The following is a 57,671-nucleotide window of genomic DNA, read 5'->3' as shown; positions in this document are numbered from 1 at the left end:
GCTGGACCGCGACGCGCTCAACCGTTTTCGCCGCAATGCCTTGAACCCCGATCACCCGGTGGTGCGTGGCACGGCGCAAAACCCGGATATCTACTTTCAGGAACGCGAATCCGCCAACCGTTTTTACGACGCGCTGCCTGCCATGGTGGAACGTTACATGGCAGACATCACCCGACTTACCGGACGTGAATATCACCTGTTTAATTACTACGGCGCGCCCGATGCTGAACGGATGATCGTTGCCATGGGGTCGGTGTGCGAAACCATTCAGGAAACGGTGGATTATCTCAATCAGCGTGGCGAGAAAGTGGGACTGCTGACGGTGCATTTGTACCGCCCGTTCTCGCTGTCGCACTTCTTTGCGCAGATCCCGGATTCGGTACAGCGTATTGCCGTGCTGGATCGCACCAAGGAACCTGGCGCACAAACGGAACCGCTGTGTCTGGATGTGAAAAATGCCTATTACCGTCACGCTCAGCCGCCATTGATCGTCGGTGGCCGTTACGGATTGGGCGGCAAAGATATTCTGCCAACGCACATCGTGTCTGTCTTTGAGAATCTTACCCGCCCACTGCCGCAGGATGGCTTTACTGTCGGCATCACCGATGATGTCACCCACACCTCACTGCCGCAGGCCAGCGCAGCGCTCAATGTAGCGCGCGTCGGCACCACCGCTTGTAAATTCTGGGGGCTGGGATCGGACGGCACGGTTGGCGCCAACAAAAGCGCCATCAAGATTATCGGCGATAAAACGCCGCTTTATGCGCAGGCCTATTTCTCCTATGACTCGAAGAAGTCGGGCGGGATCACCGTCTCTCACTTGCGGTTTGGGCAAAGCCCGATCACCTCGCCCTATCTTATTCATCACGCGGATTTTATTGCCTGTTCGCAACAAAGTTACGTTGAAAAATATGACCTGCTGGCCGGATTGAAACCGGGTGGGACTTTCCTGCTGAACTGCACCTGGACGCCGGATGAGTTGGCGCTAAAGTTGCCCACAGCCATGAAGCGCTATCTGGCCCAGAACCACATTCGCTGCTACACCCTTAATGCAGTGCAGATTGCTCAGCGTCTCGGCCTGGGCGGGCGCTTTAACATGATTATGCAGGCTGCCTTCTTCAAGCTCACCAACATTATTCCCCCAGAAACCGCCGCCGACTATTTAAAAAGCGCGGTAGTAAAATCCTATGGCAGTAAAGGTCCGAAGGTGGTGGAGATGAACCACGCCGCGATCGATCAGGGCATGCAGGCGTTGGTGGAAGTGGCTATCCCCGCGGTGTGGGCCACGCTCCCCGATGACACTCGCCCTCCCACTCACGCCGTACCCGATTTTATCCGTCAGATTCTGGAGCCGATGAACCGCCAGGAAGGTGATACGTTGCCCGTCAGCGCCTTTATCGGCATGGAAGATGGCACCTTCCCACCCGGTACGGCGGCCTATGAGAAACGCGGCATCGCCATTCAGGTTCCCGTCTGGCAGCCGGAAGGGTGTACCCAGTGTAACCAGTGCGCTTTTATCTGCCCGCATGCGGCTATCCGTCCGGCGTTGTTGAATGAAGAGGAGCGCGCAGCAGCCCCGGTTTCCTTGCTGAGCACCCCGGCGCAAGGGGCCAAAATCATGGAGTACCATCTGTCCGTATCGCCGTTGGATTGCTCCGGCTGCGGTAACTGCGTGGATATCTGCCCATCGCGCGGTAAATCGCTCACCATGCAGCCGCTGGAAAGCCAACAGCATCAGGTTGGATTGTGGGAACATGTGCTGACGCTCTCGCCCAAGGCCAATCCGTTTAGCAAAACGACGGTAAAAGGCAGCCAGTTTGAAACGCCGCTGCTGGAGTTTTCCGGGGCCTGCGCCGGTTGCGGAGAGACGCCGTATGCGCGCTTGCTGACGCAACTGTTTGGCGATCGCATGCTGGTAGCTAATGCGACAGGCTGCTCGTCGATCTGGGGCGCAAGCGCACCGTCAATCCCTTACACCACCAACCATAAGGGTCAAGGTCCGGCCTGGGCCAACTCATTGTTTGAAGACAACGCCGAATTCGGTTTGGGGATGTTACTCGGCAGCCGAGCGGTACGTGCGCAGTTGGCAAGCGATATTCAAACCTCACTTGCGCTTCCTATCACGCCAGCATTGCATACTGCGCTCACCGATTGGCTGGAGCACAAAGAACGCGGGGACGGTACGCGCGGGCGGGCTGACACGGTTATCGCCCTGCTGGAGCAGGAGCACACCACCTCACCGTTACTGACGCGCATCTACCAGAACCGTGACTATCTGCCTAAACCGTCGCAGTGGATCTTCGGTGGTGACGGCTGGGCCTATGATATTGGCTATGGCGGGTTAGATCATGTGCTGGCCTCAGGGGAGGATATCAATGTGCTGGTATTCGATACTGAGGTGTACTCTAACACGGGTGGCCAATCGTCTAAATCCACGCCGGTAGCGGCTATCGCCAAATTTGCCGCAGAAGGGAAACGCACGCGCAAGAAAGATCTCGGCATGATGGCCATGAGCTACAGCAACGTTTATGTGGCGCAGATTGCCATGGGAGCGGACAAGGCACAAACGCTGCGCGCTATTGCCGAGGCGGAAGCCTGGCCGGGTCCATCGCTGATCATCGCCTATGCAGCCTGTATCAACCACGGGCTGAGCGTTGGCATGGGATGCAGCCAGCGCGAGGCAAAACGCGCGGTGGACGCTGGCTATTGGCATTTGTATCGCTTTGATCCACAACGACAAGGTAACGGTAAAAACCCGTTTGTGCTCGATTCGGACGAGCCGGAAGAAGATTTCCAAGCGTTCCTAATGGGAGAAGTGCGCTACGCATCACTAAAACGACAGCATCCAACCTTAGCAGACAGCTTGTTTGAACAAACTGAGCAGGATGCCAAAGATCGTTTTGAACGTTATCGGCGGCTAGCGGAGGGTTAAGCTGTCATGGGAGATGTCCTAGTATAGTGGTAACGACCCATTTGCTATTTATTCTTATACTCAATGTTGGCCGAGCCCCATCCGTCAACAGACGGATGGGGCATACTATAGAGAGAAACCGTCTGTTGCTTTTAACTGATCGGCATGACATCGAAAGTATGTTTTCTATTTTTAATTTTAAGCAGCGAGTTGATGAATTCCCGCCATAAACTGACGGGTAGTATTTAACAACAACACAACATGTTCTGACTCATCCCTCATCCACCCAATTGCATCATCCATTACATCACGGTAATCAGAGGCATTCGGGCGTTCAGGATCATTGACCTCTGAATCGCTACGGGTTCAACAGACACCTCAAAGTCATTTAGAATGGCTTAAAAATGAGGTGCCCATGAGCGGTAAGCGTTATCCCGACGAGGGCTTTGCTGTAAGAGCTCGAGTTGGTGATTCTGAACTTCTGCTTTGCCACGGGACTGCCTGTGTTGTCAGGATGATGCGTGATCTGATCCTGCGATTGAGCAAAAGTTCGATCTATTCAACAAAGCCCCCAGCATAACAAAGTGGGAATGGCGTTCCACAAGGGTAACAATATAGGCGTTTTTTGGCCCCTGAATCAGGTCTCCCAGTGGCCGGGTATGGCTCTGTCTACAACTTCAGGTGGTCTTTCGCTGATGGGTATCGCATCTGGAATTGAACCTAATTCTTTTCCCTTTAAGCGATGATGTTCTGGATTTACGCACTGCTCTTCCGCTTCTGAGGCATTGCTGTAGTTCTTTTTTCATGCTCCCCAAGTTTGTATAAAAAGCGTTTTATAAATCGTTTCGTGTGACACATGCATTTCCTGATTATCTGAATAACAGCCTTTAAGCCAACCGGCGATTTGTTCCGGCGACCAGTCCTGATGCATCTTCTCTGCAATGAGTTTACACAATGCGGGGCATCCAATTAGCTTGCAAGGTTTTGGTCTCAGGGCACGGTCCCACGCGTCCTTATCCGCTTTTGCAGCACGGTATTGTTTTTCACCTCCATGCCTTTTGATCTCTCGACGAATAGTTGAGGCGGCTCTCGATAATTTGTTTGCGATCTCCCTGATGCTAATTTTTGCTACCAGCTCTCTGGATATTTCCTCTCTTTCATCGAGCGAAAGCGCTAACCAGTGCCGCTTTCGGACAGGAGGACGATACCCACCAGTCTGGTGGGTAGTGGGCATAATAGAAGAATGATATCTATCGAACATTCTGGCGATATCATGCAGGGAGTCACCTTGCTTATATCTGTCCCAGATAATCGCATTCTGTTCTGGCGTGTAGTAAATGCGCGTTCTTCGTTTCATGGCAATATCCCCCTTGTGTAAGGATAGCGTTGCATCGACCCGTTGAACTCACAGCAAAATGCGGACGTAGCATTATTATGAGGATATATTTAAATCACTTTCGTGCTTGATAGGTGCATTTCTGCCGGAGATATTTGCGGAGCTACCGAAATACACAATAAGTGACTGAACCGGAATAAACTTCTTTTTCCTATATTATCTATGTCTTGCTGAATATTCATTTCCGTCTGCTGCTGCTATAAGTGTTATCCAGTCGCGAAACCGGCGACTTATCTTCTGCAATATAGCGGACTCATCATACACCAGATAGTACGCAATCGGTGAATCAACCGCTATTCCCAGCGGGTTAATCAGCAAGCCTCTTTCCAATTCTTCGCGCACAAGAGCATGGCGAACAAGCGCGATACCTTTACCTGCGATAGCTGCCTCAATCACACCATTGGAATCAACAAAAACGGGACCGATGTCAGTATTTGCATCGGCAATACCCTGCGCCCGAAACCAGACGGCCCAGTCAAGTCGATGCTCATCATGCAGCAGCGTGTATCCTGTCATATCAATCGGTGATGAAAGTTCGTTTTCCGGTGCAATCAATCGGGGACTACAGATTGGGAGAAGCCTGTCATTCACCAGGCACTCAGACTCCATTCCAAGGTAATGACCAGCACCGTGCCGAATAGCGAAATCAATCCCTTCAGATAGAAAATCAACCCGCCTGTTGGTTGTACTGATTTGCACCTCCACGCCCGGGTTAGCTTTTTCAAATGCAGGCAACCGTGGCAACAACCATTGAACGGCAAACCCACTTGTGCAACTGACCGCTACTTTGTTTGCATTTCCCTCATTCATTAAGCGTTGTGTTGCTTCTGCTATCTGGCGAAAAGCGGGCCGTATTGCCTGCAGATAGATGCGCGCCTCGGTTGTCAGTTCAAGACGGCGAGTGCTGCGAATGAACAACCTGATGTTAGTCATACTTTCCAGTTTTGCAATCTGCTGGCTGACAGCGCTTGACGTCACACATAACTCTTCGGCTGCCGCTTTCATACTCATGTTTCTTGCCACAGACTCAAAACACATAAGTGCATGTAAAGGTGGGAGTTTCATTATCAGTCATGTTTCGTGAGTTAGAAAATCTTAAGTATAGAAGAAAATCTTGTTTGTTGGCATTTCTGACATGGTTCACAGTTTCGTTGTTACTTCCCCTTCAATAATAAGGAACTGTTATGCGTGTTGCTGATTATCTCCGGTTACTCCTGCTTGCCGCTATCTGGGGGGCGAGTTTTCTTTTTATGCGCATAGCCGTACCGCAGTTTGGTGCCATTAATACTGCTTTTTTACGAGTATTGTTTGGATTTGCAGGCCTCGCGGTCATTCTATGTATGTTTAAATCCTCTTTTGATTTTAAAGATAAATTCAAATCATCAGTAATGCTTGGCGTAATTAACTCCGGGCTACCCTTCCTGATGTATTGCCTCGCGGCAAAATGGCTACCTGCAGGATATTCAGCTATTTTGAATGCAACAACGCCTTTAATGGGAGCGCTCGTTGGCTTTTCATGTTTTGCGGAAAAACTGACAGTCCGCAAATGGGTTGGTGTATTCCTTGGGCTTGTCGGCATCACCGTGATCACAACAATCGGTGAGGCGCAGTATGCGGACAAGCAAATTGCCGGTGTTATTGCATGCCTAATAGCAACCAGTTGTTATGGGGTCGCCAGTTTTCTGACACGAAGCTGGATTTCAAACAAAGGTGGTCTCGATCCTAAAATCGTCGCCTTCGGTAGCCAGATGGGGGCATCTATTTTTCTGCTGCCTTTTTTTATATGGAGCACCAGCACTGGCCCTGCTGTTAATTGGCTACAGCAAGAGGCATGGATAAGTGTCCTTGCAGTAGGAATGATCTGCACTGCATTTGCTTACATTCTGTATTTTCGCCTGATTGCCGATGTCGGGCCGTTACGTTCACTAACAGTAACATTCTTAATCCCTCCGTTTGGCGTTTTATGGGGATACATGGTGCTTGGCGAAACCATCAACAACGGTTTTATTATGGGGGGAGTAATTATAGGTGTTGCTGTCTGGATGGTTGTCAGCCCGGAAAAGATTAATTAGCTGTAAAGTGTGAACAGTAAAAATAGCGGGATTTCATACCTTGGAAACCCAAAGAAATGAGGTTTAAAGTTAAATAGCTTCGCCAAATAGTAGATCCCTTTAAGGGAGCTCAGTTCGAATTGTGCGATCTGATCAATCGCCAAAAAGAAACAAATCCCCCCGAACTGAGCGCGAACTGAGCGATGCCGATCATAGCAGCCATCCCTGATGAAGAACGACGACTAATGCGTAAAGAAGACCAACAGACACGCGATAAAAACCATTCCAGACGACTCATCGCCATACTGATGCGGCATCGGGGAATGGCCGTCACCGACGTCGCCAGACTGCTCTGCGCCGCTCATTCATCCGTTGGAAGATGGATAAATGAGTTTACTTCACATGGTGTTGAAGGACTACAAAGCCTCAGACCTGAACGAGCACTACGCTGATCCGTCGCGGATATCCTGCATATTCTGCTGCTTCTGGTTCAGCATTCTCCTCAGGAGGTTGGCGGCAGAAAAAAGCGTTATGATTTATTTATCAATCTTTTAGAGACATTACAGCGGACATATAGGCGAGCGTTTCCCCCCGAGGGAAACCGAGCAAGCCGAGTGCGCCGAATAAATTTTTCCGCCCCAGCGAGCAAAAAGATGCGCCCACGCGTCGGGTTTATACGTTTGATGAATTGAAGCGGTTGGAGTTGAATGCTGGCTAATTTTCGAACAATCACGCGAAGTATATACTCAAAGTACACATAAGAGAGGAGCACTATTATGAAACACCGCGTTAGCGTGGACAAAGACAATTATCAGGTTCTGAGTGCTGCCGGAGTCAATATTTCCGGTTTGGTGAACGATGCTGTTGGCAAAGCAGCCCGCCGCATCAAGGCTGAAGAGTGGAAGAGGGAAAACCGTGAAGGGATGGAAGAAGTCGCCCGATTTGTCGCACAGAATGGCTCCTTTGCGGATGAAAACAGGAGTTGGTGATCATGCAATTCATTGTTTATGAGTACAAAAGAGCCATTCAGAATGAAAACTATCGAGAACCGTATCAGACTCGGTTTTCGATAGTCTTTTAATGTGTGCTCAAGCCATTCCTACAGGCATTAATCGCGGATATTACACGCCATCTTCGATTGGACGGTGCTAATCAGATAAGCATGCTTCGTCAGCATTTCGAACTGGATAACATCATTTTCAGCCAATATGGGGATCGCATCATTGGGGGCTTTGTCATTGATGTTCTTGTTTATCAGGATATTGTGCACTATTAGTCTGTTCCCCTCCCAAGCGGAGTCAAAACTGAATGTCCGCCGAATCGTCAGCGGCACGCCATCCTCTCCGAGGTAAAAACCGTTGACTAAAGCCAGCGATCTATTTTTGTTATTTAGATAAACATAGACGTCATATTCCGTTCTGAGACGTTGCTCTTCTGAATAAAAAGCGACCTCTCCCTGACATATCAGCGGTTTTTTGTATAAATTGCTTTTTAAATAAAAAATAATCCCCAGGAAAAATGAAATAAAAAGCACCACCGTGGTGAAAAAAATTTTTTTTCTGACTTTAATTATTAACATAAGTTATACATTCCTTCCCATCTTTCCTGCAGGAAATAACAACCTCACTCTTTTTATCCAACATTTCAGATATAACGATTTTTTTCGACAGAAAGAACAATATATTATCTGAACAGAGATTCTCATAGTCGACGGGAAGAGGATAACCAACGCTATCATATAAATAAAACAAATCACATTTCCCACTCATCTTCACGTCGACAAGAGGCCGGTACGGAAAACGATTGATGTTCTCCAGCGCGAGTAGAAAAATCCCGGCTATCGTAACCCAGATGAGAAGGAACATGATGTATTGCTGCTTTTTTACGGGTTCAGGAATGCTGTGATGCTCTATAGAAAACGACGTTTCCCCTTCATCGACATCTTCTTCAATTTCATCTTCAACCTCCAGATTTAACTTTTCTTTCTCTTTTTCCTCCTCACTCATTACTGGATAGTGAGTTATGCTTTTAGCGTTAAAAATAATACCCATTTTAGGAATAGTCACAATCGAATCTGAAAGGTCAAATTCGCGCAATACTTTCCTTAGGAGAGAAAGGTAGTTGTTGAGATTATTGAGAGAAGGACAAAGTGCGTGTTTTTCTAATGCTTCCTTTAACAAAAAATCGCGGCTTAACGTGATTCCCTGATTCTCGATTAGCAAGCAGAACAATCGAGAAACTGGTAAACTCAAAGAGATTGCTTCGTTTTCACGTTCTATCCATGCTAGCGTTCCATCTTCCTCATTAAAAATTATTAAATCATTGATCAAATAAACCATACGACCTTTTCCATCAAGATTAAGAGACGTTATCGTTTTTATTTTCAGCTTGATAGATACGATATTTTTTAATGAAAATACCTACAGAATGGTCTGAAAATAGCACTCTACCAAAACAACCGATACGTTACCTATAAAATCGAAATCAATTACATGGTTCAGAAAGCTCTATATCAGCCAAGGATAAAAACTTATTCATTTATTGTCAAAGGTTATTTGACATTCGTTTAAGTCCCTACCTAAAAAAGGAATTCCATTATTTTTATAAAAAGACAGATGCTTTTCCGCCATCACCACACAAACCAGGGAATACAAAATAACATACTGAATTAACATGATTTATATCTAAATTGATATTTTTACCCTTTACTCTCCCCTGAAAACGCGAAAACACACACCAGAATAAAAAACTAAATAATTGTAAATTTAAAACATTTAATCTAAATAAAAATATTCAAAACAATATATTTGACTGAAAAACTCACCATAACTACTATTCACTCGTTCCAGAGCAATCTGGTTTGGCGAGCTGATAAATATATTGCACGTGAAAGGCAATCGACTATCAACCAACCAATAGTGTTATTACAAAAGAAAAAAAACGGATCCGTTGTGTGTGAGTGCGGAACACACTCATGCATAGGATTCATTCTTTAAATTATTGAGTAGTCAACAGAGAGCACGAGATGAAATTATCAAAGATTGTACTGACATCCCTGATCCCCGTGGTATTTTCCTTCGGAGCCAATGCCGTAGACACACATAACGGCTCGGTGACATTTAAAGGAAAAATTATTGATACCCCCTGCTCTATCTCTCAGGAAGATCTGCATCAAACGATCGAATTTGGCGAAATCAGTAAAACGGTGTTGGAAAACGGCGGCACCTCAGACATTAAGCCATTTGATATCACATTAAAAGATTGCAGCCTGGATACTGCCACCAGCGCCGTAATTGTTTTCTCCGGCGGCGTAGCTTCCGGCACCAATAATGAGCTGCTGGCATTAAACGGCAGTGCTGGTGGTGCAGGTATTGCAGTAGAACGCGTCGGTGAAAAAATCAAGTTTGATGGAACAACACCCGCAGTTGCCGCAACACCGCTGGCAAATGGAGACAACATTTTCTCCTTCACTTCTTATGTAACCAAGCTCCCTACTCCACAGGAGGGTGAAGCACCTGTAGTAACTACTGGTTCTTTCGCCAGCACCGCTAACTTTGTCGTGTCCTATCAATAAATATTGATCGGCTAGCCACAAAGTATGGGGAAACAAACGGGGAGACATCCTCCCCTTGCACCTTATTCATTCATGTCGGCTGACATGAATGAATAACCACAACGCGACATCTACTCAACCACATATTCCTATGGCAATGAAGAATATAACGCGCAAAGAAAAAATAAAACCGGGCCTCTTTTACTGTAGCGTTTTTATTTTTTCTTTGGGTACAACATCGATCAGTGCAACGGAATTTAACGTTGACGTACTGGATGTCGATGAGCGTAGTGACATTGATCTTAGCCACTTCTCCGATCCCGAATACGTTACGCCAGGGACTTATCTTTTATCGATAAAGTTGAACTCACGTGAAATCCAGCAGCAGATGATCCGCTACCTACCACAAGACGATACGCATTCTCGGCCAACAGTCTGCCTCTCGCCGGAACTCGTCGATAAGCTTGCACTAAAAACAGAAGCACGCAAAAAGACGGTGTTATGGAATAACGGTCAGTGTGTCGATCTGACGCCGATTGGGGGCGTTAAGATTTCTAACCAGATCGGTATGGGAACGCTGAATATCACTATCCCTCAGGCGTGGTTAGCATATAGCGATCAAAACTGGATTCCGCCCGAACAATGGGATCACGGCATCGGCGGCGCGCTGTTGGACTACAATCTGGTCGGGAATGTACGTCGAGATACCAATGGAAGAGGCACATCACACTCTCTCAGCAGCTACGGCACCACAGGGTTCAATCTGGGTGCCTGGCGCTACCGTGCCGATTACCGCTATTTCATGCGAAAAACGCGTGACTCGAATCGAGATCATTTCTCTTGGGATCAGTTTTACGCCTATCGTCCGTTACCAACCATATCAGCCGATCTCAAGCTGGGTGAGATGTATTTCAGCAGTAACCTGTTCGATAGCTACCGTTTCACTGGGCTGTCACTAGCGAATAACGAAAGTATGCTTCCCCCTTCGCTACGAGGGTACGCGCCTGAAGTGCGTGGTGTCGCCAAATCAAACGCGACGGTGACGGTTACGCAAAATGGTCGGTTGATCTATGAAACCACCGTACCTGCTGGCCCCTTTGCGATTCAGGATATGAAAAACGGCGTGAGTGGTACGCTGGATGTTACCGTGACGGAAGAAGACGGAACCGTAACCAGATTCCAGACTGAATCAGCCAACTTGCCTTATCTGACACGGCCGGGACATGTTCAGTACAAACTCGCCGCCGGTAAACCCTCGAATACCGATCATCGTTTGCAAGGTCCGGCGTTTTCTGCGGCAGAGGCCTCATGGGGGCTATCTAACGCGTGGTCGGTGTACGGTGGGAGTATTTTGTCCGATGGCTACCAGTCCTGGTCAGCAGGCATCGGAAAAAACCTCTACCTGCTGGGCGCGCTGTCCGCTGACGTCACACAGTCACGCGCGACGCTTCCAGACATGCCCTCTTCTCAAGTAGGACATGCATTTTCACTCAACTGGTCTAAATACTTCAATTCGATCGATAGCCAGATTAGCTTCGCAGGCTACCGTTTTTCAGAAAGAACGTATATAAGTATGGCGCAGTATCTCTATGCTCGTAATCTCGACAACAGCTATCGCAATGAAAAAGAGCGCTATACCCTTACGCTCTCAAAAAATTTCTCGTCGCAGGCCTCATCTTCATTGCTGAATGGGCTATCGACCTATGTCACCTATACACGCCAAACCTACTGGAATGAAGTGCAGCAGGATCGCTACGGTATATCACTTAACAAGTATGTTGATATCGGCGAAATTAAAGGCATCGCGGCGAATTTATCGGCCTACCGAACCGAATTCAACCACCGTACCGATGACACGTTATATCTGAGCTTTTCTATTCCCTTCAGAGAGAAAGATCGCCTGAGCTACAGCATAGGACGCTATAACGACAGTAATACTCAAACGCTGACCTATTTCAATAACACAGATCCGCGTCGTACCTGGAACCTGAGCACACGATACGACAGTAAGGAACATACCTATCTGAGCGGTAACTATACCCACCTGGCACCGATGACTGATGCCTCTGTGGGCGTCGCCTGGCAACAAAATCGTTATACCTACCTGAACGGTTCACTGCGTGGCGGCATTACCGCAACTCGTCACGGCATCGCAGCCCATCCGAAAGGCTATCAAGGTGGTACTCGTATCATGGTCGATGCCGATCAGGCTGGCGTGCCTTTCACTGGCAGCCAGGTTGAGACTAACCGCTACGGCCTGGCCGTGATTGCCGGCACCAGCAGTTACTACGATGTATCAACCCGCATTGATGTACAGAAATTGCCGCAGAATATCGAAGCGATGACGACGGTGGTACAAGGCACGCTGACCGAAGGTGCGATTGGCTACCGCAAATTCGACGTCGTTAGCGGAGCAAAAATCATGGCGCATGTCGCGCTGGCCAACGGTGTATTTCCCCCGTTTGCCGCGCAGATCAAAAACCAAAAAGGCCGTGACGTCGCGATGATCACAAACGGCGGGCAAGCCTATATCACAGGTGTCTCGCCTGATGAAACGCTATCCGTCATCTGGGAGGGAAGCACACAGTGTTCCCTCACCCTACCTGCGACCTTAAATCACCTTGATGCGCTACTGCTTCCCTGTAAATAAGTGGCACGAAGAAATAGAAAAGTCTGGAGAGTATGTTATGAAACACACATTTTTTCGGCAAGCAACAGGATTCCTCGTCGGCTGCCTGTTTGTGCTGCCCTCGGCCTATAGCGCCCTGAGCCTCGATCGCACCCGCGTTATCTTTAACGATGAGGAACAGTCCGCGACGGTTATGCTGATGAACCAAAACGCGGAAAATCCATTTCTGGCGCAGTCCTGGCTAACAGACGATAAGCACAATAAAGTGAATACGCCGCTAATGGTGCTGCCGCCGTTACAGCGCATCGAAGCGAAAGGATATAGCCTGATCCGTCTGGTCAAGACCGAGCAAATCAGCCAATTGCCCGCTGACCGCGAATCGCTGTTTTACCTTAACGTCCGGGAAATCCCGCCCAAATCAGAAAAGCCCAATGTGCTACAGATAGCCATTCAGTCCGAAATTAAGGTGTTCTTCCGTCCCAAAGGGGTAAAACCAGCCAAAAACGACATATGGCAGGAAAAACTGATCATCAGAAAAACCGGAAACACGTTTCAGGTAGAAAATCCAACACCCTACTACATCACAGTAAGTGACATCCTGAAACAGCCTAAAGCCTCTCAGACACCCCCTACCAGCCTGTTAAAAGGGAAAGCTTTTATGGTAGCACCACGAACAACGCTGCCAGTTGAAGTCAGTGATGGAGCAACCCATCGCTTCTATCTCTACTACGTCAACGACTACGGCGGTCATGTGGAGTTGCCTTTTACTTGCGCACAAAACCAGTGCCAGCCTGTTATCCATAAATAAATTGCAGGGGTAATTACCATGCCTTGGTTCGTTACGCGTAAATATCGCTATAGCACTCTCTGTGCTGCGCTCTTTTTCGGTTTAACGGCGTTTAACGCCAGCGCGCTGGAGTGTCGGTTGGGTTCCGTGACAGGTCCGGTTAACGATTATGATGACGTTGGCACACTAAAGATCCCGGCAACATTGCCTATTGGCAGCCGCCTCTGGACGTCAAAATCCTATACTCGTAGCCTGGCCTGCTGGGCGTATTACTCCGTAGAACCGCAAGGTGAGATGTCCTATTTTTATCCTAATCCTGAAGGCAAAGTCATCGCTCAGGGGGTGGGTATTGGCATCATCTATAACGGTCAGGATCTCGGTGTCATTACCAATGGCGGCAGCACCGCCTCACGCGTGTCCACAGGGCAATGGATCCAACCGGGTCCCAGTGGCTCACAGCCCCCCACTACCCCAAGCATGATGAATGTTACGGTACAGCTCTATCTCGAAAAAACGGGCGAGATCACCGATACCGCAGTGGGCGAGGATGCGCTGCGCGTCTTCCAAATCGACGGTGAAAGAGGCATCAATGCCAAACCCGACAGTAACTATGGCTTAACCCTGTCAGGACTACACGGCATCGAAATTATGCAATGCGCCGCTAAAATCAACGTTTCACCCGACAGCTATGTTGACTTTGGTACGGTCAGAGCATGGGCCGGTACGGAAGCGAATGCGTTAGCGCAAACGGAATTCAGCGTCAGAGTCTCGACCGACGGCGGAGAAGACTGCGGCAAGGGATTCGATCTGGACATCAACTTTGATGCCTCTGCGCGTGGAAATCCACTCGTCGGGATAGACGGCATGAATATGGGGAATGGTGCCACGCTGAAAATCGAAGATACGCGCAACGGCAATAACGTGGTGTTTAACCAGTTCATCAGTCTGGTTGAGGGCCTGACAGCATCGAACGGCGTGATTGAACGGCGCTATACGGCCCGGCTCTACGCCTCCGGCCCCGCAGTGGTAGGCGATACCGAGAAAAACATTATTCTGCGGTTTAATTATCATTAATCCATGAGATCGCAACGATGATAAACAATAATAATACAGCAATAAAAACCCGACCATGCCGTGCGTTGCTTGCCTTTACACTCAGCCTCCTGACGCTTCCGTCGGGTGTGTCCATCGCTCAGCAGGTATCGTCAATGGACGGCCATGAAGTGACGTTTCACGTTCTCGTCGTCAACGCCGCCTGCAATGTGAGTGCGGATAGCAAAGCGATTGTGGTGGATATGAGTGAAGTCTCTTCGCGCTATTTAAAGGCCAATCGCTACGGCGAATGGCATGACTTCGCGATTAACCTCACGGACTGCAATCTGGATACCTACCAAAACGTCACCATCCGCTTTTCAGGAAAAGAAGAGCCGCTCTTGCCCAATCGGCTGGCGCTGGATGCTTCATCTGGAGCCAAAGGCATCGCGATTGGCATTTATCAACGCGATAAACTACTCGGCATCAATAACAGTTCGGATAGCATTGTGCTGCAAAGCGGGGATAACAGCATTCCCTTTTCAGCCCGCATCGAAAAGATACGCGATGATCTGATTCAGTCTGGTGATTTCATGGCAACGGCGAACTTCACCTTAAGCTACCTATAGCGGATTAAGGGGAAAAGCCAAGGCCGTCATGTTCTTTACCCAACACTGGCGGCTCAGCCATTGGTTCTACGACAACACATAAAAAACGACTCAGCAATCACACAATCAGCAGCCTGTTTCATCAAAAAACTATATTTTATCGTTTAAAAAATAATTTAATCACCTGTATCTAATAGATTTATCAGAAATCCTCCCTCACTGTCTTCATGCTCACTGCCACTACGTTAAGTTTTTCTTAAACTTTTTTAAATAACGCCATATTGAGTAATTCCCCGTAATCACTATCATCACAATCAAGAATGAAACGGAAAATAGAAAACGATCCAATTATATGTCGAGCTTTTATTATCGATAAAAAAACGTCGCCAAGAATATAACAAATATCGATTCAAATAAAATCGAAAAACCGTTTACCTACGCGTGTAAATCAATCACTCACGCGTGCTCAATATCGAAAAAAATACCAAAATAGGAAATATCATGTTAAATGAAAAAGAAGAATTGAATATCGAGTGGATTGAAAAATTAAAACGCCTGGGAACGGCAACCATCTATGAAGCACAAGGGGCTACAGGAGCGCTGGATTCCTGTATCAAACCGCTGGCGCGAGGTATGAAATTCGTCGGTCCTGCGATGACATTACAGATGAGACCTGGCGACAATTTGATGATTCATTATGCCCTACCTCACGCTAAAAAAGGTGACGTGCTGGTTATCAACTGCGATGGATTCACTGGTGCAGGCATATGGGGTGATGTGTTAACCGCACAGGCGCAAAATATTGGGCTTGCCGGGCTGGTAGTCAATGGAGCAGTAAGAGATAGTGATGCCATCATTGAGTCAAACTTCCCCGTATTTGCCAAAGGTCTCTCTATTCGTGGTACAGAGAAGAAACAGCCGGGAAAAATGAACGAGTCAATGCTTATCGGTGACTGCATAATTCATCCCGGCGACATTATCGTCGGCGATTCAGATGGCCTTGTCGTCATAGAGAGAACACGTCTGGAAAACGTTATGCACCTTTCTGAAATGCGCGAGCAAAAAGAGAGTGTCTATAAAGAAAAAATATCACAGGGTTCATCAACCGCTGAATTAATGGATCTCACCAGCACTTTTAAAAATCTTAACCTGAGATAACAACATCGACATGGCATCATGGTTTATGCCTGTCAGAAACAGAAAACAGCCATAACTAAAAAACCATAAAAACTCAAAACAGATTAAAAACAAACACTCACTTATTTTATAAGCAGGTGAAAAAAAATGAAAAATATAAAAAACAATAGTAAATTTCGTTGGGTTGTTACAACATTAATTTTCTTCGTGTACACCATTGCCGCAGCGGATAGAGCCAACATCGGGGTTGTTTTACCTTTTATCCGTAATGATTTTCATATGTCTAATACAGAAGCTGGTGCCTTAGCAAGTTTATTCCTGCTCGCTTACGCAATAGCACAAATCCCAAGCGGTTTTTTGTATTCAAAATTTGGCGTGAGGAAAATCTTTTCCCTTTCAATGATCATGACCTCAATCGCAACGGGTCTGGTGGGTTTCTCTACCTCCATTCTCGGTCTTAAAGTTTCGCGCTTTATTCTGGGGCTTGCGGAAGGTCCATTGCCCATTGGTATAACATCAACGATCAATCGGTGGTTTCCTTCTCGTGAAAAAGGTATCGTCACCGCCATATTTCTGTCCGCTGCGAAATTCGGCCCCGTGATTGTTCCACCGATTTGTGCCTTTATTCTTTATCACTATAGTTGGCACTACGTTTTCTATTTCTTCGCGATTCCCGGTATTTTTCTTAGTGTTATCTGGTATTTGCTTGTTCCCAACACGCCACAGGAAAGTCGCTTTTGTTCCGAAAAAGAAATCGCATTAATTCAAGAACGAGATACGACTTCCACACTATCACCTACAGTCTCTAAAGAAAAAATCGTCACTGCCCGCAACTTCACATTACTGGACAAGTTGATCCGTGCCAGAAAGGTGAAGCTGATTGATAATTCCAAAAGCATCTTCCGTTCCTGGAATATTCTTGGCAGCACATTGGGCTATTTCTTCATGATGGGGATTGTGAATGTGCTCCTTGCCTGGATCCCGACCTATTTAATGAATGAGAAGGGATTTTCCATTATCAAAATGGGTATGCTGGCTTCAGCACCGTGGATTGGTGCCGTTATTGGCAATATTATTGGCGGCTGGTGCTCAGACCGTATTCTCAATAAACGCCGGAAGCCGTTAATGATGTTATCTGCCATTGCAACAGTCATCATGATGGTGATCCTCATCAATGCGCCAGATAACCCGATGATTCTTGGCCCGCTACTTTTGCTGACGGGAATCCTTTTTAATCTCGGTTTTTCGGCCTACATGGTCTATCCCATGTCGCTGACGACCAAAGATGTTTTTCCGGTTGCGGGAGCGTTAATTAATACCGGAGGCCAGTTAGGTGGGGCGGTATGTCCTTTAATTGCGGGATACTTGCTCGATCATTACACATGGGGGCATGTTTTCGGATTCATGGCGCTAGGTTCTTTCTTATGTTTGCTTGTTCTTTTCACCATTTCTGAACCGCTATCTGACGATCAAATAGGGCAAAAAACGGCCTAATTATCCTATCATTAAGGTACAAGGATGTGCCTTTAGCCAAAACCAGCCGTGCTCAACCCGAGATCGTCTTCATCGTTTTAATGAAATTAATAATATTCGGGTTCAGATTCTTCGCGTTATAAACGGCATAGATGTAACTCAAGCATTTAAAATCTTCGATCGGTAGGAAAAGAACATCCTGGCGATTATTCGGAATCGTTGATCTTCCAACAAGTGTGACGCCTAACCCAGCCCCAACCAATGCCAACGCAGAATGTATTTCAACGGTACGATGAGCAACCGCAGGCTGCACGCCATACTCCACAAATTTATCCTGAATTCGCATGGCATAGCTGCTTTTGGGATCGCTCGGAAAAATAATAAAGGGCGAATTGCAAAAGTCTCGCAGCGTAATGAAATTCTTTCGGCTCAGATAGTGATTAATCGGAATTGCCGCCACGAGGGGATCAATCAAGATCAGTTCGCGCGATAGTTCCTGTCCGTTCATCGACTCGTTGATATCCATTTCACGAGTGAAGCCAATATCAATAGATTGTGTTGATAACAGGTCAGCCTGATATTCAGAAAGCACCTCTTTTAGGGTGATACTAATATGGCCGTGCTTTTCCGAAAAAAGTTTGATCGTTTCAGGGATAAGGTTAAACATCACCGAACGGACAAACCCCAGGTTAAGGTTCACAGACGCCGTGCTAACATACTGCAATGCATCCCTTTCGAGTTTGTCAAAGTTGAATATCACTTCATGAGCTTTGTTAAAAAGAAACTCGCCCAGCTTTGTCAGCGTAATTGGCCGAGAAGTGCGGTTAAATAGCTCACCATTCAACTCTTTTTCCAGCGACGTAATTTGCAGACTGATTGCAGCAGGAGCAAGAGAAAAAACCTTCGCGGCCTGGCTTATTCCCCCAGCTTCAACCACTTTACAGAAATAACGCAATTGTTTGATATTCATGGTTCGCTATCCTCTACCGATTGTTTGGTATGTTATCAGCATAACGCGGATAGTGGTTTCCTTTTAACAGCCACATTAGCCCTTTTCGATAGCATAAAACGGCATGTCATCGATTCCCCGAAGCGATGTTAACCCCTACTCCACCATTAGCTCGCGCAGCATACGCTCAGGATTATTCAGGAAAGCACGCGTGACTTGATAGTGCTCCGTGTCCTCATACGCGACCTGCTGTATTCCCTCTTCACTAAACTGAAAGATAGTGGCATCGGGGTACGCCATCAGAATCGGAGAATGGGTTGCGATCACAAACTGCGATCCTTCACGAATAAGTTCATGCATACGGGCGATCGCAGCCAGTTGTCTGCTGGGCGACAGCGCCGCTTCCGGTTCGTCAAGCAGGTAAATCCCTTCTTTGCCAAAGCGATTAAGGTAAACCTCGAATGAGGCCACCTTTTCATGTGCAAGTGCGATTCGGCTAATGTATTGCGTTGAGATCATTCGCAGTCTTCCTGACAGGTAATGATGATGGATAGCATGTTTTCCCCATTACCTTAGCAAACGAATAACAAGCGTCAATGCCTGACGCTTATCCCCTCATCTACAGGTCATATTGTGTATTACCCTACTTACAATTAAGTTTATTTAACATGCAAAAAAAACATATCAACACTTAACATAATTAATAATGTTAGCAATCGATTATTTATCTGCAAGGCATGAAAAATACACACAAAAAAAATTAATTAAGGGAGAATAAAATTACACAATTCGTAGACACAAAAACCACCGCTGGAAAAGTATTCCCCGCATCATGACAGTGGCTTACCAGAGGTAGCATGAGTGAATGCGGCACGATAAAAATCAATTTCCTCAGTAATTACAGCGCCAATATCCCTATCGCAGTCAATATTCATCACGTTGCTTTTAATGCAGCGGTAGATATTAACCTGCTTGATAAAAATCTCAATGCAACATTTGGCTCTGCAACCGTCAGTTTTGACGGTATTTCAGCAGAGAATATTCGTTATCATGAAGAAAATTCCAATAAGCTGCATAATTACAAAAGCGGAAATGCTTTGTTCCTGGATAATTTAACGTATCAGGGGCTTAATGTCCAACTGCAACTGTGGCCAGTTGCAGATAAAACATTATCCTATATTCAAATCCCAATACTGTCTTTCTGGTTATCCACAGGTTAATTAGCAACACATTCCTCGTTCATTGATGAGATGAACGAGGCAACATAATTAAAACACACGTAATATGACATCGACATGTTGAACCAATACGTAATTCATCAGCTCAAAATATCAACTTAGAAATTATAGTTGACGGTCACGGAGACGTGACGCGGCGTACCATACACGGCATAAGGTGCAAGGTAGTCATAGTACTCTTTATCAAACAGGTTGTTGATATTCGCCTGCACCGCCAGTTGTTTGTTCACCTGATAGCGGCCAAACAGGTTAACCAGCGCGTAGCTGCCCTGATCGACGCGCAGCGTGGTGTTTTGCGGGCCTGAACCTTCCTGCCAGATGCCATTTTGCCAGTTCACGCCGCCGCCAACGGTTAAATCCGGCAGCGTTGGCAATTGGTAGCGGGTAAACAGCTTGAACGATGTGCGGGGCTGTTCTGGATTGACCGACTTACCGTCCTGATCGTCAACAACATAGCGCGAACCGCCAAACGTCATTTGCAGGTTGTCCGTCACCGCGCCGTTAACTTCAAATTCAATCCCTTTACTGACGACACCATCGACTGAACGGTAGGCAAATTCTCCTCCACCGCCGGGAATCGCGATCCCTGTTGATTGCCCCACGTTATCCTGCTCAATGCGGAAAACAGATACCGACGCCGTCAGGCGGCTGTTATACCAGTCCCCTTTAATGCCCGTTTCATAGTTTTTACCTGTCGTCGGAGACAAATATTTTTTATTCATATCTTTCTGCGTTTGCGGTTGGAAGATATCGGTGTAGCTGGCATACGCCGACCAGGTATCGTTAATGTCATATATCAGACCCACATAAGGCGTCACACGATTGTTGCTGGTATCTCCCGTCGAACCAATGATGCTCCAATCGGTATAACGCGCGCCTGCAATCAAATGCAGCGGATCGGCCAGAGATAAGCGGGCCGTGGTATAGAGCGATTTTTGGCGCGTGGTTGAGTGCTCATAGTCCACCCAGGGACCCCAAGATGGATCGGCAATGTTGCCATTCCAGTTATAGTAATTGCCCATACCTGCTGAGCTAATCGTGGATTGCGTGTTATAGAACTGGCTACGTTGTCGGTTGTAGCTGCCACCGATCACCAGTTCATGCTGGCGCCCCAGTAGCTCGAACGGGCCGGAGGCATAGGTATCGATCGCATCAACTTTACGGGTGCCCTTATTCCATCCACCGTAAGCACCGACATCATTACCATACGGATCAACAAGCAGCCCCGTATCTTTATCTGGAAAACCATTGACATACATCAGCTTGGAATCGAAGTTGGTTTCGCCATGCGTCCCACTCATGCGCACCTGCCAGCCGTTATCAAAACGCTGAGTCAGATCGGCAAAGACTTTTCTCGACGTTTTATCGGAGTAGCTCCAGTTCGGTGCGGAGTTAAATTTGTTCCCAAAATTCGTCGAGCTGCCATCGGTAAACCATGTTGGCAACCCCCCCCAGGTTGGGCGATCTGTATTGTGTTCCTGATAGTCATAACCAAGCGACAGCGTGGTTGAATCAGTCACATCGGCATCGATCACGCCGTAGAGGAATTTTTTGCGGCTGTGGTAACGATCAAGCCAGGTGTCGTTATCCTGATAGCCCGTAACCACGCGCCCGCGAACATTGCCGGATTCGGTCAGCGGCGCAGACAGATCGGCTACTATCCTCTGTTTATCCCACGAGCCGTAGCTGCCGGATACAGAGCCTTTGAATTCGCGACTGTCCGTATGCTTGCGTATCATGTTTACCGCAGCAGAAGGGTTACCTGTCCCCGTCATCAACCCGGTCGCTCCGCGCACGACTTCGATACGATCATAGATCGCCGTGTCCGAGCCAGAATCACCAAAGTCCCAGATTTCGTTCACCACCGTCGGAATACCGTCGAACAGATAGTTAGTGATACGGAAACCGCGAGCGAAATACGTCACGCGTTCGGAGTCGATAATTTTAGAGGATACGCCGGTCGTGTTCGCCATGACCTCACCAATCGTTTGCAATTCCTGATCTTCGATACGCTGCTGACTGATAACGCTCACCGACTGCGGGATATCACGCGGCGTCAACGTCATCTTCGTTCCGGCATTAGTCACTTTCACGCTGTAATCCTGCGGGTCGCTGACCTCTGCGTTGGCATGAGCATTCGCGCTGACGACGAGCGTATCGCCTGAGGCAGGATTTTCTTCGGCAACGACTTGAGCAGGCAGGAAAGAGGTGGAAATCAACAGGGTAAGAAGAGAGACGCCGAATGGTTTTGCTCCGGCCAGCGAAGAATCACAAACGCGTGTTTTTTCCGCGCGAGTAACGCCAAAAGACATGGTATATCCTCGGTTAACTGGTGATGATTTTGGCGAGATGCTGAGGCGTTTCTTGTCAACATTTGCACACAAAAGTAAATGATAACTATACTCATTATTATTTTTATTTCAATTTAATGGTTAATTCATTTAAAATACAAACAGATAGAAAAGAATAAATCGCCATACTGCAAAACAAGGCATGTTACAAAAAACACATCCAGGGCATTTACAGCAGCCCCCCAGTCGCACGGGAAAAGCTCCAGGCCGGGCAGTCGCAGCTCACAGCATAAGGCTTTAACGACATGCAACCCGCTCTCCGGCAAACGTGAAGGGCAAACATGGCGTACGACGAGTGCTTCCCCTAACAACGTGATGAGATGCCGTCACCATTCCATGAAAAACAGTAACAATGTCGCCTTTTTATATAGGTGCAACATACGTTGGCGGAGGTGATGAACGGGAGAAAAATGGAACGCCAGCGAAACAATGATGCATTTCGCTGGCATAAACCGGGCGAAGCGGTAAGTTAATCAAGGAGAAAAATAGAGAGTAAACTGCTCATAAAAAACATATTTTCGACAAAACAGACATTTTCATTATAAATTATCTGGTACTTTCCCTGGTGAGGCTAATACGTACTGACTTTCTGATTTTTACCAGCATACAATCAACAAATATCAGATTATGTTTCTTATCATAGAGCGATACAGCAACCTAAGAACGGGTGAAATCCACTCTTGTCTAAATATGTTCGATATGATAAAGAGAAACATTCATACATATTAGAAGTATAATTTAGCGCGCTAATAATGAGGTTTTACTGTAATGAATCTACATATTACTAACACACCAGATTCAGATGAAGAAGAATTTGTAATAGCAAGTCTATGGAAACACAATGAGCAGTATGATGCTGTTGATATTTCTCCTCTCTTTTTAAATTTCAAAGACGATGAGAATAATATTATCGCAGGGTTAATCTCCAGGACCTGGTGGGGAGCATTAGAAGTTCAATATCTTTGGGTAAGCGAGAAACATCGTAAAAGCGGTCTTGGCCGTCAACTCATGCAGGCGGCTGAAAAAGAAGCATTAAATCGTGGTTGCCATCTGGCTTACGTAGATACATTCGAGTTCCAGGCCAAAGGGTTCTACGAAAAACTGGGATACAAAGAATACGGAAACCTGCCGGGATATGCGCACAAACATACTCGACATTACTTAGCTAAATTGATCCGTTGAATTAATTCTGGCCTATTAGGGAGGGCAGGATGCCATCATCACAAAAAAACATGACTGATTATATTCGTAATCTGATTATTATGATGGAGTGTTTAAATGAACCTTGGGGTATTAAAGACTTATCATCACGCCATGTTTACATGAACAAAGCCGCTTACCTTTATACCAGTACACCAACGCGTTTTGATATTGAGGGACGACTAGATGATGAATTTCCTGCCAGTTGGGCAGAACTCTCTGACGATTTAAAAAAGCATGACAGGTTGACAGAAAATAGTGAGCAGAGAGTCACTGTCATCGAAACACACTATTGGTATGGGAAGAAAACACTGACACCCTTCGTTAGCGAAAAGATCCCCATCTTTGATGAAAATAAGCGTTGCATTGGGACGATGTGGAATGCCATTCCTCTGGATACGCGCTCTCCGCTCATCTATATAGACCAAAAGAAACCGACCACGCTACAAACAGAATTAACAACCAGTATTTTCACTCAATCAGAACTGGATATTATATTTCTGCTATTGCAGCGTTTATCAAATAAAGAAATTGCCAGAAAGATGAACGTATCACCGAAAACAATAGAGAACAGAATATATAATATGTATCAAAAAGCAGAAGCACATTCTTTACCTCAATTTGAGGAATTTTGTCGCCATCTTGGAATCGATGGTTATATTCCTAACTCTCTCATAGAGAAAGGCATTCAATTTATATAAGAGAACATATTGATATGGAAAAAATAGATGATTATCCCGTCAGCCGCGTCCCGCTGAGTGTTCGGTTGCCTTTTTTAAATGTGGCATTAGTCCACATCGGCATGTTAACCGCGCTAGATCAGTTTATGTTAGGTGCGGTGCTCGGCCATTCCATGACGCTAAGCCAGGCATTTGTCGCCATCTTTATTGGCAGCGCCATTTTTGGCGTGGTGACGGTGGGTCTGGGCTACGCGGGGATGAAAGAAGGCATGTCGGGCAGCCTGCTCGCACGCTGGTGTGGCTTTGGCCGCATTGGTTCCGTCCTGATTGGCCTGGTTATCGCCGTTAGCCTCATCGGCTGGTTCGGTGTCCAGAACGCCGTATTCGCCAAAGCGCTCAATTTTGCGATGGCGGATAAACTCAGCTTTGGCTGGTCTGCCTCCCTATCGGGTATTGCGCTGACGCTGCTGGTTGCCTTTGGTTTCAGGGCACTACGTTTCACAGCCAAAATCGCCGTACCGATGTTTGTTATCGTCGTCGGCTATATCTCAATCATGACGCTCTCCGGCCACAATATTGCCGAGCTGATCGCTTCTGCGCCTAACGGTGCGGCAATTTCCATTAGCGCCGGTGCGACAATGGTCGTAGGCGGCTGCATCGTCGCCAGTTTAATTACCCCAGATATGACGCGCTATTCCCAAACAGGAAAACACGTTTTCTGGATGACGATGTTGTCGATTATCGTCGGGGAATTCATTGTGAATGGCCTCGCCATCATTATTGCCCGCGCGCTCAATACCGCAGACGTTGTAACAATCATGTCTCAGGCTGCTGGTGGTATCGGGCTGATTGCCGTTATATTTTCGACACTGAGAGTAAACGATATCAACCTTTACTCTTCCTCATTGGGAATCGCCAATGCTATAGAAGGCGTCACGGGGAAAAAATTACGCTATGTCTCGATCACGCTGGTGATTGGCCTCATCGGCACAGCGCTTTCCGTCGCCGGTATTTTGGATCGCTTTATCGATTTCCTGACATTATTAGGCGTGCTATTCCCCCCCATTATCGGCGTGATGCTGGTTGACTATTATATTTTACGCACTCACAGGGCGCTGCTCGATGCCAGCCGTGCCGAAGGCCAATTACCTGACAGCGCACAAACACCTCTGATTGGTTGGCCTGCTATTATTGCCAGCATTGTCGGTGCCATCGTTGGATTAGCCTTCGAGTGGGGCATACCGGCATTTAATTCGTTACTGGCAGCCAGTTTGCTTTATTGGCTAATAAAGTATTACACCAATAGCCATGTGTATTTTAGGAAACTCGAACATAACCAAAACGTAAAATGAAACAGGTAACAAGACAAAATTAATCTATATCGGCCTCTTCTTACAGAGGCCGATATATTTTTTACTTAAGAAAAATAGATCCTAAATAATTCTAATTACATGCAGGCGGCGACGCAGTGAATCCACAGAGCTTACATCAGTAAGTGACTGAGGTGAGAGAGAAAAGCCAACGTACAGATAACTTGAAATATGACGGATATAGGCCATGATGGCCTTGGTATGGGCCTTATCTATCAACGGAAATATCCTTCCGTAAAATAATAAAACTGTGATGGTTTCGATCGTGGTCGTTTTTATCGTTCAACCTACGGCAGCTAAAGTGTAATACAGCCCAACCAGAATAACACTGGCCGTCTGCTGAGAACCACGACGCTTGAGCCAGGTGTTGGTGCCAGTACCAATCTCCTCCACTTCTCTGTCCCGTTCGATCAGGCTTCGCAGCAGGTGCGGCTACAACAGCGTCCGGCGGTTCCCAGACAGTGGCGCGATGCAAATCACCGTCAAATTCCGTGGCATAGTACAGAGCAGATCAGCCATTACCCGCTTCCCTGGGCTAAAAAACGATCCGGCAACCATGCCGATCCCATAAAAAAGCAGGCCACCATTATAATAGCGGCCTGCTTCATGCATAGCACAGATTCTTAGAACAGTGCGCCGGGCGGAACGTCTTTATAAGTATTCAGGTAAGCCGCCAACATTTTTTTAAAGAAATTACGCACTTTTTTCACCTTGTTTTACCTAGCTCGTTATTCTGATGACGCGATGGAGTTGCTCTTGCCTTACTTGGCAGTGGACTGCCTTATGGTGGTGAATTGTACAACTCCTGTTGTTCAAAAGCTAATTTTTTGTGACATCTATCACACAATTAAATTCACCGCGGCTTTCACTCAGTTCACCTTCTCCCCATGCTGATTTTCTTTTGTTGCGAATCACTACCCTCAGTGACCACTACGCCGCTGGCTATGCTATGCTCATGATGAAAGGCGAAATTTTAGTCACTGCCCGTTATTAATTGAGCACCATTCACTGTCGGTTAGCACACTTTTTTTTGCGCGCAGTCACCACGGTTTCGCCATTGGTTATTCGCTGATGAAGGCCTATTCCGCCCCCCATGGAAATCTGGAAACTTAACCTCTTCTCTGCCTGGCTGGGATGCTTTTTCACCGGGCTGGCGATGAGCCAGATATTACCCTTTCTGCCGCTGTACATTGAGCAGCTTGGCGTTCACTCGCACGAATCGCGGAGCCTGTGGTCCGGCTTAATTTTCAGTTCGTCTTTTCTCGTCTCTGCCGCCGTTGCGCCACTGTGGGGAAGCCTCGCCGACCGTAAAGGCCGCAAACTTATGCTGCTGCGCGCCGCGCTTAGCATGGCGATCGTGATGTCGTTACAAGGGCTAGCGACCAACGTGTGGCACCTGTTCATCCTGCGCACGCTTATGGGGCTGACCTCCGGGTATATTCCCAATGCGATGGCGCTAATCGCGTCGCAGGTTCCGCGTGAAAAAAGCGGCTGGGCATTGGGTATGCTATCGACCGGGCAGATCGTCGGAGTCATTCTCGGCCCCTTATTCGGCGGCTTTATGGCCGATTATATCGGGCTACGTATCGTCTTTTTCATCACCGGCGGTATGCTGTTTACCAGCTTCCTGATTACGCTTTTCGCGATTAAAGAGAGCATGGTTAAGGTCACCAAAGAGAACCGGCTCAGCGGGAAAGCCGTCTTTGCTTCTCTGCCGTACCCGGCACTCATTATCTGTCTGTTTATTACGACGATGATGATCCAGATGGCGAACGGTTCCATCAGCCCCATCCTCACCCTGTTCATCCGCGATCTGACGCCCGGCACGGACAACATTGCTTTTATCAGTGGCGTGATTGCCGCTATCCCCGGCGTGTCTGCCCTGCTATCCGCACCGCGCCTGGGTCGTTTAGGTGACCGGATAGGCGCTCATCGCGTCCTGATCGCCGCACTGGCGCTCAGCGTGCTGCTGTTTCTGGTCATGGCGACAGTAAAAAGCCCCACGCAGCTCGGTATCCTCCGCTTTATGCTGGGTTTTGCCGATGGCGCACTGATGCCAACCGTGCAGGCGCTGTTGGTCAAATACAGCAGCCAGCAGGTGACAGGCCGTATCTTCGGCTATAACCAGTCATTCATGTATCTGGGCAATGTACTGGGGCCGCTGGTCGGTTCCGGTGTGTCCGCCATGATGGGATTCCGCTGGGTGTTCGTCATCACCGCCTTTCTGGTGCTGTGCAACACGCTACAGCTCTTTTTCGCTTTCAGGAAACTTCCCACCTTCAGGAAACCACCGGGAAAAGCATAACTATCAGGCCCGCGGCTCCCCGCTGGCCATACATTTTTCGCCGTTATCCCCCCACCACCTGTGTCTCTCCCTTTTTTGGCTATTCCCCTTTGGTTGTTAGAAAATGATACATAAACATCAAAAAAACTTATTTTTGGCAAAAAATCACCATCAATTCGCATAAATATGAAAAATTAATCACATAAATGTAAAAAAACTTAAACAAACCCTACCTATATTGGCTGCTTTGTTTCGGCGCCACGCGGATTGCCCTGTTCAGACATTCAGACATTCGCGCCTGTAGGGAAGTGAGTAATGAGAAACTGGAACGAACCCAAGAAGCAAAAAGCCCACATCGATTTAGTTCCGATGATCGATGTGATGATGTTCCTGCTGGTCTTTTTTGTGCTGATCAGCATGAACGTTATTCCTGCGCTGGGCCTGAAAACCCAGCTCCCGGCCGCTGGCAGCGCGCAGCAACTCAAGCCGCAGAAAAAAGCGATCATCACGCTTGGTGCACAGGATCATCTGGAGCTGGACGGACAGCCGATGACGCTAAGCGATCTTGTTACGACGCTGCAACAGCAGCAAGACCAGCAAACCACCATCATTATCAACAGCGATAAAAGCGTCGAGGTTGAGCGACTGGTGACCGTCATGGATACCCTGCGTCAGGGTGGGTTCTCGTCCATTTCTATCGCTACCCGGAAATCGTGACATGTATCTGCTCTATCGCTCACGCCACGCCATCAGTTGGTTGCCGTTGCCGGTCTTTGCTACCTGTCTGTTCTTCGCCAGCCAACAGCCGCCGCTGAAAGTTCAGCAGCAATACGACGAAACGGTCATGGCGCTCACACTGGCTGAACCGGAACCGATTCCCCAGCCCGAGCCGCGCCCTGAGCCGGAACCCGAACCGATGCCAGAACCCGAGCCGATTCCGGTTAATGTGCCCGATCCAATCATAGAGGCACCGCCGGTTACGCCTCCGAAACCCGAAGTGAAGCCGAAACCCAAACCAGAGGTGAAGCCCAAAGCGGAAACCAAACCTAAACCGACACCCGCTCTGGCTAAACCGACTGCGCCACGCCCGGAAGCTCCGGTCAAGCGTCCGGCACCGGCTGCGCCTTCCGCGCCACCGGTGAATGTCGCCACACTGGAAACTAGCTATGCGCAGGCGCTGCGTGCGCAGCTTGAGCAAACTAAACGCTACCCGACTGGACGTCAGGCGTCACTCGAACGCCCCGAAGGTCGCGTTGAAGTCTGGCTGGAAGTCGATCGCACAGGACGCGTTATCGATTCAGGAATCAGTAGCAAAGCACGCAGCATGCTGCTGAACCGAGCGGCACAAGCCAGCTTGCAAAGCATCAAACAGGTTCGGGCCTTCCCTGCCGATGCCTTTGCAGGGCAAAGCACAAAACGCTTTTTAGCCACGTTCGATTATCAGGCGCAGTAGCGTTTCGCACCTGAACAAGAAAGTGAATCAGCAAAAATAACGTCAACAATATGTTGGCAAATAACCTAATGATAATACTAGGATTATTAAATGAAATCGTTCAAACTTTCTGGGGTATGTTTGTCCGTCGTCGGCGCATTACTGGCGGGCGCCGCGCTGGCGGAGGACGCAACAGATGTCGGCACCATTAACGTACAAGGGCAACCGCTTGGCGCAGGATTAATGGTTCAGGAAGACAGCGCCAAATCGCGCTCGACCGTGACAAAAGACGCGCTGGATAAGATGCCCGCCGCAGGCAACGCCATTGATAAACTGAAATACACCGCCGGCCTGAACGTCAGTAGTAACGATGCCAGCGGCTTAAGCGGCGTCAGCTATACCATGCGAGGCATGAGTGCGGATCAGGTCGGTCTGTCATCAGATGGCATTCCCGTCAATGACTCCGGCGACTACGCGGTGTACCCGAACGGGATGGGCGACCCAGAAAACCTGGAGCAGATCTTTGTCACTCAAGGCTCGTCAGAAATGGACGGCCCGCACATCGGTGCCAGCGGCGGCAACATCGGGCTGGTTTCCCACCGTCCGGCAAAAGAGTTTGGCGGATTCGTTAAGCAAACATTCGGCAGCAACAACCTCAGCAAGACGTTCGCACGTCTGGAAACCGGTAAACACAACGGCTTCAGCAGTTGGCTCTCCTATTCGTATACCGATTCCGACAAATGGCGTGGCGCAGGGTATTCCCGTGCCGATAAAGTTGAGTGGAACGGCCTGTATGAACATGAAAACGGCCACAGTAGCAGCCTGATTGTGAAATACAATCAGCAAGATACCATCAACTACTCGACGCTGAGCAAGCGGCAGTTCGAGCAGAATGGGCGCAAGATGGATTACGCCACGACGCCGGTTTACAACAACCGTGGACAAATTTCCCAATACTACAAACTCAACCGCAATAACTTTGAAACGCTGAATGTCACATTCACCCAGAAATTACAGCTACGCGATAATCTGGCGCTGACGTTACAGCCCTACTATTTCTCGACGAACGGCGGCAGCTTTGGCAGCGGAAACGCCAGCGTGTTATCCGCCACGTCGGACCGCGCAGGTAACTACGATCTCAGCAACCTGACCTCCAACACCTATTATCGCCCGTCGTGGACGGAAACCTGGCGACCGGGCATCACGACCAAGCTGAAGTGGGATATTAGCGACGAACATAGTCTGGATATCGGTTACTGGTTCGAGCGTGCCCGTCAGCGTCAAACGCAGCCGTTCATTCCGATTAAGAGTGACGGCACCCCAGCTAACATCTCTGGCAAACCCGGCGATGCGGATCAGATCACCGACGCTAACGGGAACGTGGTTCAAGGCCGTAACCAGTTTACCGTCACGCCAGCCCATAAAATCTGGGTTCAGGACACCTGGTTCTTCTCACCGGAATGGACGTTCACTGGTGCTCTGGCCTATCAGCACGTCGAACGTGATGGCACTAACTTCGGCAGCTTATATAGCGTCGCAGAGAAAAAGAACAAGAAATACCATGAGTTCCTGCCTAGCTTTAACGCAGCCTACCGCATCAATACCGAAAATCAGGTGTTCTATAACATCACGCGCAACATGCGTACCCCGCCCAACTACGTCTTGTACAACGTTGGCGACTCTATCAATACCAAACCGGAGCTGAGCTGGAATCAGGAACTCGGCTGGCGCTTCCAGGATGAAGACATGCTGCTGAGCGCCTCACTGTTCTTTATCCGCTTTACCAACCGTCAGATCTCCAGCCGTAACGCTGATGGCGATTACGAAATGATCAACGCCGGGAAGATGGAAAATAAAGGATTGGAACTGGAGTGGAGCGGTAAACTGCCACATAACTTCAACTACTTCGCCGCCTATACCTATACCGACACTGAGCAGAAAAACAATCTCGCCACCGGCGGTAGCCAGCTCCCCACCGCGGGCAAGCAGGTCGCCAACGCGCCGAAAAATATGCTCAACCTTGGACTGGGCTATGACGATGGCCTCTACTACGCCGGCGTAAATAGCCGCTATGTCGGTTCGTTCTACGGCGACATGACCAATGACGAGAAGATCGGTGGGCGTACCGTTTTCGATCTCAGTGCCGGTGTCTATCTGCCAGTGGATAAAAAGATCGTGAAAAGCGCCACCTTACGCGTTGGCGTCAGCAACCTGTTCGACAAAGCGTATCTCGACTCCGCGCGCTCAGTGAGCTTCAACTCACGATCGTATAACGGCGTATCGGCAGGCACACCATTTTACAACGTCGGGGAAGAACGTACCTTCAGTGCCTCACTGGAAGCCACGTTCTAATCCGTTAACGTAATACGCCAGCGCGCTTTCCCGCGCTGGCGCTAATCACAAGCAACACCCCACAAGGCAACAGAAGGATCAGGCCATGAACGCCGATATGCTGCACGAGATTATTTTCTACATCATGTACGCCTCACTGGTTATCGCCCTGATGATCATCATCGAACGCAGTCTCTATTTTTCCTATACGCGTAGGCAGGCCAAACGTCTGGAGCGCGCCCTGACGGCGGAAATCCGCCACATTCACGATCTGCCGGATGCTCTGACCCAGCGCCCCAGCCTGCCCATAGCAGTCGTTACGCCCGTGCTGGCGCAGTCACATCAGGCAGAAAACCGTGATGCGCTTAACGACCTGATCGACACACAATATCTACAAAGTAAGCCGCAGTTGTCGCGCGGACTATGGGTTCTGGAGACGGTTGTCACCGCGGCACCGTTATTGGGGCTGCTCGGCACTATCATGGGGATCATCGAAACCTTCAAAGCGCTGTCCGCGGCGGGAATCTCCGACCCGAGCCAAGTTTCTGCTGGAATGGGAACGGCGCTGTACGCCACAGGGCTGGGCATCGCCATCGCGTTGGTTTGCCTGCTAGGGAACAATTTCCTGCAAAGCCGCATGGAACACATCAATGAAATGCTGAAAGTCCTGCTGATTCGCGCCGGAATGCCGCATACTCGCCAACAGAAAGCGGGCCCTGCGGTAAACGCCATGACAGACAGTGCCATGACAGAAAAAGCGATGGCGGAGAAGCGCTATGCTTAAGCGTGGTGGTTTCATCAATCCGGGGCAACGCTGGAAGCATTGCATCAACAGGCTGCTGACAGGAGGCGTATTGTTTATTGTAAGTGCGTCAGCCCATGCCGACGCCAGCGCTAGTGGCTATCGCATTCCCGGCTATGAATTAGTCTATGACGCCCCGGTTGAAACCACGCTGATCGCCCCTGATTTACGACCCAGCGATGCGGTGTGGATATCGCTGTTTGATAACGCCCGGCACACCATAGAATTGGGCCAATTCTATGTCGCGAATCAGGCTGGAACACGCTTTGATAACGTCTTGCAGCATCTGCGTGCCGCCGGAGAGCGCGGCGTGCGAATCCGACTGCTGCTCGAGGAAAAAGGGCTAAAAATCTCTACTCAGGACACATTGGAACAACTCAAAGCGATTCCGAATCTGGAGCTGCGCGTGATCCCCTTTGAACGCCTGAGCGGCGGTATCGTTCATGCCAAATACCTGCTGGTTGATGGTAAACAGGCCTACATGGGCAGCCAGAATCTTGACTGGCGGGCGCTGGAACACATTCACGAAACGGGGTTATTGATCGACGATCCGCACGTAGTGAAGCAAATTAGCGCAATTTTCGAACAAGACTGGCAGGCACAAGCGCGGCTGGCTCGCGATGAAACTGTGCCGCCGCTGCCCGCGGCAACGCAACCTATTGACCGTTCGGGCAACTATCTGGTTGCCAGCCCCAAAGCGTTCAACCCTGCTGGCGTAATAGATTCCGAAGAAGAGCTTCCCCGCTTGCTGGCTGAAGCGCAGCAACAGGTGCGCATTCAGGTGATGGATTACGTTCCACTCTCCTACGGCCCGGATAAAACGCGCCCGTATTACGCGGTTATCGATAACGCGATTCGCGCTGCCGCCGCACGTGGCATCCAGATCGAGCTGATGGTGTCCGAATGGAGCACCAAAATGCCGAATATCGCCTACCTGAAAAGCCTGGCAGTGCTGCCCAACATCCAAATCAAAACGGTGTCGATACCGCAAGCCAGCAGCGGCTTCATCCCGTTTGCCCGCGTGATCCACAGTAAGATCATGACCATCGACGGCCAAAAAGCCTGGATTGGCACCAGCAACTGGAGCGGTGGCTATCTGGATAACTCGCGCAATCTGGAGATGGTGATTCAGAACCCGGCGATGGCACAGCGGGTAGACAGGCTCTATACACAACTGTGGAACAGCGCCTATGCACATCCTCTGCGCATTGATTATGACTACCCACAGCCCGATCCGAGTGGCATGAAAGAAAAAGAGAAAGAGCAGGAAAACACCGCGTCATCCACGACAGATGGCGCGGCCAACACATCGTTGTCATCACCAAAATAACATTTGATGGGGAATAACATGAAACACACGTTGTTAGCACTGCTGGTTGCCGGATTTTTGCCGTTCAGCGTTCAGGCCGCAGGAGAAAATGTGACGCGCTATGTCGTCACCTTCCCGGCCAGCGAACGTGTCGCCTATCAGGGCAAATTCGCCCAGAACTTCCCCAATGGTCTGCCTGTTGGCATTGGTTCCGGCCTCTATTTCACCGGTAAACAAGGTGACGACCTGATATTCACCACGGTCACCGATCGCGGCCCGAATGCCGATGCACCGCTGGTCGGCGAGAAAGAGGCCAAGATCTTCGCCAGCCCTGACTACGCGCCGTTGATGATGGATATTCGGGTTAGCGCAAAAGCCGCCGAGGCGATCAACCCTCGAGCGCTGCACGATGCCGAGGGCAATATCACCGGCCTGCCGCTGCCTGCGGACGTTATCGGCACGACCAACGAAGTGGCGCTGAACGACGCGTTGCAACCGCTCAGCACCAGCCAGCGCGGACTGGACACCGAAGGAATCACCCCGGATGGCAACGGGGGTTTCTGGCTGTGTGACGAATATGGTCCGTTCCTGATTCACGTTGATGCTAGTGGGAAGATCCTGCAAAAATTCGGCCCGACGCCTGCGGGTAATGAGCACTCGGTTGCCAGCAGCTTACCGAATATTATCAAGTGGCGTCAGCCTAATCGAGGTTTTGAAGGGCTGACACGCCTGCCGGACGGCACGATTGTCATGGCCGTGCAAAGTACGCTGGATATCGACGGCAAAAGCAAAAACAAAGCGCAATTTACGCGTTTGGTGATGTTTAACCCAGAAACCAAAACCAGTCGTATGGTGGGCTACCCCATCAACATCGACAGCTATAAGAAAGCGAAGGATGCCAAGATCGGCGATATCATGGCGCTGGATAATCAACACATTCTGCTGGTTGAACAGGGAGCGGATAAAGATAAACAGATGCAGAACCGCATCTATCTGGTCGATCTCAGCAAAGCGAGCGACCTGACGCCGTTCGATACCGACGGCAAATCGCCGGAATTTGACGATCTCGCCCAGTTGGAAAAACGCGGCATTACGCTGGCGCACAAACAGGAGTTGGTTGATCTGCGTAAGCTCGGCTGGCAGCAGGAGAAAGTGGAAGGTCTGGCGCTGGTCGATAAGCAAACGCTGGCCGTTATTAACGACAACGACTTTGGCCTGCAATCCGTGCTGCAATCGCCGGTGAAAGCCAAAGACAAAGCGGACGACTATCAGGTGACTGCAGATGGCAAACTCACGCGGGATGGCAAGGCGGTTGACACAACATTGGCAATCAAACCGTTACAGAAGCCAGAGGCCGACAACGAATTGTGGGTCATTCATCTGGCACAACCGCTGAAGTAGAATTGATAGCATCACGTTTCCCACGTCAGCGGACAGTTGGCAGTCTGCGTCAAAAGCTAATGGAAACTGTCATCAAGACTGAGAAACTCACGTATCTGATCATTCTGCGCAGTCAGTTCCAGACAGCGTATGTGTGAGCAGTTGTTCATCCCTCATCATTTCTACCGCCCGTGCATAATGGCGCATTCCAGCGCCTGACAGATAAATGGGCATCCGCCACGCGCGTCATGCTGAGAATGGGAAGCACAGAGCAAGGCATCATCGGCATGTGCTTCCCCCAGTGGGGTTATGATTCACAACATATCTGATGCCGTCACGCGGCGGCTGTCGGCCAGACAGTACATTAGTGAGGAAGGAATACGGAACAGGTTCTCGTTGCGATTTGCGTCTGTTGAACAGAGAAAGCGCCCTACCGAGCGGATTCGCTGTAGTCTTGCAAAAAATCCAGAAATAGCCGCACCATGGGAATGTTCACGCTGCGCTTCAGATAGCTAATCGCGAAGGTTCTCTTCAGTTGCTCTTCCAGCGGAATAACCGCGACGTCGTAAGCGATCAGGCTTTTGGCGACAGACGAACAGAGGAAGACCACGCCGGACAGATTGACCACCAGATCCATAATGATGTCCATATTGCTGCATTCGCGGAAGTTGCTGGGCTTAATGCCCTGTCGGGTGAAGGATTCGGAAACGGCGGCATACTCCCCCGTCCCTTTTTGCGGCGCGATCAGCTTTTCTTTTACCAGTTGCGACAAGTTTAGCGTCTTATTGCCCGCAAGTGGATGCGACGTCGCCATCACAGCTACAATGTCATCGATCTGGCAAATGGTGTGATGAAACAACGTATCGTTCAGGTATTCATCAAAAGGCGTTGAGAAAGACAGGTGGATCTCGCCATTGCGTACCCTTTCCAGTAAATCGGTGCTGACACCGTCAATGAAAGAGATATCGATATTAGAATAGGCTCTCTGAAACAGGTTAAACACATTGTAGTACGCCAGACGATTGAAAATCGGGATTACGCCAACCAGCAACGCGCCATCCGTGCTTTCCTCATAGCTGCTGACGAACTGCTCCAGCTCATAATATTCCTTAATCATGCCCTGAATTTTGTCAGCAAATACCTTCCCGAATGGCGTCAGAGAAAACTGTCGCGTGGTTCGGTTAATCAGCTTCCTTTCCGTTTCAAACTCCAGCCGTGCGATTTCCTGTGACAAAAACGCCTGAGAGATATTCAGCGCTTTCGCCGCTTTCGTGAAACTCCCTACCCGGATGAGCTCCTGATAATAAATCACACGTTTTATACTGAGCATTGTTTTATATTACGCATCAATGGATGCTCCCCATAACCACCCATAATAACAATTATAGGGATTTGTAAACAATCAATTGTGATTAGATGCACATTTAATTAATGAGAAGTAGCATTAATAGTAGATTTAGCCAATTTATTATCAATAAGAAAATAATCCCATAAGAATCTCTGTTAATTTTAACAACTATTTTTAGCATTCATTTTACAAATGCAATATTGTTAATCACACCCCAAACTTATTTACAAACCCCCAACAAAAGGACGTAACTATGCATTATACGAAAAAAACAAAAATAGCATTAGCATCACTGACGATGATGAGTTCCGCAGCAATAAACGCCGCGCAGAATCAGCATGAGATCACCGTAGAACAGGAAACGACGTCAGTGAAATTAATCTCGGACGTGGTGTATTCTCAGGTCTCCATACGTGGTTATCCTAACGTCGCATTAAAAATGGATATTCTTCAACCTGAAGCGAAAACAGCGCTTCCTGTTGTAGTATTTATTACCGGCGGCGGCTTCATTAACGCCAATAAAGATAATTATTTGCAACAGCGTATTAACATTGCTGAGGCCGGTTATGTTGTTGCCAGTATGGAATATCGTGTGGCACCTACCGTTCTTTTTCCCGCGCCGCTGGAAGATGTGAAATCCGCCATCCGCTATCTGCGCGCTAATGCGAAAAAGTTCGGTATTGATGGACAGCATGCCGCCGTGTTCGGTGCCTCTGCCGGCGGCTATCTTGCAGCGTTTGCTGGCGCAACAACTGGTTCAAAAGCCTACGATAAAGGCGAGCATCTCGACCAAAGCAGCGATGTTCAAGCGGTGATCGACTTTTATGGGCTATCCGACCTCACGCTGGTGGGTGAAGGTTTTCATGATGATGTTGTTCAGAAACATGCCTCGCCTTCCGCCACAGAAGCTATCTGGGTCAACGGCACGTCGGTATTTAATGAAGGCGGTGCCATTACCCGCTACCCCGATAAAGCCGCCGCCGCCAACCCGATTAACTTTATCAACAGCGCGACACCGCCGTTCCTGATTATGCACGGTACGAACGATACCGTGGTTTCCCCACGCCAGACCGAGAGACTGCATCAGGCGCTGACAGAGAAAAATATCGACTCGACCTACTACCGCATCAAAGGAGCAGAGCACGGTGGACCACATTGGCTGCAACCGGACATCATGAAAATTACCGTACGCTTTCTTGATAAACACCTAAAACCTTAATGCCAGTTTGCGGTTTTTAGTCTATTTCCCTTATTGTTTTTGTTACATAAACGTTAGTGCTAAATACGCACTAACGTTTTTTATGCCGCGCCATCTCTGGCCTCCCCCCTTACAGGCTATTGTTAACGCAACGTTAACCCCCCTAAATTTTTTACAAGAAAAATCATTATCCATTTTCCCTTCCTGCATTTTCCACATAAAAAACCGATAACATGACACACATCAATTATTCATTTTTATCACAAAAATAAAAACAGCAACCTGCATCAATATAATAGAAAAACAATTTCTTAAACGAACAAGAAAAGTCAAATAGCACTTATAACAAATCGATATTTGTTATATACCAATCTACAAAAAAACAATTGTGACCCATCGCACACTTAACCGTCCCCCCCCATGCTCCAATAAACTCACAACAAAAATTCGGCCTATTTATCCTCACCATCATCATGGTCGGCCCTGTTTTCTATTAGCATCACACTGCGAAATATTAACGTGATGATGACGTTAATCATGTCTCTACACGAAGGCATTCGCGCGGTTATCACCTCAATGTGAAGATTTATGATATGGAAGAATTATCTCGCCGTCGTTTTATTGCCTATATGGGAAGTGCGATTGCCGTTAGTGGAAATATCGGTCTCGCACAGGCGAAAAACGAACCCGAAAAAGTGCAGAACCAATTAGCCGTTAAATATGGCTTATTGCATAACGAAATGCGCTGTATTGGCTGTAAAGCCTGTATCAAGGCCTGCAAAGCGACCAATAACGTCCCTGATGGCGTAACCCGACTGGATATATTGCAAACCGTCGATATTCCTGCCGTCGAGAAAACGCGTGCCATCAAGCAATTTTTCCGTCAGTCCTGCCAGCACTGCGAGAACCCGCCCTGCGTCGCCGTCTGCCCGACAGGCGCCTCTTTCAAAGATGCGCTCACCGGGATTGTCGACGTCAACGATAAACGCTGCGTGGGTTGCCGTTATTGTATTGCCGCGTGTCCTTACCATGTGCGTTTCATCAATCCGGTCACGAAGACGGCAGACAAATGTAATTTCTGTCGGGAAACCAATCTGGCAGCAGGGAAACAGCCTGCCTGCGTCGAAATCTGCCCCACCAAAGCGTTGGTGTTTGGCGATCTCAACGATCCTGAAAGCACTATTTCCAAGATGATCGAGAGCAACGCGACCTACCGCTCCAAGGTCTATCTCGGCACGGAACCTCAACTCTATCGTATGCCAGGAAAACGAGGAGTCATCAACAATGCATAACGCCTTCACGTTCGACACGCTGGTATGGGACTGGCCCATCGCCGTTTACCTGCTCTTGGTCGGTATTTCGGCGGGGATGGTGACGATCTCAATGCTGCTCAAACACGCTGTGCCTGCCGAATACCACGGCGGTAACCGCGTCATCAAAGCCACGGCGATCGTGGCACCGCTCGCGGTGATCCTCGGGCTGGTGATTCTGATTTTCCACCTGACCAAACCCTTTACCTTTTGGTATTTGATGGTCTTTTACAACCCGACGTCCATCATGTCACTTGGCGTGATGCTCTTTCAGGTGTACTTCATCGTGATGCTGCTATGGCTCATCACGCTCTATCATGACGTCTGGCTGGCTCATCTTGAGAGCGTCTGGCTCCGACCCGCGCTGGCTGCACAGGCGCGTAAACTGACGGCGATGATCGCCAACAAGACCGCGATGATTGAAAATCTGCTACTGGCGCTGGCGATCCTGCTCGGCTGCTATACCGGTTTTCTGCTGTCCGCGCTGAAATCCTTTCCACTGCTGAATAATCCCGTCCTGCCGGTCCTGTTTTTGGTATCCGGCACCACCTCAGGCATTGCCGTCATGCTGCTGGCCAGCGCTTGGGGACGCAATAGCTCAGGGAATTCACGCTCCCTACATTTCATCCATCGCGTGGAAACCCCAGTGGTATACGCCGAGCTATTCCTACTGTTCGCGTTCTTTATCGGGCTGCTGCTCGGCGGAGGACAAAAAGTGGTCGCCGCACAGACCGCGCTCTCGGGCTTTTGGGGCGGCATATTCTGGATTGGCGTTATCGGTATCGGTATTGTGATCCCATCGATTACGAATCGAGTACGCAAACCTTCTGCCCATTCCGGCAAAGGTCAGATGGTGACGTTAGCCATCATGAGTCTGCTCGGCGTGTTCCTGTTACGGTTGTTCGTGCTTTATGCCGGACAAATGACGGTGGCCTAAATGAATACATCATGGGTCATGTTCTGGATTGCTTCTGTCACTTTTTTCATGCAATCCCTAGATACCACCATGGTGTATGTCGCTATCCCCGCCATCGCGCAATCGCTACACCAGCCGGTATTGCATATGGAGGCGATCGTTGTCTCCTACATTGTCACGGTCGTCGCGTTTACGCCAGCCAACAGCTGGTTGGCAGAACGATTAGGGGAAAGAAAAACCTACCAGATCGCGGTCGCTATTTTCACGCTCGGTTCGCTGTTGTGTATGACCGCAACCACGCTCGGCAGCTTAAGCGTTTTTCGTTTTATTCAGGGCATTGGCGGCGCACTCATGCTGCCCATCATCAGAACCGTACTATTACGCACCACGCCATCGTGTCTGAAATTGCGCTTCCTGAATCGGGTAACCTTACTGGGGTTATTCGGCACGCTGATCGGCCCCGTTTTTGGCAATATTCTGGTGAGCCTTCTGTCGTGGCAGGCTATCTTTCTCGTGAACATTCCGTTGGCCTTACTCTGCTTTTTTCTGGCAGTCCACATTATTCCAGCCGCACCACGACAAGAAACACCACGCACAGGCGCCTATGAATTAGCTTTTCCCATTTTGATGTTATTTCTCATGGCGTTCCTGTTAACCACCGCCACGAAAAATATCGTTCCAACGTTCGTCATACTGTTCCTGTCTTGCAGCACGCTAGGCTTGGTTTTCCTTTATTATCGACAGCATCTCATTGCTGAAACGGCATTATTCCCCCGTGCGCTGTTTGGCATCAGAACCTTTTCTGTCGGCATGATGGGTGGCATCGCAACACGAACGCTGCTGGCATCAACGCCCGTCGTGCTCTCCCTCATGCTGCAAACGACGCAAGCCTGTACTCCCGCAGAAACCAGCCTGATTTTGCTGCTCTTTTCCAGCGGAGCGCTGCTGTCAAAATTGCTGTTCGAGCCGCTGGTCAAACGTATTGGCTATCGGCGGCTGTTGATGCTGACAACCGGCGTCACATCACTCTGCATCCTTGCCTTGAGTGCCGCAGTGCAAGAGAAGTCGATGCTCCTCATCGGCGTTATCGCGATGATAGTCGGCGTACTCATTTCACTCTTATATTCAGCAGAAAGTACGCTGGCTTTCAGTAATCTGAATAACAGCACGTATCACAGCGGTAATAATCTGCTGACCATTAGCCAGTTGCTTTCCGTCATGCTCAGTATGACGCTGACATTTCCGCTATTACGTTTTCTTTCTCAGTTTGAACGCCTCTTAGACCTTAACCCTTTCAGCCTGCTGTTTTTATTACTCGGTATTGGTTTACCGATTTGCTGCCTGATATTCAGGCCCCTCAATCACGACGACGGTTATCACTTTATTCATGGGAGATAGCTTTATTTATGGGAAATAACGTGGCTATTCACCGTATTTACTCAAAAACGACGGGAACTATTGATATGAAAATCTGCTCAGGAATCCTTCCATTCTGCCTGTTATTCGCCGTGGGAACCGCGGTTGCACAAGAAGGGAGCTTTAAAGCCGGGACCTATTCCGCCGCCAGACAGGGTATCGGCGGCGATGTCACCGTCACGCTCGATATCGATGCGCAGGGAAAAGTCCTCAAATCGACCATTGATGCGCCGGAAGAAACACCGGAAGTCGGGGGAGAAGCCGCACAGGAGCTCGCGAAAGCCATGACCGAAAAGCAGAGCATACAGGTTGATGGCGTGTCCGGTGCCACGATGACCAGCGGCGCGGTACAAGAAGCCGCGGAAGACGCGTACGCACAGGCGAAGGCGAAGTAATACCGCCGGGTTGTGAGCATAGTCATAACACTAAGGAAAACATCATGAAACGCTTCAGAAAAAGTGTACTCGCGACGCTCTGTCTCTCAATGATGAGCTGGTCTGCTGCACAGGCGGCGGACACGGCAAAGCCGGAAATGCCGAAAAATGCCGATATCGTCATTATCGGCGCGGGGGCGGCAGGCACCTCGGCCACCATGGCCGCCGCAGAGAAAGGGGCGAAAATCGTCTTACTGGAAAAACAGCCAATTGTCGGCGGCACGGGTAACTTTGCCGAGGGCATCTTCGCCGCCAACAGCAGCATGCAGAAACGTCAGGGGATTGTGGTAACGCCGGATATGGCCTTTAAGACCATTATGGACTACAGCCACTGGATGGCGAACCCCTTCGTGGTGCGCGCCTTCGTAAACCGCTCTGCCGATACCATTGAGTGGGTGAAGTCGAAAGGCATCAAGTTTGAATACATCGGTCCCGGCGGCCCTGGCGGTATGCTGACCTGGCACGTGATCGACGGCCCCGGCCATGGCCGCCACCTGATTAAGACATTCCACGAGCAGTTTAAAAACATGGATGTCACCACGCTGGTGAAAACAGCGGGCAAAGATCTGGTCGTGAAAGACGGCAAAGTCACGGGCGTTATTGCACAAGATAGCGAAGGCAATACCTTCCAGATAGACGCGAAAGCCGTCATCATCGCGACGGGCGGCTATGCCAACAACAAAGAGATGCTGCAAAAATATGCCGCCTTCCCCGATACCATCATGGTGGGTAACGTCGGTAAAGACGGCGACGGCATTACTATGGCCTGGAAAGCGGGTGCCAAACCGGACGGCCTGGGCTTGCTGCAAGCCTATCGCCCTGGCCTGCCGGACTACGCGCCCAACTCTCATCTGCTGGCCGCCGCGCGTCAGCCTTATCTGTGGGTTGACCAACACGGTCGCCGCTTTACCGATGAATCCAACGTCATCATCTGGCCGCACTCCGGCAACGCGCTGTCAAAAGCGGGCGGCATCATGTACTCCATTTTCGACGAAACCTCCCGCAAGCATTATGTCGAAGACGGCATTGATGTGCCGATTGGCGAATGGGTGATCGCCAATACCAAGCTGACAAAATTTGATAGCGAATTTAGCAAGGAAAGCCAGAAAAATCGCGGTTTCGTCTTCAAATCCGCCACCATTGACGGGCTGGCGAAAGAGATGGGCGTCGAGGCAGGCGTGCTGAAGCAGACGCTGGAAGAAAACAATAAGTTTGCGGCGCAAAAGCGGGATGACATATTTAACAAAAACATGGATTACCTACGCCCGGTAAAAACCGGTCCATTCTATGCGGTAAGAATGCAGCCCGCCGCATTGGGTACATTAGGCGGCGTGAAAATTGACGAGAAAATGCAAGCGATCGATAAGTCCGGTGAAGCCATACCGGGTCTGTACGTCACTGGGAACGATGCTGCCGGCATGTATGGCGATACTTACGACCTGTTGTTAGGCGGCGGCACGTTTGGCTTTGCGCTCAATTCGGGTCGTATCGCGGCAGAAAGCGCCCTTGATTATATGAAGTTCAGCAAGAAATAAGCGCTCTCCTTAAGCCTAATGTCGATCGTTTGGCATCGAGATACGCGGGGCGACCACAGGGGAAGTATCCCTGTGGTTCCCCCTCATAACGGGCTTAAGTGAACAGCACTATTTCCCTATCCAGCTTTACGAAACGTCAGGTTAAAACGGCATTCGTCGGACATCCCTTCCGGCACGTTACCGCTTTTCAACGGCAGAATGCCGTGGAAATAGAGCCGTGATTCGCCGCCCCAAACCACCACATCGCCGTGCGTCAGCGCAACACGCTGCGCTTTATCACTGCGCGCCCTGCCGCCAAACAGGAATGTCGCACTAAGCCCCAGCGAGACGGACACAATCGGCCGGAGGAAATCCCGTTCGTTTTTATCCTGATGCAGAGACATGCGCGTACCGACATCATAGCGGTTGATGAGGCAAGCATCCGGTTCAAAATCAGCAAAACCGGCTTCGCTCGCCGCCTGCTGCGCCAGTCGGGAAAAAACGTCCGGCATAGCAGGCCACGCCTCTCCACTTAATGGATCCTGTGCGGTGTAACGATAGCCGCGTTCATCCGTCACCCAGCCAAGCGGCCCGCAGTTGCTCATCGCCACCGACATCACAAAGCCGCCCGGCGTCACCATCTTCCGCAGCGGCGCACGTGCGGTGACGGCTTTCAGCCCCGCAAGCAACGCCGGGGCGTCGTCACCGGCGCGACCACGCAGGATGACAGCACCCGGAGCCAGCGTTTCCGTCCAGCGACGCGGCACTTCATCAGCAAATAAATCAAAATTCACGATAGCGGTTCCCCTCGCGGATGCGTGCCCTGTTCTTTGTCCAACTGCTCTTTCACCAACAGCGCATGTTTACGCACAACGCCCCAGCGATAGCCTGACAGCGTACCGTCATGCCGGACCACGCGATGACAGGGAATGGCAACCGCCAGCCGGTTTGCCGCACAGGCACCCGCGACCGCACGCACGGCGGCCGGTGCGCCAATACGTTCAGCGACCTCACGATAGCTCTGCGTTTCTCCTGCGGGAATCGCCCGCAGCGCCTGCCAGACACGCTGCTGGAATGCCGTACCGCGAATATCCAGCGGCAGCGTCAGCCCGATAGACGGATCGTCGACAAATCCAACAACCTGCGCCATCCGTTGCTCAAACGCCGCATTGCCACCAATCAGCTGTGCGTTAGCAAACATCTCCTGAAGCGAGTTGAGCAGAGATTCAGGATCGTCTCCCAGCAGGATCGCGCAGATCCCTTTCTCGCTTTCCGCCACCAGCACCTCGCCGAGTGAGCAGCGGCCAACGGCAAAGTGAATCGTCATCCCTTTTCCTTTGTTCTTAAACACTGTTGGCGTCATCCCTAAATGCGCCCCTACTGCGGCATAAAAGCGCCCGCTGGCGTCATAGCCCGCCGCGGTAATTGCTGCGGTAACCGCCCCCTTTTCTGACAGTTGTTCACGTAGCTGCCGATGACGATGGGCGCTGGCATACTGTTTTGGCGTCAGGCCGGTGATGGTTTTGAACACGCGATGAAAATGAAACGCGCTGATCCCCACGGCTTGAGCCAGCACCGCCAGCGTCGGCTGATACGCTGACTGCTCAATCATCCGGCACGCGTGGGCAATCTGCTGCGCCTGCTGTTCCTGCCGTGTAAGCGTTCCCTGACGACAACGCTTACACGGGCGAAACCCCGCCGCCTGCGCCTCATCGGCCGTCGCGAAAAATACCACATTTTCACGCCGGGGCTGGCGTGACGCACAGGAGGGCGCACAGTAAATCCCCGTCGTCTTCACCGCATAGATAAAGCAGCCGTCAGCCGCGTGATTGCGCATTACCACCGCCTGCCAGCGCGAGTCAGAATCCTGAAACGGTGTATCATTAAGCATCGTGTCGTTCTGCATCATATGCACCTCATTCCACCCACTCGTAGTGCGCCCGCCCATCTTACTATTAGTGACAGGCACCTCATGCGCTAACGCTAAACCGAAGCCACTTTACGTACACGTGCAACGCTTGCTTTTTCATTCGAATCGCCCCGATGTTGATATTTCTATCGACATTATCGGTTACTTTTCGAACAAACCTGTGATGCGAATACATGGTACATGGTGAAGCTCAGGTTTTTTCTCTGCAAGCGAGAGGGCAACATGAGCAGAAATAATGTTCACTGGAATGGCGGTTTACATGATGATGCCGTGCACATTATGTCACGCGGCGGGGGAATCATCGTTTCGCCAACCAAAGTAGGTTACATCATCATGGCTTCAGACAAGGTCGGGCTGGAGCGCAAATTTGACGCCAAACAGCGCAACCGCAACAAGCCGGGCGTCGTGCTGTGTGGTTCACTTGCGCAGTTGAAAACGCTGGCGCAACTGAATCCAGAAATCGAACGGCTATATCAACGCCATTGGGAGGCCGATGTGCTGCTGGGCTGCATCCTTCCCTGGCACGACGACGCATTAGCGCGGATCCCCAAAGACGGCTCGAAAGCGCTGATGATGGATGACCGTAAAACCAGCTGCTTCGTGATTAAATTCGGTAAACCGAGTGAAATCATCACGCAGGCGCTGTGGGAAGAGTACGGTAAATTAACCTTTGCCAGCTCCGCCAATCCGTCAGGCAAAGGCAACCGGGGCGAGGTAGAAGGTATCGGTGAACGTATCAGCGCCTTTGCCGATCTGATTATCGAAGCCGACGACTACGTGAAATCCATCCAGCCGAATAAATCCCATGACACACGCTACGACCAAGGCGTGATGGTGTCGATGGTGGATACGGACGGTCAGTTGATACCGGAACAGAAAGGCAGACGCAGCGTGTATCCGTGTCCGGCGCTGATACGCAAAGGGCTGGATGTGGACAAAGTGATGTCGCTATTGTCTGACACCTTCACCACCTGGGACTATCGACACGGCGATTATTATTAATGCGTAACAGCGGCATAGCCTGCCGCTGCAATCTCCCTCTGGCATATCCCGATATAGCGTTTCGTCACCCTCGCATTTCTTGCTTTTTCATCCGAATAGCCCTTTCCACATGGCGCACTATGCGGCAATCTCCTATGCTCGTTTTCTGCCCTTTGCATGCTCATCACGGAAACCGTTTATGCCATCACATCCGCCATCGGGTTTCACTCAGCAGGCCAAAACCCATCTCAGCGCCATCAATACACGCTGGGCCAGCCTGATCGAACAGATTGGCGACTGTCGCCACCAGACCGCGCCACACCGGGAACCTTATGAGGCGCTGATGCGTGCCGTTGCCTATCAGCAATTGACGACGCGCGCCGGAGACGCGATGGTCGCGAAGCTCCTGCGGATACATGATGATGTCTTCCCCAGCCCGGAACAGATGCTGGCCTGCTCCACCGACACGCTGCGGCAATGCGGCTTTTCCGCCCGCAAAGCAGATACACTACATGGCATTGCCCAAGGTGCGCTAAGCGGTCTGGTCCCCAGCCTCGCACGGGCCGCAGAAATGGATGATGACACGCTCATTCAGCAGTTGACGTCGCTCAAGGGAATCGGGCGCTGGACGGTAGAAATGTTTTTGATTTATTCGCTCGAACGCCCCGACATCATGCCGCTCGACGATCTCGGTATTCGTCAGGGGTTACGCTACGTTTACGATTTGCCGGACATGCCGAAACCGCGCGAGTTGCAGGCACTCAGCCTGCCATGTCGGCCTTATCGCACGGTGGCATCCTGGTATTTATGGCGATCGCTTGAATTACCGGCGTATCAGAGCGTTAAACTGACACACCGGTAACGCGCGGAATTCACGCAAACGAATTAACGCCGACGGGAGTTGACCGACACCCGACGAACGTGGCGATGGCGATGGCGATGGCGATGGCGATTCATAATACGCTCCCGCAACGTATCGTAGGCCCAGTTATACACCACGGTATACGGCAGGAAGAACAGGAAGAAGCCGATCTCGACCATCAGTGCCTGCCACAGCGTGACGTTCAACATCCACGCCGCCAGCGGCAGACCAATCAGGATAAAACCGCCTTCAAACCCCAACGCATGGGCGATACGAATCGGCAACCGACGCTTGACGCGATCCGCCGACCACAGGCGATCGAATATTGAGTTGTAGATCATATTCCAGATCATCGCGACGCTGGAGAGCATAATTGCCAACGCGCCCATATCGAAAAGCGGCTTATTCAGCAGCCAGGCACCCGCTGGCGCACAGATCATTAACGCAATCAGCTCAAAGCCCACAGCATGGCACACACGTTCACATAACGTTTTACTGCTTTTGTTTTGCATAGCACATTCACTTTTATTATTTGGTTCTGACTACGCTCATTTTCATCGCATAAGGTGGTAGAGTACCGTCATTAAGCAATATTATTAAAGATGAAATGGCTATTGTTTTTAATTTCACCATTTACTTTACTTAAATAAGTCAATTAAAAGAGGAATATTTTCACACGCTATCGTGCGTATTTCCCTGTTATCCCCCTGCACGGGAAACCCGTGCCGCACGGCGGCTTCGCCCGTCTGTTACCGAGAAAAATAATGCATACGCATCGCTATTATTGTGATGTACAAAAGTAGTACTTCCCAACAAAAAACCATACTATTATAGCGATTACTACTTTTGTATTCGAGGCATCCCAGTCGTGCTGCGGTAATACGCCTTAATAATAAGATGTGAATCCTCTAAGGTGAAAATTTACTAATTAATGCAATTGCAAGTGAGAAAAAAATGTCGAATAAGCCCTTCTATTACCAAGATCCTTTTCCACTCAGTAAAGATGACACCGAATACCGCCTGCTGAGCAGCGATTTTGTCTCTGTCGCCCAGTTTGAAGGTCAGGACATCCTGAAGATCGATCCCGCGGCGTTGACGCTTCTGGCCCAGCAAGCCTTCCACGATGCCTCTTTCATGCTCCGCCCCGCTCACCAGCAGCAAGTTGCCGATATTCTTAGCGATTCGGAAGCCAGCGAAAACGATAAATACGTTGCCCTGCAATTTCTACGCAACTCAGAGATTTCAGCCAAGGGCATTCTGCCCACCTGCCAGGATACCGGTACGGCGATCATCGTCGGTAAAAAAGGCCAGAACGTCTGGACGGGCGGTAACGATGCCGAAGCACTGTCCAGGGGCGTGTACAACACGTTCATTGAAGACAACCTGCGCTACTCGCAGAACGCCGCATTGGACATGTACAAAGAGGTCAACACGGGCACCAACCTGCCTGCGCAGATTGACCTCTACAGCACCGAAGGTGAAGACTATAAATTCCTGTTCGTCACCAAAGGCGGCGGTTCAGCCAACAAGACGTATTTGTATCAGGAAACCAAAGCGCTACTGACGCCGGGTAAACTGAAAAGCTTCCTGATCGAGAAAATGCGTTCACTGGGCACCGCGGCCTGCCCGCCGTACCACATCGCGTTTGTCATTGGCGGCACCTCGGCAGAAACTACGCTGAAAACCGTTAAACTGGCGTCGACCAAGTACTATGACGAACTGCCGACCGAAGGCAATGAACACGGTCAGGCGTTTCGTGATGTCGCGCTGGAGCAAGAAATTCTGGAGGCGGCACGCGATCTGGGTCTGGGCGCGCAGTTTGGCGGTAAATATTTTGCGCACGACGTACGGATTATCCGTCTGCCGCGTCACGGCGCCTCTTGCCCTGTCGGTATGGGCGTGTCCTGCTCCGCTGACCGTAACATCAAAGGCAAGATCAACCGCAAGGGTATCTGGCTGGAGCAGTTAGAGCAGAATCCGGGGAAATACATTCCTGAGCACTTGCGTGAAGCGGGCGAAGGCGATGCCGTGAAAATTGACCTGAACCGTCCGATGGCCGAGATCCTGAAAACGCTGTCGCAGTACCCGGTCTCTACCCGTCTTTCCCTGACCGGTACCATCATCGTCGGTCGTGATATTGCCCACGCCAAGCTGAAAGAACGTCTGGATAGCGGCGAAGGCCTGCCGCAATATATCAAAGATCACCCGATCTACTACGCGGGTCCGGCGAAAACGCCAGAAGGTTATCCGTCCGGTTCATTAGGCCCGACCACCGCTGGCCGCATGGATTCCTACGTCGATTTACTACAGGCCAACGGCGGCAGCATGATCATGCTAGCGAAAGGCAACCGCAGCCAGCAGGTGACCGACGCGTGTCATAAACACGGTGGTTTCTACCTCGGCAGCATTGGCGGCCCGGCCGCGATTCTGGCGCAAAACAGCATCAAGAGCCTGACCTGCGTAGAATATCCGGAGCTGGGTATGGAAGCCATCTGGAAAATCGAAGTCGAAGATTTCCCAGCCTTTATTTTGGTCGATGATAAAGGCAACGATTTCTTCCAGGTGATCCAGAGCGCCAAATGCGTGAAATGCGGTTAAGTTAAATACGCGATATAAACGCTGGGAGATATTTCGTGTGCGATAACAATCGGTATTTTCATGCAGATTCGCCGCACGCACCCGATAAGGAGCAGCCAATCGCTGCTGCTCCTTGACCTCAGGCTTTTTGGCGGAACGGGGTCACTACGCGATGCCTTCACCGCCAGAGGCTTTTAGCGGATCACCAATGACGCGATTACTCGCCCTATAAATGGGGCTCGCCCTCCGGGTCAGTACCAGTGCTGTTCAAAAACGTCTCTGTCGTTTTTGTCCGACACGGCACTGATTTTCGCCGCATATATGCGGCTCATCCTGAAAGCCTCTTTCGGTTCAGCCCCTTTTACGCCGCTAAAAATCAGCGATCTTTTTTATCTAAAAGTGATAGCCGTCGAGTTAAAAAACATCTTTTTTAATTTTTAGCCGCTTTGCCAGTTGGTGCAGGTTGCCGCTGCCCATTTCCAGTTACCTTGCACTGGATGACCAGCTACCCTCATGGCGAGGTATGGCGTGGCGTGGCGTGACGTCCCGGCTCAGATCATCTACCTATATCTGAAGTGGGCAGGCCGTTATCAGAAAGATCGTATCACGCTGTTTTACGACACCATGTCCAATAACACCCGCATGATGACTGACGCCATCGTGCAAGGCATCAACGATGTCGATTCCGGCGTCGCGGTGAAAATCGATAACGTCGCCCTCCACGACAAGAACGAAATACTGACACAGGTCTTCGCGTGTTAGTTGGTTCATCCACCATGAACAATGTGATGATGCCAAAGGTCGCAGCCATGTTGGAGATGGCAGGCAATACCACCGAAGGTGATTTACACTGGCAGCAGGAATGGTATGAATAGGGTATGGTGGCTAATGCGCTGGATAGCCAGCAAATTCTGCGTGCCTTTGTGGTCGGCGGTGAGCGAATGAAGAGGTATTTCCGCTGTTGCGCTAGCTTTCAGCACACGCTTGACGCGGAAAAATAAATAATGCATTTAAAATACAAATAGAATACGCCCATTGCTTTTAGAATTTACAGACCGAGGTAACGATGCAAGATCTCATTTGTTATAAGAAGATGCCGCAGTGGAACAGCCAGACGCTGCCTGCCGCGTTTCAGGAAAAGCACAACACACAGGAAGGCACTTGGGCAAAATTGACCGTGTTGAAAGGAGAAATGACGTTTTCCATGCTGACCGAAGACGGCGAGACGCTGGAGACGTTCCACTTCTCCGAACAGAATCAGCCACCGTTTGTTGAACCGCAAGCGTGGCACCGCATCGTCTCCTTCTCTGACGATCTCGAATGTCAGCTTAGCTTTTTCTGCTCAGCGGAAGATTTCTACCATAAAAAATACGGTCTGACGCGTACCCATTCCGAAGTCGTCAACGCATTGCAGTACGTCAAGCCGTGTAAAACGCTGGATTTAGGTTGCGGTGGTGGGCGCAACGCGCTGTATCTGAACCTGCGCGGGTTTGACGTGACCGCCTGTGACAAGCACGCACAAAGCATTGATTCGTTGAATAACATCATCAAGAACGAAACGTTGGAAAACATCCAGACAGGTATTTACAACATTAATCTGGCGGAAATTAAAGAGCGGTACGATTTCATTTTGTCGAGTGTCGTGTTGATGTTTCTGGAACGAGACCGTATTCCTCACGTTATTCGTAACATGCAGGACAGCACGATTGACGGTGGTCATAACTTGATTATCGCTGCGATGTCGACGGAGGATTGTCCGTGCCCGGTGCCCTTCTCATTTACCTTTAAAGAAGGTGAACTGAAGCGCTACTACGCCGATTGGGAAATCCTCAAATACAACGAGGATATGGGACAGTTACATAAAGCTGATGCGCATGGTAATCGTATTAGCATGCGTTTTGCCACACTGTTGGCAAGAAAACCCTGAGTCGTTGACGCTCTACGTTGTTAAACAATCGAAACTGTAAAAGAGAAAAGGGCCGATTAATCGGCCCTTTTTATGTACGCAATATACGCGTGATTCAACTGGCTTTGCGCTCTGCCGCTACACGGTAAGCCACCAGATCTTCAATCGTCAGCACCGGCATATCATGCTGCCTAGCAAATGCGATCACTTCCGGCGCGTGCGCCATTGAGCCGTCATCGTTCGTCAGTTCACACAGTACGCCAGATGGCTTCAGGCCCGCCAGCGTCATCAGATCTACTGTTGCTTCGGTGTGACCACCGCGCGTTAGCACACCGCCCGGCTGGGCACGCAGCGGAAATACGTGACCAGGGCGATTCAGATCGCTTGGCTTGGCGTTATCCGCAATCGCAGCACGAATGGTGGTCAGGCGATCGGCAGCGGAAACCCCTGTCGTCACGCCTTCAGCAGCTTCAATCGTCACAGTGAACGCCGTTTGGTAATGGCTAGAGTTCTTCTCCACCATCATCGGCAGTTCCAACTGCTGGCGACGCTCTTCCGTCAGGCACAAGCACACGATGCCACTACCGTGACGAATCGTCAGCGCCATTTGTTCAACGGTCATATTTTCAGCGGAAAAGATCATGTCACCTTCGTTTTCACGATCTTCATCATCCAACACCAGCACGCCGCGGCCATGACGTAATGCATCAAGTGCGCGTTCTACGCGCTCAGTTGGATTGCCAAATTCAGAAAGTAATGTCTGATTCATGGTAAAAAACCTCAATGTTATTATGAATTACCAGAATCAGGGCGAGCTTGAGGAGTAACCACTGCTACTGGTTGCATAGCAATGGCTAACAAAATAACGCGAGCAGGCATGTAGCCCGACAGATACCGTTACTCTCTCCCATCCGGACTATAACCGTCGGCCCCGGAATTACACCGGATCTGCTGACCCCACGTTGCAAATCGACAATCAGTATCGAAAAAACATCAGTATCGAAACATCATGTCGTAAAATACAGCGTGAGCGCTCGCGGGCTTCCAGTATAGATACTGGTTTACCGCCGGTGGGGAATTACACCCCGCCCTGAGAATAAGCGCATTTACTATAACGCTAATACCTCGATAGGGCAATTGATCCACCGCAGGAAATAGGGCAAAACGTATGCTGGATTACAGTAAAATTATGCTGAATATGTGCAAAGCAGGAGCAGATTTAGTTTATCCATCCCACAACTCGCATTACACTTGCTATAGTAGTGAACTTACATAACCTAATCAGGAAAGCGACATGATTGACCCAAAGAAGATTGAGCAAATCGCCCGTCAAGTGCATGAATCTATGCCAAAAGGTATCCGGGAATTGGGTGATGATGTGGAGAAAAAAATTCGTCAGGTCTTGCAAGCACAGTTGACCCGGCTGGATTTGGTGAACCGTGAGGAGTTCGATATTCAAACGCAGGTTCTGCTCCGCACGCGCGAGAAGATTGCCCGTCTGGAACAACGTCTGACCGAGCTGGAAGCGAAATTGTCTGCGGAAGAAAAGCCCGTCGCAGCACCGGAAAACGACGAATCGTCATAACAATTCGTCTCATCACAACAGCTCGTCATCATCGCGATGCAGCGCCCTAATCAGGGCGTTGCTCGATTCCCAATGCCGCAACAGTGGCCATTCTCCGAAGCGGAGCTTCCGCACCGCAGCATGCAAAATAAACGCTTCAGGGAGAAACTAATTCAACCTGCTTGCGCGGCAGAAACAGCCATAGCACGGCCAGCATGATTAACGCATACAGCGATTTCCAGCCGATCATCAGTAACAATGCACAGCAAAGCAGGCCACCGATTGCCGCCATCACTCTGGCGCGCCCTTTCAGCAAACGCCACCCAGCCAGCATACATAGCAGATAAACCAGCACAAAGATGCCGTTCGCGTACACAATCAGCATATCCAGCGGCAGCCTGAGCCAGTAAATCAGCAGGCAGCAGACCAGACAGCAGGTCACCACAAGCGACAGCGCATTTACCGGTGCCTGTCCCGCGGACAGCGTCGCCAAGGTGCTCCCTTTCGGGGCCTGTGACCAGACTAAACGAGCAAAACCTTGCGTATAGATATTGACGCTGGCAAAGCAGGCCAGATACCCGACAAAACAGGCGATCCACAGCGCATGCTGACCAAACAATTGCACAACGATCCCCGGCAGTGACGCCGTTGCGGCAATCCCCTCGCCGTAAGCCTTAAAATGTAATACCGCCACGGTGCATCCCCAATACACCGCCCCTGCGAGCAGCATGCCGATGAGTAAAGCCCGTGGGAAATCCCGCTCCGGCACCCGAAACTCGGTCGCCATATGGGCAAAAGCCTCAAGACCAACGAAGCACCAGAACATCACGGCCAGCGCACCGAAAGTATTCGACCATGACAGTTCCTGCAGCGACGGCCAGGAAATATGTGCGGGCGTAATATCGCCTTGCCACCAGATCGCAACAACCAGCCCAACGACCAACATCGCGATAACGATCTGGATGTTGGCACTGGATCCGGCACCGCGCAGGCCAAGCAACCAGATACCGCCCAGCGTCAACAACTGTACGCAGAGCAGCCCCAGATTGCTCCAGCCAAATGCCGCCTGCCAGAATCCGGCGGCAATCTGCAAAGCTGCGGGTAGTCCCAGCGGAATAACAGAAAGGAATAGCCAGCCAGTTACACGCGCCATGCGCGGACCAAAAGCCAGGTTCACAAAGTGCGCGGCTCCGCCCGCATTAGGAAAATGTTGCCCCAGTGCGGCAAAGCCAATGGCGATAGGAAAAACAAGCAGGATCAAGATCGGCCATGCCCACAGGCTATCTTGCTGTGCCAGCTGTGCAACCAGCGCAGGAACGGCAAACACCCCTGTCCCTAGCAACGAGGTAGAAAGCAGCCCCACCCCCTGAATCAGACCAAGCTCTTGTTTTAATCCTTTTGCTTCACTCACAACGTTTCACCTTTTCTTGCCTTCCTACGCCACGATTTGATCTAAGAATAAAAAGCCGTTCTAAGAATAAAAAAAGCCTCCCTTAACGGAGGCTTCTCTCACCCACTGAATTCGCAACCTTTATACTTTCACCTACGCGTTTTACGCTTTCACACAGTGTTATCAGGCGTTGGCTTTCAGCACATCGCGAATACGGGCTTTGTAGGATTCAACCTTTTGCGGTGTCATCATACGACGTTCATCATCCTGCACCACACCGCCAACATCGTCAGCAATACGCTGCGCAGACTGTAACATCAGTTTAAAGTTTTGGTTGGCGTCGCCATAAGACGGCACCATCATGAAAATGGACACGCCGGGCGTCGAGAATTCGGACATCGCGTCTACATTAAACGAACCCGGTTTAACCATATTCGCCAGACTGAACAACACCGGACCGGCACCCGCTGGGTTCACATGACGATGGAAAATGTTCATTTCACCAAACTGGAAACCAGCCTGAAGCAGGCTTTGCAACAGCAGTTCGCCGCCAATAACACCGCCCTGATGCGCCACTACGTGCAGTACCAGAACCGCTTCTTTTGCCGCGGCGGGTTCGACAGGTTCAGCGGGCTGCTGAGGCTGCGCTGGCGCAGGCTGAACCTTCTCATGCAGCGAATGTGCAGCAGGCTGCTGAGGAGCGGACTGCGGCGCATCATATGCAAATGACTCACGCGGCGTATCAATGCCCGGCTGGGCAGGCATTTCTCTGGGACTGACAGCCTGCGGGTTGCTATCGCCACGCACCTGAGAACGCGGAGAAGCCACTGGCGTGGCTTCATCCAATAAAGGATCGTAAGAAGAGGCGGGAGACAGGTGCTCGAACGGCGATTTCGCCTCTGGGCGAACCTCTTCACGCGCACTCTTGTTGTCAAACGATGAGTTGTCAAATGACGTGCTGCCAAATGAAGGCTCACTCTGTTGTGGACGCGCGCCCTTCACGCGAACCTCGCCAACGCCTTCATCCAACTCGTCAAGCGGCGTTTCATCACGCGCTTTCTTTGCGCGTTTAACCGGGCGGTCACGAAAAAGGGACGAGCGCTCTTTACGGCTAGTCCACAAGCCGTGCAGTAAAAGCGCTATTATAGCGATCGCGCCAACAACGATTAATATCAGACGCAAGTCCTGCATCATTGCTATCCCAATTGTTCTAACAATACATTGCCACCACGGCAAATACTTATATTACTAACTCTATTTGCCTGAGTACACAAGTGCAAGCCTGCACGGTACTTTATGACAATAAAGATAGATATAACGCACTTTTTTGCTGTTTTTTCATCCAAATGCGGGCTGGTCAGCACAAGATCATCTCGATATGATGCCTCAACAAACAAATGACTGAGTATATTGTCACTATGTCTTTCGAAAAACCGTCTTACGGCAACACCGCAGGCCAGGTTCGCAGCGGCATACACTATTTTCTTGCTGGATGGCGTTTGATCTCACTGCCCGGCATCCGGCGTTTCGTTATTCTTCCCTTACTCATGAACATCGTGCTGATGGGCGGCGCGTTCTGGTGGCTTTTCACCCAGTTGAATGATTGGATTCCTCAGCTCATGAGCCATATTCCAAGCTGGCTGCAATGGCTCAGCTACCTCATTTGGCCACTCGCCGTCCTTTCCATCCTGCTAGTATTCAGTTACCTATTCAGTACCATCGCCAATTTTATCGCCGCACCGTTCAACGGCTTGCTGGCGGAGCAGTTGGAAGCAAAATTAACCGGTCAGACGCTGCCGGACAGCGGCATACTCGGCATCGCCAAAGACGTTCCGCGCATTATGAAGCGCGAAGTTCAAAAGCTGGCGTATTATCTGCCACGCGCGATTGTGCTATTGCTTCTCTATTTCATCCCCGGCATTGGGCAAACTGTCGCGCCAGTGCTCTGGTTCCTGTTCAGCGCGTGGATGCTGGCGATTCAGTACTGCGATTATCCCTTTGATAACCACAAAGTAGGCTTTTCCACCATGCGGCAAGCATTACGCCGCCATAAGGTCTCGAATATGCAGTTTGGCGCCCTGGTCAGCCTGTTTACGTTGGTACCTTTTTTGAATCTGGTCATCATGCCCGTCGCGGTATGTGGCGCAACGCAATTGTGGGTGGATCGCTATCGGGATCTGTCAGCGACGCTGCCGAAAAAATCGCCATAAAAAGCGCGAGTGCACTGGCTGATTGAGGCCAGTGCTTTCTATTGTAATGAAAAGATATTTCTTAAGAACATAACGATATAGCAATTCTTTACTTCACTGAAAGGTGTGAACGGGTATTCTCTCTACGTTCGCAAAAATTTCATAAAGTTATAAGGACAGGCTATGAGCAAGATCTACGAAGACAATTCTTTCACAATCGGCCATACGCCGCTGGTTCGCCTGAACCGTATCGGCAACGGACGCATTCTGGCTAAAGTGGAATCCCGCAACCCCAGCTTCAGCGTAAAATGCCGTATCGGCGCCAACCTGATTTGGGATGCAGAAAAACGCGGCGTTCTAAAACCGGGCATTGAGCTGGTTGAACCAACCAGCGGAAACACAGGGATTGCTCTGGCCTACGTCGCAGCAGCTCGCGGTTACAAACTTACGCTCACCATGCCGGAAACCATGAGCATCGAGCGCCGTAAACTGCTGAAAGCACTGGGTGCCAATCTGGTGCTGACCGAAGGCGCGAAAGGCATGAAAGGCGCCATCGCCAAAGCAGAAGAAATTGTCGCCAGCGATCCAAGCCGTTATCTGCTGCTACAGCAGTTCAGCAACCCCGCTAATCCGGAAATTCACGAGAAAACGACCGGCCCTGAAATCTGGGAAGACACGGACGGTCAGGTTGATGTCTTTATCTCCGGCGTCGGTACCGGCGGTACGCTGACTGGTGTCAGCCGCTACATCAAGAACACCAAAGGCAAGGCAATCATTAGCGTGGCGGTAGAACCAACCGATTCACCCGTGATCACTCAGGCGCTGGCTGGCGAAGAGCTAAAACCAGGCCCGCACAAGATTCAAGGTATCGGCGCGGGTTTCATTCCAGGTAACCTGGATCTGAAACTGATTGACCGCGTAGAAAAAATCACCAATGAAGACGCGATCAGCACCGCACGCCGTTTGATGGAAGAGGAAGGTATTCTCGCCGGGATTTCTTCCGGTGCCGCCGTTGCCGCCGCGCTGAATTTGCTCAAAGAGAAAGAGTTTGAAGGTAAAACTATCGTTGTCATTCTGCCTTCTTCTGGCGAACGTTATCTCAGCACGGCACTTTTTGCTGACCTGTTCACCGAGCAGGAACTGCAACAATAATTTTCTGGTCGCGATCGAGCAATAAGCGACCAATGTGTTAAAAAAGCACCTATTTAGGTGCTTTTTTGTGGCACACTTCAA

At 49.9% G+C, this 57,671-nt stretch carries 49 protein-coding genes, 5 pseudogenes and 1 riboswitch (1 of these 55 only partly in view); of the genes and pseudogenes, 37 read left to right on the top strand and 17 right to left on the bottom strand.

All coding sequences use genetic code 11. The features are described 5' to 3' along the window. Positions 1-2,932: the 3' portion of a pyruvate:ferredoxin (flavodoxin) oxidoreductase gene (nifJ, locus tag ACKQAD_RS08065; RefSeq protein WP_409159679.1), read on the top strand. Its footprint begins 581 nt before the window's first position; the window shows 2,932 of its 3,513 coding nt (coding positions 582-3,513); its start codon lies beyond the left edge, outside the window; it ends in the stop codon at positions 2,930-2,932. 415 nt (positions 2,933-3,347) lie between these two features. Here the strand turns inward: nifJ and ACKQAD_RS08060 are convergent. The 3 genes and pseudogenes from ACKQAD_RS08060 to gcvA form a co-directional block, all read right to left on the bottom strand. Beyond that, a pseudogene (locus ACKQAD_RS08060) lies at positions 3,348-3,470 on the bottom strand (hypothetical protein); the annotation flags it as partial. Continuing rightward, positions 3,445-4,268: pseudogene (locus ACKQAD_RS08055) on the bottom strand (IS30 family transposase); the annotation flags it as partial. The pseudogenes ACKQAD_RS08060 and ACKQAD_RS08055, both read right to left, overlap by 26 nt. 195 nt (positions 4,269-4,463) lie before the next feature. Further along, on the bottom strand, positions 4,464-5,372 hold the full coding sequence (gene gcvA / locus ACKQAD_RS08050; RefSeq protein WP_409159678.1) for a transcriptional regulator GcvA: 909 nt from the start codon (positions 5,370-5,372) through the stop codon (positions 4,464-4,466). Positions 5,373-5,491: 119 nt separating this feature from the next. Here gcvA and ACKQAD_RS08045 point away from each other — a divergent pair, with 119 nt between their 5' ends. The 3 genes and pseudogenes from ACKQAD_RS08045 (at position 5,492) to ccdA (ending at position 7,347) form a co-directional block, all read left to right on the top strand. Next, positions 5,492-6,379 (top strand): DMT family transporter, encoded by an 888-nt coding sequence (locus ACKQAD_RS08045; RefSeq protein ID WP_409159677.1) that lies wholly within the window; start codon positions 5,492-5,494, stop codon positions 6,377-6,379. A gap of 182 nt (positions 6,380-6,561) precedes the next feature. Beyond that, a pseudogene (locus ACKQAD_RS08040) lies at positions 6,562-6,942 on the top strand (helix-turn-helix domain-containing protein); the annotation flags it as partial. Between the two features lie 192 nt (positions 6,943-7,134). Beyond that, positions 7,135-7,347 carry a type II toxin-antitoxin system antitoxin CcdA gene (ccdA, locus tag ACKQAD_RS08035; RefSeq protein ID WP_409159676.1) on the top strand — a complete coding sequence of 71 codons (213 nt, stop codon included), beginning with the start codon at positions 7,135-7,137 and terminating at the stop codon, positions 7,345-7,347. Positions 7,348-7,466: 119 nt separating this feature from the next. Here ccdA and ACKQAD_RS08030 read toward each other — a convergent pair whose 3' ends face one another. Beyond that, positions 7,467-7,937 carry a FidL gene (locus tag ACKQAD_RS08030; RefSeq protein WP_409159675.1) on the bottom strand — a complete coding sequence of 157 codons (471 nt, stop codon included), beginning with the start codon at positions 7,935-7,937 and terminating at the stop codon, positions 7,467-7,469. Continuing rightward, complete coding sequence (locus tag ACKQAD_RS08025; RefSeq protein ID WP_409159674.1) at positions 7,924-8,697, bottom strand: winged helix-turn-helix domain-containing protein; 774 nt, start codon at positions 8,695-8,697, stop codon at positions 7,924-7,926. The genes ACKQAD_RS08030 and ACKQAD_RS08025 overlap by 14 nt, the downstream gene beginning before the upstream one ends. A 686-nt stretch (positions 8,698-9,383) precedes the next feature. Here ACKQAD_RS08025 and ACKQAD_RS08020 point away from each other — a divergent pair. From ACKQAD_RS08020 to ACKQAD_RS07990, 7 genes are all read left to right on the top strand, one after another. Further along, a complete protein-coding gene (locus ACKQAD_RS08020; protein WP_409159673.1) occupies positions 9,384-9,932 on the top strand; it encodes a fimbrial protein in 549 nt (182 codons plus the stop codon). Between the two features lie 205 nt (positions 9,933-10,137). Further along, complete coding sequence (locus ACKQAD_RS08015; RefSeq protein ID WP_409159672.1) at positions 10,138-12,561, top strand: fimbria/pilus outer membrane usher protein; 2,424 nt, start codon at positions 10,138-10,140, stop codon at positions 12,559-12,561. A gap of 37 nt (positions 12,562-12,598) precedes the next feature. Continuing rightward, on the top strand, positions 12,599-13,348 hold the full coding sequence (locus ACKQAD_RS08010; RefSeq protein ID WP_409159671.1) for a fimbrial biogenesis chaperone: 750 nt from the start codon (positions 12,599-12,601) through the stop codon (positions 13,346-13,348). A gap of 18 nt (positions 13,349-13,366) precedes the next feature. Beyond that, a complete protein-coding gene (locus ACKQAD_RS08005; RefSeq protein ID WP_409159670.1) occupies positions 13,367-14,401 on the top strand; it encodes a fimbrial protein in 1,035 nt (344 codons plus the stop codon). Positions 14,402-14,418: 17 nt separating this feature from the next. Beyond that, entirely contained in the window at positions 14,419-14,988 is a 570-nt protein-coding gene (locus ACKQAD_RS08000; RefSeq protein ID WP_409159669.1) for a fimbrial protein, read from the top strand. Between the two features lie 480 nt (positions 14,989-15,468). Then, the gene (locus ACKQAD_RS07995; RefSeq protein ID WP_409159668.1) at positions 15,469-16,125 is read left to right on the top strand and encodes an RraA family protein; all 657 of its coding nucleotides are present in this window, start codon (positions 15,469-15,471) and stop codon (positions 16,123-16,125) included. A gap of 126 nt (positions 16,126-16,251) precedes the next feature. Next, the gene (locus ACKQAD_RS07990) at positions 16,252-17,598 is read left to right on the top strand and encodes an MFS transporter (protein WP_409159667.1); all 1,347 of its coding nucleotides are present in this window, start codon (positions 16,252-16,254) and stop codon (positions 17,596-17,598) included. Positions 17,599-17,650: 52 nt separating this feature from the next. Here the strand turns inward: ACKQAD_RS07990 and ACKQAD_RS07985 are convergent, their stop codons facing one another. Together ACKQAD_RS07985 and ACKQAD_RS07980 are read right to left on the bottom strand one after the other, a co-directional pair. Continuing rightward, positions 17,651-18,547 carry a LysR family transcriptional regulator gene (locus ACKQAD_RS07985; protein WP_409159666.1) on the bottom strand — a complete coding sequence of 299 codons (897 nt, stop codon included), beginning with the start codon at positions 18,545-18,547 and terminating at the stop codon, positions 17,651-17,653. A 135-nt stretch (positions 18,548-18,682) separates the two neighbouring features. After that, positions 18,683-19,045, bottom strand: coding sequence for an AAA family ATPase (locus ACKQAD_RS07980; protein ID WP_498044229.1), 363 nt, complete (start codon positions 19,043-19,045; stop codon positions 18,683-18,685). Positions 19,046-19,383: 338 nt separating this feature from the next. Between ACKQAD_RS07980 and ACKQAD_RS07975 the strand changes: the two genes are divergently transcribed. Then, positions 19,384-19,746, top strand: a complete 363-nt coding sequence (locus tag ACKQAD_RS07975) for a hypothetical protein (protein ID WP_409159665.1) — start codon at positions 19,384-19,386, stop codon at positions 19,744-19,746. Positions 19,747-19,862: 116 nt separating this feature from the next. On the opposite strand, the gene fhuE is transcribed toward ACKQAD_RS07975, so the two are convergent. After that, a complete protein-coding gene (gene fhuE, locus ACKQAD_RS07970; protein WP_409159664.1) occupies positions 19,863-22,076 on the bottom strand; it encodes a ferric-rhodotorulic acid/ferric-coprogen receptor FhuE in 2,214 nt (737 codons plus the stop codon). Positions 22,077-22,883: 807 nt separating this feature from the next. On the opposite strand from fhuE, the gene ACKQAD_RS07965 reads away from it, so the two are divergent. From ACKQAD_RS07965 to ACKQAD_RS07955, 3 genes are read left to right on the top strand one after another with little or no spacing between them, the layout of a single operon-like run. Then, positions 22,884-23,297, top strand: coding sequence for a GNAT family N-acetyltransferase (locus tag ACKQAD_RS07965; RefSeq protein ID WP_409159663.1), 414 nt, complete (start codon positions 22,884-22,886; stop codon positions 23,295-23,297). A 29-nt stretch (positions 23,298-23,326) separates the two neighbouring features. Then, positions 23,327-24,016 carry a helix-turn-helix transcriptional regulator gene (locus ACKQAD_RS07960; protein WP_409159662.1) on the top strand — a complete coding sequence of 230 codons (690 nt, stop codon included), beginning with the start codon at positions 23,327-23,329 and terminating at the stop codon, positions 24,014-24,016. A gap of 14 nt (positions 24,017-24,030) precedes the next feature. Next, positions 24,031-25,347 carry a cytosine permease gene (locus tag ACKQAD_RS07955; RefSeq protein ID WP_409159661.1) on the top strand — a complete coding sequence of 439 codons (1,317 nt, stop codon included), beginning with the start codon at positions 24,031-24,033 and terminating at the stop codon, positions 25,345-25,347. Between the two features lie 641 nt (positions 25,348-25,988). Here the strand turns inward: ACKQAD_RS07955 and azuC are convergent. Next, entirely contained in the window at positions 25,989-26,066 is a 78-nt protein-coding gene (azuC, locus tag ACKQAD_RS07950) for a stress response protein AzuC (protein ID WP_014914323.1), read from the bottom strand. A gap of 392 nt (positions 26,067-26,458) precedes the next feature. Between azuC and ACKQAD_RS07945 the strand changes: the two genes are divergently transcribed. The 7 genes from ACKQAD_RS07945 (at position 26,459) to ACKQAD_RS07915 (ending at position 34,924) form a co-directional block, all read left to right on the top strand. Continuing rightward, positions 26,459-27,670, top strand: a complete 1,212-nt coding sequence (locus ACKQAD_RS07945) for a multidrug efflux MFS transporter (protein WP_409159660.1) — start codon at positions 26,459-26,461, stop codon at positions 27,668-27,670. 294 nt (positions 27,671-27,964) lie between these two features. Continuing rightward, positions 27,965-28,366, top strand: coding sequence for an ExbD/TolR family protein (locus ACKQAD_RS07940; protein ID WP_409159659.1), 402 nt, complete (start codon positions 27,965-27,967; stop codon positions 28,364-28,366). 1 nt (position 28,367) lies between these two features. Beyond that, positions 28,368-29,102, top strand: coding sequence for an energy transducer TonB (locus ACKQAD_RS07935; protein ID WP_409159658.1), 735 nt, complete (start codon positions 28,368-28,370; stop codon positions 29,100-29,102). Between the two features lie 90 nt (positions 29,103-29,192). After that, entirely contained in the window at positions 29,193-31,433 is a 2,241-nt protein-coding gene (locus ACKQAD_RS07930; RefSeq protein WP_409159656.1) for a TonB-dependent receptor family protein, read from the top strand. Between the two features lie 85 nt (positions 31,434-31,518). Next, a complete protein-coding gene (locus ACKQAD_RS07925; protein ID WP_409159655.1) occupies positions 31,519-32,196 on the top strand; it encodes a MotA/TolQ/ExbB proton channel family protein in 678 nt (225 codons plus the stop codon). Continuing rightward, entirely contained in the window at positions 32,189-33,544 is a 1,356-nt protein-coding gene (locus tag ACKQAD_RS07920) for a phospholipase D-like domain-containing protein (protein WP_409159654.1), read from the top strand. The genes ACKQAD_RS07925 and ACKQAD_RS07920 overlap by 8 nt, the downstream gene beginning before the upstream one ends. 18 nt (positions 33,545-33,562) lie before the next feature. Then, on the top strand, positions 33,563-34,924 hold the full coding sequence (locus ACKQAD_RS07915) for an esterase-like activity of phytase family protein (RefSeq protein WP_409159653.1): 1,362 nt from the start codon (positions 33,563-33,565) through the stop codon (positions 34,922-34,924). Between the two features lie 59 nt (positions 34,925-34,983). On the opposite strand, the pseudogene ACKQAD_RS07910 reads toward ACKQAD_RS07915, so the two are convergent. Further along, positions 34,984-35,130: pseudogene (locus ACKQAD_RS07910) on the bottom strand (GntR family transcriptional regulator); the annotation flags it as partial. A gap of 203 nt (positions 35,131-35,333) precedes the next feature. Beyond that, positions 35,334-36,233 (bottom strand): LysR family transcriptional regulator, encoded by a 900-nt coding sequence (locus tag ACKQAD_RS07905; RefSeq protein ID WP_409159652.1) that lies wholly within the window; start codon positions 36,231-36,233, stop codon positions 35,334-35,336. 271 nt (positions 36,234-36,504) lie between these two features. On the opposite strand from ACKQAD_RS07905, the gene ACKQAD_RS07900 reads away from it, so the two are divergent. From ACKQAD_RS07900 to ACKQAD_RS07875, 6 genes are all read left to right on the top strand, one after another. Then, positions 36,505-37,470 carry an alpha/beta hydrolase fold domain-containing protein gene (locus ACKQAD_RS07900; RefSeq protein WP_409159651.1) on the top strand — a complete coding sequence of 322 codons (966 nt, stop codon included), beginning with the start codon at positions 36,505-36,507 and terminating at the stop codon, positions 37,468-37,470. Between the two features lie 572 nt (positions 37,471-38,042). Then, entirely contained in the window at positions 38,043-38,741 is a 699-nt protein-coding gene (locus tag ACKQAD_RS07895) for a 4Fe-4S dicluster domain-containing protein (protein WP_409159650.1), read from the top strand. Continuing rightward, positions 38,734-39,696 (top strand): cytochrome c nitrite reductase subunit NrfD, encoded by a 963-nt coding sequence (gene nrfD / locus ACKQAD_RS07890; protein ID WP_409159649.1) that lies wholly within the window; start codon positions 38,734-38,736, stop codon positions 39,694-39,696. The genes ACKQAD_RS07895 and nrfD overlap by 8 nt, the downstream gene beginning before the upstream one ends. Beyond that, complete coding sequence (locus tag ACKQAD_RS07885) at positions 39,697-41,073, top strand: MFS transporter (RefSeq protein ID WP_409159648.1); 1,377 nt, start codon at positions 39,697-39,699, stop codon at positions 41,071-41,073. 65 nt (positions 41,074-41,138) lie between these two features. Further along, positions 41,139-41,486, top strand: a complete 348-nt coding sequence (locus ACKQAD_RS07880; RefSeq protein ID WP_409159647.1) for an FMN-binding protein — start codon at positions 41,139-41,141, stop codon at positions 41,484-41,486. A 44-nt stretch (positions 41,487-41,530) separates the two neighbouring features. Further along, positions 41,531-43,060, top strand: a complete 1,530-nt coding sequence (locus tag ACKQAD_RS07875) for an FAD-dependent oxidoreductase (protein WP_409159646.1) — start codon at positions 41,531-41,533, stop codon at positions 43,058-43,060. 116 nt (positions 43,061-43,176) lie between these two features. Here the strand turns inward: ACKQAD_RS07875 and alkB are convergent, their stop codons facing one another. Beyond that, positions 43,177-43,833 (bottom strand): DNA oxidative demethylase AlkB, encoded by a 657-nt coding sequence (alkB, locus tag ACKQAD_RS07870; RefSeq protein WP_409159645.1) that lies wholly within the window; start codon positions 43,831-43,833, stop codon positions 43,177-43,179. After that, complete coding sequence (gene ada / locus ACKQAD_RS07865; RefSeq protein WP_409159710.1) at positions 43,830-44,945, bottom strand: bifunctional DNA-binding transcriptional regulator/O6-methylguanine-DNA methyltransferase Ada; 1,116 nt, start codon at positions 44,943-44,945, stop codon at positions 43,830-43,832. The genes alkB and ada overlap by 4 nt, the downstream gene beginning before the upstream one ends. 246 nt (positions 44,946-45,191) lie before the next feature. Between ada and ACKQAD_RS07860 the strand changes: the two genes are divergently transcribed. Both ACKQAD_RS07860 and ACKQAD_RS07855 read left to right on the top strand, forming a co-directional pair. Then, entirely contained in the window at positions 45,192-45,971 is a 780-nt protein-coding gene (locus ACKQAD_RS07860) for an L-threonylcarbamoyladenylate synthase (RefSeq protein ID WP_409159644.1), read from the top strand. 178 nt (positions 45,972-46,149) lie between these two features. Further along, positions 46,150-46,812, top strand: coding sequence for a DNA-3-methyladenine glycosylase family protein (locus ACKQAD_RS07855; protein WP_409159643.1), 663 nt, complete (start codon positions 46,150-46,152; stop codon positions 46,810-46,812). 23 nt (positions 46,813-46,835) lie between these two features. On the opposite strand, the gene ACKQAD_RS07850 is transcribed toward ACKQAD_RS07855, so the two are convergent. Further along, entirely contained in the window at positions 46,836-47,324 is a 489-nt protein-coding gene (locus tag ACKQAD_RS07850; protein ID WP_409159642.1) for a multidrug/biocide efflux PACE transporter, read from the bottom strand. Positions 47,325-47,766: 442 nt separating this feature from the next. On the opposite strand from ACKQAD_RS07850, the gene fumA reads away from it, so the two are divergent. The 4 genes and pseudogenes from fumA to tehB all read left to right on the top strand — a co-directional run bounded on the left by fumA (position 47,767) and on the right by tehB (position 51,316). Continuing rightward, positions 47,767-49,410, top strand: coding sequence for a class I fumarate hydratase FumA (gene fumA / locus ACKQAD_RS07845; protein WP_409159641.1), 1,644 nt, complete (start codon positions 47,767-47,769; stop codon positions 49,408-49,410). Between the two features lie 501 nt (positions 49,411-49,911). After that, positions 49,912-50,207: pseudogene (locus ACKQAD_RS07840) on the top strand (anaerobic nitric oxide reductase flavorubredoxin); the annotation flags it as partial. A 60-nt stretch (positions 50,208-50,267) separates the two neighbouring features. Beyond that, on the top strand, positions 50,268-50,390 hold the full coding sequence (locus ACKQAD_RS07835) for a hypothetical protein (RefSeq protein ID WP_409159640.1): 123 nt from the start codon (positions 50,268-50,270) through the stop codon (positions 50,388-50,390). Positions 50,391-50,455: 65 nt separating this feature from the next. Then, complete coding sequence (gene tehB, locus ACKQAD_RS07830) at positions 50,456-51,316, top strand: SAM-dependent methyltransferase TehB (protein WP_409159639.1); 861 nt, start codon at positions 50,456-50,458, stop codon at positions 51,314-51,316. Between the two features lie 94 nt (positions 51,317-51,410). Here tehB and ribB read toward each other — a convergent pair whose 3' ends face one another. Continuing rightward, positions 51,411-52,064, bottom strand: a complete 654-nt coding sequence (gene ribB / locus ACKQAD_RS07825; protein WP_409159638.1) for a 3,4-dihydroxy-2-butanone-4-phosphate synthase — start codon at positions 52,062-52,064, stop codon at positions 51,411-51,413. Positions 52,065-52,190: 126 nt separating this feature from the next. Then, positions 52,191-52,397: riboswitch (FMN riboswitch) on the bottom strand. Between the two features lie 192 nt (positions 52,398-52,589). Between ribB and ubiK the strand changes: the two genes are divergently transcribed. Then, positions 52,590-52,880 (top strand): ubiquinone biosynthesis accessory factor UbiK, encoded by a 291-nt coding sequence (gene ubiK, locus ACKQAD_RS07820; RefSeq protein WP_409159637.1) that lies wholly within the window; start codon positions 52,590-52,592, stop codon positions 52,878-52,880. A gap of 136 nt (positions 52,881-53,016) precedes the next feature. Here the strand turns inward: ubiK and yjeH are convergent, their stop codons facing one another. Together yjeH and zipA are read right to left on the bottom strand one after the other, a co-directional pair. Beyond that, positions 53,017-54,270: an L-methionine/branched-chain amino acid transporter gene (gene yjeH, locus ACKQAD_RS07815; protein WP_409159636.1), complete on the bottom strand. Its 1,254-nt coding sequence runs from the start codon at positions 54,268-54,270 to the stop codon at positions 53,017-53,019. A 162-nt stretch (positions 54,271-54,432) separates the two neighbouring features. After that, positions 54,433-55,443 (bottom strand): cell division protein ZipA, encoded by a 1,011-nt coding sequence (gene zipA, locus ACKQAD_RS07810; protein ID WP_409159635.1) that lies wholly within the window; start codon positions 55,441-55,443, stop codon positions 54,433-54,435. Between the two features lie 224 nt (positions 55,444-55,667). Between zipA and cysZ the strand changes: the two genes are divergently transcribed. Both cysZ and cysK read left to right on the top strand, forming a co-directional pair. Continuing rightward, on the top strand, positions 55,668-56,459 hold the full coding sequence (gene cysZ, locus ACKQAD_RS07805; protein WP_409159634.1) for a sulfate transporter CysZ: 792 nt from the start codon (positions 55,668-55,670) through the stop codon (positions 56,457-56,459). A 162-nt stretch (positions 56,460-56,621) separates the two neighbouring features. Next, on the top strand, positions 56,622-57,590 hold the full coding sequence (gene cysK / locus ACKQAD_RS07800) for a cysteine synthase A (protein WP_409159633.1): 969 nt from the start codon (positions 56,622-56,624) through the stop codon (positions 57,588-57,590). The last annotated feature ends 81 nt before the right edge of the window (positions 57,591-57,671 follow it).

Origin of the sequence: Pectobacterium artocarpous (assembly GCF_046159765.1) — a bacterium.
Lineage (GTDB): Bacteria > Pseudomonadota > Gammaproteobacteria > Enterobacterales > Enterobacteriaceae > Pectobacterium.
Note: the sequence above shows the minus strand (reverse complement) of the source record. Positions and strands in the feature narration are given on the sequence as shown.

Coding starts and splice junctions, on each gene's coding strand:
- gcvA (WP_409159678.1), bottom strand. CDS start 5,372: ATGAAACTCCCACCTTTACATGCACTTATGTGTTTTGAGTCTGTGGCA.
- ACKQAD_RS08045 (WP_409159677.1), top strand. CDS start 5,492: ATGCGTGTTGCTGATTATCTCCGGTTACTCCTGCTTGCCGCTATCTGG.
- ccdA (WP_409159676.1), top strand. CDS start 7,135: ATGAAACACCGCGTTAGCGTGGACAAAGACAATTATCAGGTTCTGAGT.
- ACKQAD_RS08030 (WP_409159675.1), bottom strand. CDS start 7,937: ATGTTAATAATTAAAGTCAGAAAAAAAATTTTTTTCACCACGGTGGTG.
- ACKQAD_RS08025 (WP_409159674.1), bottom strand. CDS start 8,697: ATGGTTTATTTGATCAATGATTTAATAATTTTTAATGAGGAAGATGGA.
- ACKQAD_RS08020 (WP_409159673.1), top strand. CDS start 9,384: ATGAAATTATCAAAGATTGTACTGACATCCCTGATCCCCGTGGTATTT.
- ACKQAD_RS08010 (WP_409159671.1), top strand. CDS start 12,599: ATGAAACACACATTTTTTCGGCAAGCAACAGGATTCCTCGTCGGCTGC.
- ACKQAD_RS08005 (WP_409159670.1), top strand. CDS start 13,367: ATGCCTTGGTTCGTTACGCGTAAATATCGCTATAGCACTCTCTGTGCT.
- ACKQAD_RS08000 (WP_409159669.1), top strand. CDS start 14,419: ATGATAAACAATAATAATACAGCAATAAAAACCCGACCATGCCGTGCG.
- ACKQAD_RS07995 (WP_409159668.1), top strand. CDS start 15,469: ATGTTAAATGAAAAAGAAGAATTGAATATCGAGTGGATTGAAAAATTA.
- ACKQAD_RS07990 (WP_409159667.1), top strand. CDS start 16,252: ATGAAAAATATAAAAAACAATAGTAAATTTCGTTGGGTTGTTACAACA.
- ACKQAD_RS07985 (WP_409159666.1), bottom strand. CDS start 18,547: ATGAATATCAAACAATTGCGTTATTTCTGTAAAGTGGTTGAAGCTGGG.
- ACKQAD_RS07980 (WP_498044229.1), bottom strand. CDS start 19,045: ATGATCTCAACGCAATACATTAGCCGAATCGCACTTGCACATGAAAAG.
- ACKQAD_RS07975 (WP_409159665.1), top strand. CDS start 19,384: ATGAGTGAATGCGGCACGATAAAAATCAATTTCCTCAGTAATTACAGC.
- fhuE (WP_409159664.1), bottom strand. CDS start 22,076: ATGTCTTTTGGCGTTACTCGCGCGGAAAAAACACGCGTTTGTGATTCT.
- ACKQAD_RS07965 (WP_409159663.1), top strand. CDS start 22,884: ATGAATCTACATATTACTAACACACCAGATTCAGATGAAGAAGAATTT.
- ACKQAD_RS07960 (WP_409159662.1), top strand. CDS start 23,327: ATGCCATCATCACAAAAAAACATGACTGATTATATTCGTAATCTGATT.
- ACKQAD_RS07955 (WP_409159661.1), top strand. CDS start 24,031: ATGGAAAAAATAGATGATTATCCCGTCAGCCGCGTCCCGCTGAGTGTT.
- ACKQAD_RS07945 (WP_409159660.1), top strand. CDS start 26,459: ATGGAAATCTGGAAACTTAACCTCTTCTCTGCCTGGCTGGGATGCTTT.
- ACKQAD_RS07940 (WP_409159659.1), top strand. CDS start 27,965: ATGAGAAACTGGAACGAACCCAAGAAGCAAAAAGCCCACATCGATTTA.
- ACKQAD_RS07935 (WP_409159658.1), top strand. CDS start 28,368: ATGTATCTGCTCTATCGCTCACGCCACGCCATCAGTTGGTTGCCGTTG.
- ACKQAD_RS07930 (WP_409159656.1), top strand. CDS start 29,193: ATGAAATCGTTCAAACTTTCTGGGGTATGTTTGTCCGTCGTCGGCGCA.
- ACKQAD_RS07925 (WP_409159655.1), top strand. CDS start 31,519: ATGAACGCCGATATGCTGCACGAGATTATTTTCTACATCATGTACGCC.
- ACKQAD_RS07920 (WP_409159654.1), top strand. CDS start 32,189: ATGCTTAAGCGTGGTGGTTTCATCAATCCGGGGCAACGCTGGAAGCAT.
- ACKQAD_RS07915 (WP_409159653.1), top strand. CDS start 33,563: ATGAAACACACGTTGTTAGCACTGCTGGTTGCCGGATTTTTGCCGTTC.
- ACKQAD_RS07905 (WP_409159652.1), bottom strand. CDS start 36,233: ATGCTCAGTATAAAACGTGTGATTTATTATCAGGAGCTCATCCGGGTA.
- ACKQAD_RS07900 (WP_409159651.1), top strand. CDS start 36,505: ATGCATTATACGAAAAAAACAAAAATAGCATTAGCATCACTGACGATG.
- ACKQAD_RS07895 (WP_409159650.1), top strand. CDS start 38,043: ATGGAAGAATTATCTCGCCGTCGTTTTATTGCCTATATGGGAAGTGCG.
- nrfD (WP_409159649.1), top strand. CDS start 38,734: ATGCATAACGCCTTCACGTTCGACACGCTGGTATGGGACTGGCCCATC.
- ACKQAD_RS07885 (WP_409159648.1), top strand. CDS start 39,697: ATGAATACATCATGGGTCATGTTCTGGATTGCTTCTGTCACTTTTTTC.
- ACKQAD_RS07880 (WP_409159647.1), top strand. CDS start 41,139: ATGAAAATCTGCTCAGGAATCCTTCCATTCTGCCTGTTATTCGCCGTG.
- ACKQAD_RS07875 (WP_409159646.1), top strand. CDS start 41,531: ATGAAACGCTTCAGAAAAAGTGTACTCGCGACGCTCTGTCTCTCAATG.
- ada (WP_409159710.1), bottom strand. CDS start 44,945: ATGCAGAACGACACGATGCTTAATGATACACCGTTTCAGGATTCTGAC.
- ACKQAD_RS07860 (WP_409159644.1), top strand. CDS start 45,192: ATGAGCAGAAATAATGTTCACTGGAATGGCGGTTTACATGATGATGCC.
- ACKQAD_RS07855 (WP_409159643.1), top strand. CDS start 46,150: ATGCCATCACATCCGCCATCGGGTTTCACTCAGCAGGCCAAAACCCAT.
- ACKQAD_RS07850 (WP_409159642.1), bottom strand. CDS start 47,324: ATGCAAAACAAAAGCAGTAAAACGTTATGTGAACGTGTGTGCCATGCT.
- fumA (WP_409159641.1), top strand. CDS start 47,767: ATGTCGAATAAGCCCTTCTATTACCAAGATCCTTTTCCACTCAGTAAA.
- ACKQAD_RS07835 (WP_409159640.1), top strand. CDS start 50,268: ATGGTGGCTAATGCGCTGGATAGCCAGCAAATTCTGCGTGCCTTTGTG.
- tehB (WP_409159639.1), top strand. CDS start 50,456: ATGCAAGATCTCATTTGTTATAAGAAGATGCCGCAGTGGAACAGCCAG.
- ribB (WP_409159638.1), bottom strand. CDS start 52,064: ATGAATCAGACATTACTTTCTGAATTTGGCAATCCAACTGAGCGCGTA.
- ubiK (WP_409159637.1), top strand. CDS start 52,590: ATGATTGACCCAAAGAAGATTGAGCAAATCGCCCGTCAAGTGCATGAA.
- zipA (WP_409159635.1), bottom strand. CDS start 55,443: ATGATGCAGGACTTGCGTCTGATATTAATCGTTGTTGGCGCGATCGCT.
- cysZ (WP_409159634.1), top strand. CDS start 55,668: ATGTCTTTCGAAAAACCGTCTTACGGCAACACCGCAGGCCAGGTTCGC.
- cysK (WP_409159633.1), top strand. CDS start 56,622: ATGAGCAAGATCTACGAAGACAATTCTTTCACAATCGGCCATACGCCG.